The organism is Subsaximicrobium wynnwilliamsii, assembly GCF_007997225.1.
GTDB lineage: Bacteria > Bacteroidota > Bacteroidia > Flavobacteriales > Flavobacteriaceae > Psychroserpens > Psychroserpens wynnwilliamsii.
Genome location: NZ_VORM01000029.1, coordinates 1 through 53302, shown reverse-complemented (window position 1 = coordinate 53302; position 53302 = coordinate 1). Strand labels below are relative to the sequence as shown.

Below are 53302 nucleotides of genomic sequence, written 5' to 3'. Positions count from 1 at the left end.
AAAATATCTGCAACTTTATCTAAACGAGTTTGTTTACAAGCTAAATCGAAGATATTTTGGTGAGCGAATCTTTGATAGACTAGTAATAGCAAGCATTACAGCTAATGGACACTAAACGGATATACAAATTAATATTTTTTCTTATCTATTGAACCGCATATTAAAATTGCTTATCTTAGTATTCTATCTAAACAATTTTAGAAGTTCAAAACTTTTTTAAAAAAAAAGTTAAAATGACCAACCAACTTTCAATAGACCAAGTATTTATAAATAATTTAAATACCATCATTGAAGATCATATTGAGGATGATCAGTTTGGAGTCGAAGAGCTAGCTATTGCATTAGGGATAAGCAGATCACAACTACACCGAAAACTAAATGCCATCAATGGCAAATCGACAAGCCAATTTATTCGTGAATTTCGATTAGAAAAAGCAATGGAGATGCTACAAGATGATGTTGCCACTGCTTCCGAAATTTCCTATAAGGTTGGATTTAATAGTCCAACTTATTTCAATACAAGTTTCCATCAATATTATGGCTATCCTCCAGGAGAAGTAAAGTTTAGGAATCATTTAGTAAATGAAGATGAAGAAGAGATTCAAGCCTCCAATGCCGAAAAGCAGCCTATTTCAATTAAAAGAAAGTTATTTAATCGAACATCATTTTTTATTGTCGCCTTAGCAATTTTAGTGATTATATCATTCTCATATTATAATTACTCAACTTCTGCAAATACAGGTCCTTCGGAAAATAAAGAATCAATTAAACAGGAAGAAAATACCATTGCCGTATTACCATTAAAGAATTGGAGTGGAGACCCAGAACTAGAATATATAAGTGATGGTATGACTGATGCCATAATTGCCAAATTATCTCAAATTCAAGCAATCAAAAGAGTAATGCCTTTCACCTCTATAGTGAAGTACAAGGATACAGACAAAGATATCAATACAATTGCCAAGGAATTAGGAGTTAAATATGTTCTTGAAGGTAATTTTAAGCTTTCAGGAACGCAGGTACAAAGTAATTTAAACCTGGTTGAAGCAGGAAATAATAAACATTTGTGGTCTTTGGAGTATACTGGTGTCTGGAATAGTGATGAGATTTTTGAGCTACAGGCCTCGATTGCCGAAAATATCGCCAATAAAATGAAAGTGAATATAGGCACAACAGAAATTAAAAGTATTAAAAACAAACCTACGGCTAATGAAGAAGCCTATAAATTATATTTACGAGGGCAATACGAATATTCTAAGTTGAGCAAAAAAGGATTTGATAATGCCATATACTTTTTTGAACAAGCTATCTCCATCGACTCATCGTTTATAGATCCATATGCTGGACTCGCAAAGACTCATTTAATTATGGGACTAGTCTGGGGAGGTGAATCACAAATTGTAGCGGAGAAAGAGGGCAGGAAATATTATTATAAAACCGTACAGCTTTACCAAAAAGGCGATTTAATTAATCAATCTGAATTATTGCGAATTAAGATGATGATTGAATTTCACTACGACTGGGATGTAGAATCTAGTATTGAAGATTTGAATTTTGTAGCTGAAAGTCCAAATTTATATTGGGAGGTATACGGAATGGCTATGGATATAGCCAGAAAAACAGGCAGATTTCAATTGGCTCTAACTTTGACAAAAAGAAATTTAACTTTTAATCCCTCTAATCCAGGATCGTATGCTAGCCTTGCACAGTGCTATTATATGCAAGGAAAGAACGAGATGGCATTGCAAATACTTAAGGAAAATGATACAGTGAGTGCTGATGATTATTTTTATTTATTGGAAGCATCAAGAGTATATTACTATTTAAGTGAGTATAAAAGTTCCAGACAGTTATTGAATATTTTCATGAAAATTTTTACAGATCGACCTCCTGTAATTATTTGGCTCAATGCGGTACTTAATAATGTGGATGGAAATAAAGAATCTCAAAATTATTTAGATCAATTGCATCAACAATACAACACTAAAGTTTCAGGCAGTCCAGCCTGGTTTCTGGCATTATATTATGCTCATATCAAAGATTATGACAACACATTTGTCTGGTTGCAGAAATCATACGACCGTCATGAAGTTGAGATGACATGGCTAAAAGAAGAGCCTTTATTACGACCATTGCGAACAGATCCAAGATATATTGAGCTATACGATAAAGTTGGTTTTGCGAAAATTGCTCCAATAACTCCTTATGTTGATTAATACATTTGATGATTAAATAATTTTTTAATAAAAAAATCAGATTCATCAAGTGCCTAATATAAGATTCGTTTCAAGTTAATCCTCCTTTAAACTCTACCATGCAACATAATTTATAGCCTTTAAATTATGTGTAAAACGCTTCAAATAATACTTTAAATCAATTGCAACATGACTGTTAAGTGGTGCCTTCATATATGCGCCATCTTTGCTTCAACAAACTTTATTAATCTTAAAATTTAAAAGTCATGAAAAATTTAGTAATTGGTTTATTCGTATTAGGTCTTACCAGCCTAGGATTCTCACAAAACAAAAAGGGTGAGGTCAAGGAAGTAAACTTAAATGATGTTGTAATAACGGTTTTGTGTATGGTTAGTAGCGTGATTAGGAAACTAATATAGCAAAAACCCACGAGCCTGTGAATGTTCCGAAGGAATATTCCAGACGAGTAAGTACAAAGCTATTAACTATACACATTGTTATGCCACGTTTTATTATTTTAATCTTACTTTTCTTCGCTTAGATAAAATAAAAATAGCAGAAAAAAACTAAACTTTGAATTTAGCTCTAATCTGCTATTTTCAAACAAATTATTATGTCACGTTATTTTATTTCTAATAATGTTTGCATTAAGAATACTGTATCATTTGAAGTAAAAAAATAACTAGTAAATGGTTTAAAATTATTTTTCTATACTCGCTCAAGTTTTGACCATTAAAAACGATATATATTAAAAATATAAAATTAATAAACGTAAATATTATTGACATAAAATCACTATCTAAATAAATGCCAACAATCAATAATATTAAGCTAGTCGAAATGATTATATCAGATAGTATGTTTTGCTTATTAAAATCTTTTACTTTATTCAAGATAAGTTTTACAGGAAAAAAATAAAAAGACATTAATAAAATTACAAATACCGATAAAAAATTTGGAATAACAGCTTTTATCGATAAGAATAAAACTAAACAAATTGCTAATAGTATAGAAGTTTCTATTTTTTTGATTTCTAAAGTTTTCATATTTTATTATTTTAGTTTACCAACAATCCCAAGTACAAGAACCAACCCAATAAGCAACAGTTTCAGCGGCTGTAAGTAAAAACTGAGCCCATTTTACAGGATTACCACCTCCAAGTTGACCGTTAATTTCATCTTCCATACAACCATCAAAACAGGCATCAAAATTATTCTTAGAAACGTCAGACTCCTTTAGCTCATATAAGCTATATTTTACCCATTTGAATCCATCGATATTGTTAATTAAATATTCTTTATGTTGAAAATCATTAATATTATTATTAACAAAATCTTCATAAAATTCCATTCTGTTGAAAAATGATAAAATATCGTCTTCCGTTAGAGAGGATAAGATATTTTGAATAAAATGTTTATCAAATTCATTAGGATTGTGATTCAATTCCTTTGCATCTGACAAATCATTTTTATCTTTTATAGACTTATTTTCTAAAATTATTTCATTAATATTTCTATTCCTATCTGAATAATTCAAGCGTTGTGATAAATCGCTATACTTTGCCGCTTTATTTACAAAGTTTGTCAAATTATTGTCAAACTTTTCAATATTACTTGCAGAATCGTCGATTTTGTTCTCGTCTTCTGTACTACAATTTGTCATTGTTATAGAAATAAATAATGCTAATAATAAATAAATACTTTTTTTCATTTTGTTGTTTTTTAAATTTTAATAATGTTGTGATACTCATAATATCATCATAGTTTTAAATTTTCATTGTGGATGGTCAGTCCGTTTTTGACCGTTCTGCTTGGTTAATGTGGCATAACGTGTTTGTATATGAGCTGTGGCGTGTTTTCGCACGAACCTCTCCAAATATAAACTAACTTTGGGAAATTCATAGATTTTCCAAATTGTCACAGACCAAGCCATAGCTTATATACGGTGTTATGCCACGTTATTGATTTTCATCGTCCATTTTTTTTAGTTTTTTTTCAGTCACATAAATAAGATAAATAGAATAAATCACGAAATTTAATAATGAAATGGGTATTACGTTATCCAATGTGTTATCAAATAATATTGGTATTTGCGTAATCAAAATGATTGGGATAGAATACAACCAATTTTTAGAAAAAAATTTTTGCGCAAAAATCCAATTTTTTTGATTTTTCATTGCTCTTTTTGTTCTATAACCTAAAATTGGATTTATTGTATCTTTTTTGATAAAATAGAATAATAGCAACGAAGCAAATAAAGTAAGGTCTAATGTAAGAATTGATTTATAAATTGTTTCCATATTTTTTTGTTTTTTAATTGGTTTAAAGAAAATTGTGAATGCTTTGGCATCAAATATATAAACAATGCAGCACTCATAATAAAGAAGAAACTTACTAAACCGTGAATTAACATTATGCCAAAATGGAATAATATACCACTAAAAAGGAAGATATACCTTTTCTTATTCGATTGCGACAAAATAATACAAGATGCTAGCAAGAACTCTAACGCTAAAGTTGACCAACTAATAATTATAACAATAAATTTATTAGATAATAATTGAGTGGCAAAATCTTTAAATATAGGATTAATTCCGAAATGATTATGAGTCATCCAATAGTATATTGCTGTTCCATTTTTCCACTCCTCAACAAATAGCTTACCAATAAAGGCGTGTAGATAAATAGCACAAATTTGTATTGCTATTAAAAAGTAAATTGAATTCATTAAATATAGTTTCAGGTTTCCTTGGGAAACAATTTGATGAGACCAATGATTTTTTCTGTTATCTAATAGTGTTAATGGAATTAACAATAAAGTAATATTTGATGCTATATGGTCTCCTCCATCAGCAACATCAGAACTCATAAAAAAGCTATAAGTTATATACCAATGCAAAATACCAGAGTATCTTGGAAAATAACCACTTATAACAATTAATAAAATAATAATGGATAGAATTTTTGCTAAAACTAAATGCTCCCTTAAAATGTAATAAAAGTTATAATCAAAAACTGGGTTATTTAGATGTAAAATATCATAACCGAAAAGTGTATAGTTTGAGTTAAAGATTAGTGTAATTAATAAACCGAATGCTAAAAATGTTCTAGCAATATTGTAAGATGTTAATGTCATTTTAGGTAAATGAATTTAAATTTTCTTTGTGGTGTCTTCAAGTTAGATGCCCAAGCCCAAGGAATACGTTTTTCTCTAATTATTAAAAATTGACCGGTTAATTTTTTAGAATCTTTTGATTTAATTGATAAAGTATCTGGTACTATATGTTTTAGGTCTTCTAAACTATTATAATCTTCCCACTTTATTAGTTTTGGAAAAATTTCATTCATTTCTAAACTTTGTCTTCTATTTTTTCTGGACAAACCAAATAACATATCAGACGTAGTAGAATTTTTGCTTAAATCCTCAATAATTTTCCTTTCTTCTAGTTTATAGATAAATAATTGTGGTTCTTTCGGATCTCTCGTAAAAAATGCATAACCTTGAGGCGAAATTATCCTCAAGGTATTTGCATTTAAGTTAATCACATTATCTTTACTAAAAATGATAAGCATAAAAAATACCAATATTATGACTATCATATTAAGTAGATATTGCGTTGTTTTTTTATAACTTTTCATAAATATCATTAACCAAGATATCATTTTGTAATTCACTTAATTGTGCTCCCTCTGTTGCAAGTTTATCCCAAGGCGTATATTTTGCTACGAAAACGCCAACGTAATAACTAACAGCTACTACTACAGTTTGCACAAGCGCAGCTACTAACCAAACTCCAATAAAGGTAGGTCCGATTATTGCTTCAACTTCATCACCATATTCTAGCTCAACTGCATCAATAAAACCAGCTTCATCAAACTCACCATTAGAATTTACAAATTGACTTACATCTATGTTTTTAGTAATTTCTGAAGTTAATAAGAATGCATCTCTAATTTCTGGAATTTCCATCATAGATTCTTCAATTTTACTTCCAGCAGTTTCAAGCGCATTTTTTATACGATAATGGTCTTTAGAATACAAATCATTTTTAAATGATGTAAAATAAGAATTATCTTTTTTTGCAATTTTGGCAACTACTAATCCAGAAAATCTATCAAGACTTGATAACTCATCTTGTGATAATGTACCCCTAAATTCTCTAACTTTATTAATATGGTCTATATCAATATTTAAGTCTTCACTACCGAAGAAAATTGACTCAAAAAGTAAGTCACCAGAAATTTGTTCGTTACCAGAGCCTTTTTTCGCATAAACTTGATTGTTTTCGATTTGACTTTGATTTTCACTTTCATTTAAATCCTCGTATTGTGAACAAGAAACAAATAATACTAAAGTTGCAAGAAATGTTGCGAAGTACGGTTTTTTAAAAAATTTCAAAATTTTCATAATGTTATGGTTTTAATTTATTAATTCATTTTTAACTGTTGTATTTTTAATGTCTGTTTAACAGTTTTTACATATTTTGACGTTGGATGGTCAGTCCGTTTTTGACCGTAATCTTGGTTTTAATGTGGCATAACTAGTGTTAACTTTAGTTATCTTGAAAAAGTACAGGACAAAGAAATGTCCGATCATGTAAGCTTATTGGAAAATGAAGCTGCAAGATTTAATGTTTTGGGGGCCTCTGAATTTGACGGACGTAACAAACCCTTCACAACTATCTTTAGAGGATCTAAAGGTTATATTATTGCTACTTACAATAATAATGGAAAACTTTTAAAAACAACAGAGCGGTACAAGGACATTAAACTGCCTAAATACATTGTAAAATCAGTTTTAAGTCAATATCCAGACTGCCATTTGTTAAAAGTAGTTTATACTGTAGACTACGATCATCAAAAGGAGGTTGAGAAAACCTATAAAATTCAAATTATGAAGGATAATAAAAAAAGGAATTTGAAAATTAGTTCAGGTGATAATTTAAATAAAGCCGTCACTATGAGTATAGATAATTAATTAAGAGTTAATAATGAATGATTATCAGAAAAATCCCACTTATGGTGGGATTTTTATTTTATGGAATATAATTCAGTCCAATTAACGCTCTGACTTTATCCAAAGTTTCAATTAGGTTTTTGCTAAATTCAAAAGTCATAATTGGGCTTTCTGTTTTTCACCTGCTAGCGCGAGCGTCCCGCTCGTGAGGGCCTGAGTAAGAAAGAATACCTATAGCATCACAAACAAGAGGCTTGCGCTATTAAAAAAAAGCATGAGTTGAAACTACAAATCGCAGATCCCAACCGCAGTATACTTTATAATTTTTATCCACAGCTTGCTATTTTTTATTATGCATTCATGCATTCGCTGCGCTCAAGTGGAACGAAGTATTGCTTAGATATTATTTAACTCGAGAAGTTTGTTTCAATGTTTGTGAAGAGCGCATGACCTGTTACAGAACTGAAAAAGGCATGAACGTTTTTGAATAATGTTTAATGCCAAAGATGAAATCTAACTGAATATAGATCATAAGGGAATGCACGCAGGCATTAAGGAATTACGAGAAAAACAGGAGACGAGGTTATCTTGTGGGGACGAGCGAGACGCTCGCGATAGCGTGGGAAATTTCTGTAAACATACAATATAAAAATTCATTTTAAAATTATTGGCAATTCGGGATTGGATTGGCATTACAACTAAAAAATGCGTATCTTAAACATATTGCGCATTAGGTTCATAATTTGTCAGTTACTTGCGATTCTGTTCCCTAAACGCTAAATTTATCACTATATAATCTAAAATAATAACAGCGACCTTTTCCATACTGTCATTTAAAATCAAATAATATCATGAAAGCATACAATGTTGCCCAAAAACTTATAGACTCCCATTTGGTAATCGGGGAAATGATCCCTGGGTCTGAAATAGGTATAAAAATAGATCAGGCCCTGTTGCAGGATGCAACGGGCACCTTGGTCCAACTGGAACTGGAGGCAATGGGCCTTAAAAAAGCCAAAACGGAGGTTGCCGTTCAATATGTAGATCATAACCTGTTGCAGACCGATTTTAAAAATGCCGATGACCATTTGTTCCTTTTGTCTGGCGCACAACGTTTTGGCCTTTGGTACAGCCGACCAGGAAACGGGGTGAGCCACCCCGTGCATATGGAGCGTTTCGGTAAACCGGGAAAAACGCTGGTAGGGTCGGACAGCCATAGTTGTGCCGCAGGTTCCTTGGGGATGCTTGCCATTGGTACAGGAGGATTGGATGTAGCCGCGGCCATTGCGGGCGAACCCTACTTTGTAACGATGCCAAAGGTCATGGGCGTTAAATTGACAGGAAAACTTCCGGACTGGGTAAGTGCAAAGGATATTATTCTGGAGATGCTCCGTAGACATGGGGTTAAGGGCGGGGTCGGAAAAATTTTGGAATATTACGGGGATGGATTAAAAAACCTAAGCGCAATGGATCGTCATGTTATTGCCAATATGGGTGCCGAATTAGGGGCTACCACTTCCGTGTTCCCTAGCGATGATGAGACCAAACGCTTTTTAAGATCTCAGGCCAGGGAAGAAGATTGGATAGAACTCGTGGCCGATGAAGGTTGTAATTATGATCTACATGAAGAAATAAGGCTGGACGAGTTGGTTCCACTTATAGCCCAACCTACCAGTCCCGGAAATGTGGTTCCCGTGAGCGAAGTTGCGGGAAAACCCATTGGCCAAGTAGTCATCGGATCTTCCGCAAACCCGGGGCTCCGTGATTTCTGGATGGCAGGAGCCATCGTAAAGGATAGATCGATCGACAACGAAGTATCCTTTGATATCAACCCAACCTCCAGACAGATCATACAGAATATGATCGATAACCGTGCCTTTGCCAACTTGATCAAAGCAGGGGCAAGGTTCCACCAGTCGGGCTGTATGGGCTGTATTGGGATGGGACAGGCCCCGGCCTCGGATACCATCAGTTTAAGGACTATGCCACGAAATTTCCCGAGCAGATCTGGGACCGAAGATGACCAAGTTTACCTATGCAGTCCCGAAACAGCTGCGGCTTCTGCCCTTACAGGGAAGATTACCGATCCTAGGGGCCTTGAAAAATTATTCGGAATGAGCTACCCCCAATATGTAAGCCCGGAAATGGAAATCATCAATACGCAATTGTTGGTTGCTCCTCTCGAGGATGGTTCGCAAATTGAATTGAAGAAAGGACCCAATATTAAAGCACTGCCCCATATTGACCCGTTGGAGGACAACTATGAAGTGCCTGTTCTCTTAAAAATGGGAGATAATGTATCCACCGATGAGATTTTGAAGGCTGGGGCCGAAGTGCTGCCTTTTAGAAGCAATCTCCCAGAAATCAGCAAATACACCTTTACGGTAATCGATGACTCTTTTTATGATAGGGCCATGGAATCCAAATCCCAGCATGGCGGACATATTGTAGTGGCCAAAGAAAATTACGCCCAGGGATCTAGTAGGGAACACGCTGCACTTGCTCCCAAATATCTGGGACAAGTTGCCGTGATAGCTTTATCCTATGCCCGGATTGCGTGGCAGAACCTTGCAAATTTTGGAGTATTGCCCCTTGAATTTATAACTATCGAAGATTATGATAAGATCGAACAGGGAGATACCGTGAGCTTTAAAAATTTAAGGAACGATATTAAGGACAGGAATCCCATTAAAGTAAAGGTCAGCAACGATTCGGGTAAAAAACTTGAATTTGAGGTTAAACACACCCTAAGCGACCGGCAAATAAATATGCTGCTTAAAGGGGGTATCATTAATGAGTTTAAAGCGAAACTCAATCTCTAAGGAAAATAGTTTTCTACGACAAGTTTAAATACTAAACATTCATGTTTTCTAGATTATCACCTGCTGGCGCGAGCGTCCCGCTCGTGACGGCCTGAGTAAGAATGAATACCTATAGCAGCACAAACAAGAGGCTTGCGCTAGTAAAAAAAAGCATGAGTTTAAACTACAAATCGCAGATCCCAACTGCAGTATACTTTATAAGTTTTATCCACAGTTTGCCATTTTTTTTTATGGAATACATGCATTCGCTTCGCTCAAGTGGAACGATGTATTGCTTAGATATTATTTAACTCGAGAATTTTGTTTCAATGTTTGTGAAGAGCGCATGACCTGTTGCAGAACTGAAAAAGGCATGAACGTTTTTGGCTAATGTTTAATGCCAAAGATGAAATCTAACTGAATATAGACCATAAGGGACTGCACGTAGGCATTAAGGAATTACTAGAAAAACAGGAGACGACGTTATCTTGTGGGTGCGAGCGAGACGCTCATGCTAGCTGGGGACTTAAGGCAAAACCGTTTTTTCCAAATTAAAACCCCGATATAGGATTTGGCAGAAAATAATGTTTTAATTTAGGTATTTGGACTTGGGTCAAAAGTCGCAGATTCGGTTGCTTTGGCGTCATCGATAATTTCTGAAGGATAATCGTAAAGCTCTAAAATTCTAATTGCATTGCGGGATTTTAATTTTCCGGCTTTGAGCTTATGATCAAACTTTAGCTCATTGGAGGCAATCTGCTCACTGAAATGATACAAATTAAATTTTTTATTGCTCAACATAACGGTCAGTTCGATGTCGTGAGTAGAAACCAAAACCATATTATTGCCTTTGTTTAGATAGGACAATATAGCTTTTCCGCCAGAAATTCGCTCAACAGTGTTCGTGCCTTTAAAAATCTCATCCAATACAAATAAACACGGCTGGTCGCTTTGAGAAGCCTCAATTAATTTTTTGATGGTCAGAACTTCTTCGAGATAATAGCTCGTGCTTTCTAAGACATCATCGCTAATTCTTATTGAGGTATACACTTTAAAAAAAGGAGCCGTATAGGATTTAGCGAAACAAATATTTAGACTCTGGGCTAAAATGCTATTGATTGCAATACTTCTAATAAATGTGGTTTTGCCCGACATGTTTGAACCAGTTAATAACAAGCTGTGGCTCACTAAAGTCAAATTATTGACCACACAGTTGTTAATCAGCGGATGGGAGATTTCTGTGAAAGCCATCTTTTTTTCATCAGTAAATATGGGGTTACAAATGTTGTGGTCACTTGCTTTTAAAGAAGCTGTAGATATGGCTGCATCAATTTCCCCAATAAAATGAAACATCTGTTTAAGCTCAGCTCTTTTGTTCGCAATGGAATCGGTAAAACTATAGAAAATAAGATATTCCAAATTGAATAGCACTTTTATAAATTCTGAAACCAACCAAAACACTATGGCAAATTCATTTCCAAGATCCTTGTCGAAACTTATAAATGCCGATTTTAGCTTGATCTGTTCAACATTTTTTATAAAACGGGTATCTGTAAATTTCTTTTTTATTTCTGGAAATGCGGCTATGTTTTTTGAGACTTCGATTGTTTTTGATAACTGACTTATGCCATCGAGGTAGCTCGAGATATTCCATTTATTCTTGTAATGAAATACCATATTTAATGCAAAAATTGGGATGAGCACTATAAAAAATAGGGGGACGAAGAATCCTAAAATACTTAGCAAAAAGGATAGCATTGATAAGGCATATATTAAGCCTATGTATTTGGGTTTTTCTAGCGGTTTAGAAGTTACTAATTCCTCAAAACAGTAAGAACCGTTGGTATTTATTTTTGTAAGCTCTAACTGAATCTTCAATCTCAAACTTTCATTGCCTTCAAACAGAAGCGTCAAATCGTTAAAGGCCAATAAACGGCTCCGACTTTCAATGGTTCGTAATTTATAGTAGAGGTATTGCTGGCCAATTTTAGAAGCGGTTCTATCAATGACCTCGAAAACGTCGTTAATATCTAAATCGGCGGCACATCGATTTGATATGATGTGGAAAGCTTTGTCTTTGTTGGCGGTATTATTAAAATATTCTTCAATTGAACTAAAGTGAAATTCGTCCAAATTTTTCGGCTTGCCCCAATTGCGTTTGAACTGGTTCAGTATTTTAAGTCTCCTTTTTTTAATTCTGATGTTATTGGTTAGAAACACTACTACTACTAAAATTATGAGTACACCTAAAAACCAGTTCATAAGCTTTTGATAAATGTTGCTGAATTAATTATACAAGATTTGTTACGTTCTGCTTTTAAAATCATAGTCTTAATTATTGCGATGGTTTTGTGGGTTTATCGTTGAGTGCTGAAATCTAAATCTTGGTAGTTCGGAAATTCCACTTGAAAAATTCAAAAGGGCGTTGCTCATAAGCATATATAAGCCTTGACTAATGCAGGATATACTGCATTGGCTATTAAATTTTTATTTCAATTGTTTCAACGCCATTTTCAGATCTTTTGGTCAAAACGAGATGCCCATTGTCTTTGTCCAATTTTTCGATTACCACATAGTTATTAATGGCTCTCATGAAAAGTTCTGTTTTTGAATAAAATATTATTTCATTCTCATAGGCTTTAAAATAATTTTGGCAGTCGATGCTATTGCAATATTCCGTCTCCAAAATGACAATCTTTCCCAAATGAGTAGTTGAATTTACTTTAGAAGAACTAATGAACTTTGTTATTAAATCTTTCTTTACATCAACTTGGGTATTTTCATTAGATTGACAAGCAAAGAGTAATACTACAAGCATTAGAACAAATAAAAGCGATGCATTTTTCATGATTTCGTGTATATTTAAGGTTTTGCTAAGGGACTTTTTTAAGCTTAGTTGCGCATTTAAAACATCAATGTAATAAAAAAAATCGGACTAGGGGATTAACTAGGGTTTGCGCAAGTAGGCTTACGCTAGAAATTAATTTATAGGCCCCAATCACTATTTTTTAATCAAATTTGCTTAATTCTTTCAGTCTTTGATTGGCATAAGAAAGTTTGTCAAGTATTTCAGTTTTTTCCTTTTCCAAAATATCCGTGTTGTTCAGTTTGATAGCAGTTCCAGCCATGCACACCATTAACATTCCTTTGGCTGCTCCAACTTCTGAAAAATCTATGTCTGTTGCAATTACAGCATTTCCTCCTAAATTCAGGGTTTGAATTCGTATCTGTGCGAAACACATGTTTTCCCTGCTAGCGCGAGCGTCCCGCTCGTGACGGTTTGAGTAAGAGCCATTATAAAAAACATTTACGGAACGAGCAATGACCTTCTGCTTAAGCTAAAGGAGTGATTTTTTTTCGCTGTTGTAAGTAGTTTTTTTATTCAAACATGCTCGGGTTTATTCCAAGAATTAGTCCCCAAAAAAGACCATTTATTCCAAGTGCCAGGCCAATTATAGAAATTAGACGGTCTTTGGTTGATATGCTTTGCTTAATTAAGATTTTTAATTTTTTTGTTTCTGTTTTTCTATTGCTAAATGGTTTTTTGGATTTTAGAAATGGGTTTGCTTCTAGGAATTCTTCAAGGTTTTTTAAATTCAGTTTATATGTTCCGCTATGATTTGCTTTAAAAGTCCATACTTCAAATGTTTTAACTCTCTTTCTCAAATAACTAAATCTAATTTTATTTTCAGTAAGATTGACCTCTTTTCCTTTTTCCGTGATAATACTCGCTTTTAGGTCTGAAACAGTAAAGTCAGAACTAAGTCCGATTATGGAGATTGAGTGAATTCCACTTTCTGCTACTTCGAAACTTTTATTTTTTTCGATTAGGTCAAATATTGCAATCTCTTTTAACTTAAATTCTCTAATAGCAAGTTTGACAGCATAAATTAAAACTAAAAGGCTTACAATTCCGATAAAGATGCATTACCTGTATTTTTTTTAATTACTTCTACTAATTACACCCCATAAAAATACCCAATTAACGCTAATGCACAAGTCGTTAATTGGGTAAGTTTAAAACTGGATTCACAAAGCTTTATTCACTCACATGAAATCCGCGATCACGCATCAACGCTTCAATCTTCGCATCTCTGCCTCTAAATAGGCGGTAGGCTTCCGCAGGATCCATGGAGTTTCTGGGTGCAAAAAGGTATTTTACCAATTTATCGGCCATGGCTTTGTCGTAGAAGCCATCTGGCGCTTCCATAAAGGCTTCCGAAGCATCTGCAGTAAGCACATCGGCCCACATGTAACCGTAATAAGCGGTGGCATAACCCTCGCCCGAAAAGACGTGCCCAAATTGTGGCGTTCTGTGACGCATTGGTAATTCTTCTGGCATTTGGAGTTCCTTGAGTGTCTCGCGCTCAAACTTGTCGATGTCAATGTTGCTGGGATCTGCCAAATGTAATTTCATATCCATAAGTGCAGAGGCCAAATATTCGGTGGTGCCAAATCCTTGGTTGAACTTAGAAGCGTTTTTGATTTTCACAACAAGGCTGGCAGGAATCGGTTCGCCTGTTTCGTGGTGGATTAAATAATTGTTGATCACTTCATCTGTAGATAACCAACGCTCCAATAATTGGGACTGAAACTCGGTATAATCACGAACGCCGCCATTCAAGGTTGGGTATTTCACATTGCTGGAAAAGAAATGCAAGGCATGTCCAAATTCATGGAAAAACGTGGTCGCATCGTCCCAAGAAATCAAAACGGGCTCGCCAGGTGCGGGTTTTACAAAATTGGAATTGTTGGAAGCCAATACATTTTCCTCGCCCTTGTAAGAGGTATAGCTTCTGTAAGTCGTCGCCCAGGCACCAGAACGCTTGCCTTCGCGCGCGTAGGGATCGAGATACCAAAGTCCGATGAGTTTTCCACTATCTTTATCGGCAACTTCCCAAACCTTGACATCGGGATGAAATACTGGAACTTGTCCATTAGGCACAGGCGTAAATTTGTAGTTGAACAAACGTCCCGCCACATAGAAAAGGGCTTCGGTTAGATTATCCAATTGTAGGTATTGCTTTACTTCATCGCTGTCTAGATCGTATTTTTTCTGCCTTACTTTTTCTGCATAATAACGGTAATCCCAAGCTTCGATTTTTAAATTATCGCCATTGGCATCGGCAATGGCTTGCATATCGGCCACTTCCTCATCCACGCGGGCAATCGCTGCTGGCCACACTGCCATCATGAGATCCATCGCATTTTCTGGTGTTTTCGCCATGCGATCCTGCAAGCGCCATTCAGCGTAGTTGTCATAGCCCATAAGTCCTACGCGTTCTTTCCGAAGTTTTAAAATCTCGGCAATGAGTTCATTGTTGTCATAAGCATCGGCATTGTCTCCACGATTGTAATAGTTGGTCCATACAATTTTTCTCAGTTCTCGCTCGGTGGAATAGGTCAAAAACGGATCTATAGAGGAACGGGTATTGGTTATGGCGTATTTTTCGTCCTGACCTTTGTCGCTCGAAATTTTTGCTGCAGATTTGGTAAAGGACTCCGATAAGCCACCCAACTGATTTTTATTGAGATAGGTCACATAATTTTCTTCGTCGTGAAGTATGTTGTTCGAAAATTTGGTGTATAATTTTGAAAGTTCCTTGTTGATTTCAGCATAGCGTTTTTTCTTTTCGGCGTCAAGGTTGGCACCGTTCATTTCAAACTGCTTGTAGGTCAAATCCACCACACGCTGTTGATCGGCAGGTAAAGTATCTTTTTGCGAGGCTTCATAAACGGTCTTGATGCGTTGGAAGAGTTTTTCGTTTTGTGAAATTTTTGATTGGTACTCAGATAGTTTCGGTGCCAGTTCGGTTTGGATGTCTCTAAATTCTGGCGAAGAGGTATTGCTGCTGAAAATCCCATAATAGGTAAATATTCTATTCAAGGCTTCTGCAGATCCTTCCATAGCGACAATAGTGTTCTCAAATGTGGCAGGCTCTGGATTGTTGGCGATGGAGTCAATGTCTTTGAGACCGAGTACCATGCCTTTTTTCATGGCTTCTTTTACGTCTTGCACTTGCATTTCATCAAAGGCTGGCACGCCCTCGTAAGGTCCTGTCCATTCTTGTAACAAGATATTTTTTGAATCGTTCACTGCCATTTTTTCTTCGGAATTTTTGTCGTTTTTACAGCCCGTAATCAATACGATACTGCATAACAACGTGGTTTTAATCGCTTTGTCAATCATGTGTTTTTGGGTTGGTTTGTAAAAAGGTCTAAGATAGGGAAAAGGGAATTGAAACTGAAATTGATCCTGATAACTATCGGGATAAGATGAAGATGAAGATGAAGATGAAGAGGAAGATGAAGACGAAGATGAAGATGAAGATGAAGATGAAGACGAAGATGAAGATGAAGATGAAGATGAAGATGAAGACGAAATTGAACTTGAAATTGATCCCGATAACTATTGGGAGAAGATGAGGGAGAAGATGAGGGAGAAGATGAAAAAGAAAATAGAAAAATGAAAATAGACGGGAGACGGATGGCCGAAGATGACCTGCTGTGACTCAAATTGTGATTTCTTTACTGCGGCTGCGGCCGCGACTGTAACTACGACTGTGACTGCGACTGAAGACTGCACGCTTCACACTGCATCTTGAAGACTGAAAACTGAGGACTGAATACTGAGGACTGAAATCGAGACTCAGTCCAAAACCTCAATTCGCTTGATATACACGTTCTTCAACGGCCAATCGCCATCGTCGGTTTTGACGCTTGCAATTTTATCGGCGACGTCCATGCCATCGATGACGCGACCAAAAATGGTGTAATCGCCATCCAGATCGTGTACATCCCTCAACATGATAAAAAATTCATAAGGCGACGCTAGTTTGTAAGGATTGTCGCGATCGCCGCTAGGCATTGAAATCACACCTCTGTCATGATGAAAGCCACGTTTGGTGTCGGTTGGCAAAAGGTATTTGCCAATACCTCCTCGTCGGTCCATAACGTCTTGATCATCGGTACTGCCACCTTGGATGATGTAATTTTCGATGACACGGTAAAATTGGGTGTGTTCAAAATAGTTCTGTTTGGCCAAGAATATGAAGTTGGCACGGTGGAACTTGGTCTCCTCAAACAACAAGATATCGATGTTTCCGAAGGCGGTCACAATACGGACCTTATTTTCCTTATGCTCTTTCTCATACTGAAGAAAGAACTCCATAGCATTCTTATCGGTTAAATAAGGATATTTGCGCTCGTTAGATGGATTTTGGCTATCTGCATCGGTTGTATCCATCGTTTTGGTTGCGCTACTATCAATTTCAATTTTAATCGGACTCTCATTTTGAGTATTGTCGGCTTTATCCTTACAATTGAAAAGCATAATCATTACAACAAGGGCAATTATTGATTTTATTCGATACATGGAGGGGTTCTTTAGGTGCTTACAAAAATAGTAAGATATATCGAAACACAAAAAGGTCTGATCATGAGCCTTTAATTCTGCTGAAACATAGAACTTGGGCTGGGAATTCTTCATTTTCCTAGAAGCTTTGATGTTAGCTTTTGAAATTATTAGACGAAGCTTATTTCTAATTTTACCATAATGTCTATCTTCACGTAAATCAACAATGGTGTATGCAATTCGAGGATTTCAAATCAAAAATCAAGACTATTTCCGCGGAAGCTTTGCCGGGGGAGGCTTCTCAATTCAAAATGTCGCCACCTTTTAGAGCAGATCTTATAGCGGCCAATAAACTCAAAATGAAAACGGCAAGAAAAGCGGGTGTCATGGCTTTGTTTTATCCAAACCTTGAGGGAGAAACCTATTTGATCTTGATTTTAAGAAAAACCTATAGGGGCGTGCATTCTGCTCAAGTGGGCTTTCCTGGAGGAAAATATGAACTTGAAGACCCCGATTTAAAATATACGGCCTTACGCGAGACCTATGAAGAAGTTGGTGTACCTATAGAGTCTATGGAGCTTATAAGGGCTTTGACGCCTATGTATATTCCGCCAAGTCATTTTACGGTAAGTCCGTTTTTGGGAATAACTTCAAAAACACCGGTATTTATTAAACAGGATGAAGAGGTGGAGGATTTGATCGAGGTGAGCCTAACTGATTTTTTGGATAATAAAAATACAACCACAGTGGAAGTCATGACCTCACTCGAAAAAGAATTGACTGTACCTGCTTTTATACTTAACGGATACATTGTTTGGGGTGCCACAGCCATGATGCTAAGTGAATTAAAAGACTTGTTAAAAATGGTATTATAAGTAGGGGATTTTCGTAGATTTGTTAATTCGCGTAATAAGAATCAATGGCATTATTTAAAAGAAACCCTTTTGGGCATATATTATTTGTTAAGAAATGGTTGATACGTATTTTGGGCGTACTCACGCACCAAAGATTTAGAGGTTTCAATGAATTACAGATTGAAGGTTCTGAAATAATCAAAAACCTTCCGGAAAATAACGTACTTTTCATTTCTAATCACCAAACCTATTTTGCCGATGTGATTGCGATGTTTCACGTCTTCAACGCTAGTTTGAGCAATCGTAACGATTCCATAAAAAACGTTGGGTATCTCTGGAAGCCCAAATTGAATATCTATTATATTGCAGCCAAAGAAACCATGAAAGCGGGTTTATTGCCCAAAATCATGGCTTATGTTGGCTCCATCAGTATCGAGCGCACCTGGCGCTCGGAAGGGAAGGACGTCAACAGGCAAGTAAAAATGAGCGATATTTCAAGCATTGGCAAAGCGCTTGATGATGGTTGGGTCATTACTTTTCCGCAGGGAACAACCACACCTTTTAAACCAATTAGAAAAGGTACTGCCTTCATTATCAAAAAATACAAACCAGTAGTTGTGCCAATTGTGATTGACGGTTTTAGACGTTCGTTCGACAAAAAAGGACTTCGGGTCAAGAAAAAGAATATTTTCCAGTCCATGGAGATCAAAGCGCCATTGGAGATTGATTATGAGAACGAATCGGTAGAGTCCATCATAGAGAAAATCGAATACGCCATTGAGCAGCATCCGTCCTTTCTCAAAGTCATCCCAAGAAAAGAATTGGAAGAAAAGGAGCGCTTAAATAAGGAATTTCGCGACTGGTAAATTGGTTATGGGTTTGGGGTTCAAGGTTCAATGTTCAAGGTTTTGAGTTCGAAGTTGGTGATTCCCTAAATTTTTATTCAGTATAAAATGGATGCTTAATTCATAAAAGCGACTTCAAATCACTTTTTTGAGAGTCTATTCGATTTCAGATGCTTCCGCCAATAGTAGATCAATCTTGAGGATACCGGTTTTCAAACTTCAAGTGAATCCTATTTTTCGCTGACTTTAATGTCAATAGCGTTTTTCCAATTTTATTACAACCTCATTCAAACTAAGGGTTATCGTTTGTTTCGCTTATCCCTAACTTGCAATTTTAAACCTTGAATAAATCAGACCTCGAGTTTCTTCAATTCAGCATAATTTTTGTTGAGACGTTTCAGTAAAATCCCATAAATCAATCGGTAAAATAACCAAATGACCCCCACAAAAAGTGCGGTCACGACAAGCATGATCAGCGTGGAAACAAATTTTTGTTTATCGCTAAAATGAGCAAATTGAGCTGAAACTTTAGGATTTTCATAAATGCTTTCATAAAGTCCGAAGCACATCGCCAAGAACGCCATTACCAAATTATAGATAACGTAATATTTAATGACCTTCCTGGTCTTTAGAATACTTTTCATTAGATTTTTTACCGTGTCGGTGACAGAGATGGACTGATGCGCCCTAAACAGTAAATAAACGAATACTAGGATGATGCTGTAGCTAAAAATGGTAATGGCTAATAAAACATCTTCATTTCCATACATCATGGCTAATTCTGCACGATATTCTTTAGAAGAAAAATAGGGTATTGTATTGATTAATACCCATAAAAGTAGTTCTGCAATACTAATATAAAATAAGGTTTTTACAATGGAGGATGATTTTTTGAACAACATGGGGTGCAATTCCTTCGATGTCAATTGTTTTTCCTCTGGTCTGGCTTTTTGCTGCCAATCTTTTTTTAATAGATCTAGTTCATCCATAATGCTACGGATTTAAAACGGTTCTTAGTTTCTTCTTCACGCGGTTCATTTTCACTCTGGCATTGACTTCCGTTATACCCAAGGTTTCACTTATTTCACTGTAATTTTTTTCTTCCAGATACAAAAACACCAATGCTTTTTCAATATCGTTCAATTGATAGACGGCTTGGTATAACAATTTAAGCTGTTGGTCCTGCGTGTCGTCATAAGGCTCAGCTTTGATTTTGAAACTTACCGTTTCAAATTCCTGGGTCTTGATCGTACGTTTAGACTTGCGATAGAGGGTTATGGCAGTATTTAAACCCACCCGGTACATCCAGGTGCTAAATTTGGCCTCGCCCCTAAATTTGGGATAGGCCTTCCATAACTGTATGGTAATCTCTTGAAACAAATCATTATGCGCGTCTTGATTGTTGGTGTACAATCTACAGACCTTGTGTACAATGTTTTGATGCTTCTCGAGCAAGGCTACAAATTGATGTTCAAGTGCTTTGTCCAAAGGGTTGATTGGTTATTGTTAGGTTAGTAGGTAATGCGTATGCAATGTTACACAAAAAATATTCTTTTCTGAAAGTTGTAAGTATTAAGAAGGCTTAGTTGTATTTTTGCTATGATCCTTATTTTTACTTTATGAATATCCCAGCAACTACATTTCCAAGAACAGTGATTATTGGCGCAGGTTTTGGCGGCATCCGTTTGGCAAGTGCCTTGGCCAATAAAGACATGCAGGTTGTTTTGATAGACAAACACAACTACCATACGTTTCAGCCGCTATTGTACCAAGTGTCAAGTTCTGGTTTGGAGCCAGACTCCATCGCGTACCCGGTTCGTAAAATTCTGAAAAATCACAAGAATTCTTATTTCAGAATGGCAGTGGTAAGCCATATAGATGCTGAAAACAATAGTATCACGACCAACATTGGCGATTTGAATTTTGATTACCTGGTCATTGCCACCGGTACACGTACCAACTTTTTTGGTAACGACGATATCAAGAACAACAGCATGCCCATGAAAACGGTGCCTCAGGCATTGGATATACGCAGCTTGATTCTCCAAAACTTTGAAAAGGCAGCAATTACCGATGATGTGGAAGCCAAGAAAGCATTTCTCAATTTTGTGGTTATTGGCGCAGGGCCGACTGGAGTGGAACTTTCAGGGGCGATTGCCGAACTTAAGAATAATATTTTGCCCAGGGAATACCGTGACCTCAATCCGGACCTTATGGCGATCCATTTGTTGGAGGGTGCGCCACGCGTATTGCCCCCAATGAGCCAATATGCCTCAGAAAAAGCCGAGGAGTATTTAAAGGAATTGGGTGTAACCGTACACTGCAATACCTTGGTTAAACATTATGATGGGCGCACGGTAACCACTAATGACGAGAAGAAATTTGAGTCGGAAACCGTGATTTGGGCGGCAGGAGTTACAGGAACGCCAATAGACGGTTTAAATCCAGCCGCGCTTCACGATCAAACCCGTCGTTTTAAAGTGAATCCATTCAATCAAATTGAAGGGTACGCCCATATTTTCGCCATTGGTGACATGGCGCTTATGACCACCGAGGCTTGGCCAAAAGGGCATCCGCAAGTTGCCCAACCCGCCATTCAGCAAGGGAAGAATCTGGGCAAAAATTTGCTCAACATGACCAAGCAAAAACCGCTTAAACCCTTTCAATACCACGATAAAGGCACTATGGCAACCGTGGGTCGCAACAAAGCGGTGGTCGATTTAAAACACTTTAAGCTTGCAGGTTTTTTCTCCTGGTTTATCTGGATGTTCGTCCATTTAATGGCCTTGGTAGGTTTTAGAAACCGCGTCATCGTGTTTTTCAATTGGACGTATAACTATATCAATTTTGATAAAGCAGCGCGTTTGATTATTAGGCCTTATAAGAAATAGCTTGTTCAAGTTCAAGGTTTAAGGTTTAAGGTTCAAGGTTGATGGTAGTGAAATCAAAAATCGTCAATCAAAAATCGTCAATCGTCAATCGTCAATCGTCAATCGCCAATCAAAAATCGTCAATCCTTCATTTCATCCTGAAATTCCAACAGTTCAGTAATTCCTAATTTCAAAATCGAGTCTCGCTCGTGATATTTGACGCATCAACGTTAGGCTGAAAGCATTTCAGCAGAGCATCAACCGTCAATATCTGCAATCACATGCGAACCTTAATGCTACATTTTGCGCTTCTCATCTCATCAATACTCATCGCGCAAACCACAGTCAACGGAACACTAATCGACAACAATAACCATCCAATTACGGGTGCCAATGTCTATCTCAATGGCACTTACGATGGAGGTACTTCCAATGAGCAGGGCGAATTTTCGTTCTCGACCGAAGCAATGGGACCACAAACCTTAACCGTGTCTTCCATGTCTTACGAAACAAAAACCATTGTGGCCGATGTCTCTAGCTTCAAAAATCTTCAAATCAAACTTCAGGAAAATATGGAGGGCTTGGATACCGTGGTCATTTCCGCAGGTACTTTTGAAGCCAGTGATAACAGTAAGGTATCCGTTTTAAAACCTTTAGATGTGGTTACAACAGCAAGTGCTTTGGGTGATTTTGTGGGCGCCTTGCAAACCTTGCCCGGCACGTCAACAGTATCTGAAGATGGACGTCTTTTTGTGCGTGGCGGCGATGCAGACGAGACCCAAATTTTTATTGACGGCATTCGCGTTTTTACACCCTATTCACCAACGCCCAACAATGTGCCAACCCGAGGCCGTTATTCGCCATTTTTGTTCGATGGAATCACTTTTTCAACTGGAGGTTATTCTGCAGAATATGGCAATGCCCTCTCCAGCGTACTTTTACTCAACACCATCGATGAACCTGATCAAGAAAAGACTGAAATTGGGGTGATGAGCGTTGGTGGCAGATTGGGCCATACCGAAAAATGGAGCCGTTCTTCACTTAGCGCCAACCTGACCTATTTCAATTTGGCAGCTTATGATGTTTTATTCCCCGATAGAAATGATTGGAAAAAACCGTATCAGAACGCACAAGGTGAGGCGGTGTTTCGTCAAAAATTCAACACAGGACTGCTTAAAATTTACGCCGCTTTTGATAGCTCCAACTTTGAATTGGTGCAGGAGGATATCAATGTGGCTGAAGGTGTGCGTTTTAAATTGAACAACCGAAATTTATATACCAATGCCAGCTACCAAGGCACTTTGGGCAACAGTTGGTCTGTTCTTTCGGGATTGAGTTATACCGTCGCCAATACCGATTTGAGGGTGATGGATGATTTGATTAATGACGAGGAAAACTCGGCTCACTTAAAGCTGAAACTAAAAAAACGGTTCAACAGTAGATTTAAGCTCAGTTTTGGCGTGGAGCAATTTGTGACCAATTTTGATGAAGCTTTTACTTCGGAAAGCTTTGCAGATAAGTATGGTTATACCTCAAACATAAGTGCGGCTTTCGCAGAATCGGATATTATTTTCAGCAAAAATTTAGCGATGAAAGTGGGTGTGCGTGCCGATCATTATTCGCTTTCTAAGCAGCTCAAATTGGCGCCGCGGTTTTCCTTAGCCTATAAAACTTCGAAGAATTCACAATTGTCTTTGGCTTATGGTCAGTTTTTTCAGAACGCTTCCGCAGCACTATTGAAATTTGCAAATCAGCTAGAGACCCAAAACACAAAACATTACATCCTTAATTACCAATACGTCAACGATGGCCGCCTATTTAGAGCAGAATTGTATCGGAAGGATTATAACAAACTTGTGAAATTCGAAACTTCAGCCGAAGCATTTGCCAATGATTATAACAACGATGGCGATGGCTACGCCCAAGGTTTGGACTTGTTTTTAAGAGATAATAAAAGCATAAAAAACATGGAGTATTGGCTTAGCTATTCGTATTTGGATACAGAACGCGATTATAGGGACTTTCCAACCTCGGCGCAACCCAATTTTGCCAATACCCATAATTTTTCAGCAGTGACCAGATATTGGATAAACGATTGGAAAAGCCAAGTGGGCTTGGCCTATACCTATGCTTCCGGCCGTCCATACACCAATCCAAACACCAATTCATTTCTTTCAGAAAAAACAAAGAGTTATAACAGTGTGAGTTTGAATTGGGCTTATCTAGTGAGTCCGCAAAAGATTTTATACCTATCAGTCAATAATATTTTAGGCTTTAAAAATGTGAATGGATACCAATACGCAAATACACCGAATGCCAATGGCACATTTTCGCGGCGTAGCTAACTGCCTGCTGCAGACCAGTTTTTTTTCGTGGGCCTTTTCTGGACCATTAGTGGAGATGGGAAAGCCAATCAATTGAATGACCTTTAGTATACTAAATAAATAGTGCAGAATAGACTTAAGAGGATTGACTTAGGACGGAATGACATAGGATGGAATGACTTAAGACGGATTGACTTGGGACGTTTGACTTTTTCGAAAGTGCTTCAAACCATTGAGGCGGATTATGCAAGATTAATTCAACCAAACGTCGTTTTATTAAAGGAGAAAAAGTCAGTTACTAGGCAGTCTCAAGTCTCAATACTTTCAACTCAATACCAGTTTCAATGAAATCAAAAGGGGCATAAATACCCAACATATGAGAAGGCCCAAGTGCTTTTCTAAAACAGCACTAATCCTATTTCCACTTGATGCCACAGCCAAGGCTTGGTTTTTGGTCTTCGCTAATTTCGGAATTGTCAAGCAATGCATTTAGAGCTGCCCGTAAATCCTTACCTGTGACTGGAATGTCGTTTCCAGGTCTAGAATCATCTAACTGTCCGCGATAAACGAGTTTCAAGTCTTTGTCAAACGCATAGAAATCTGGCGTGCAAGCCGCATCATAGGCTTTAGCGACCGCTTGGGTTTGGTCATAGAGATAAGGGAAAATAAAATCGTGGTCTATGGCGTTCTGTTTCATGTTTTGGGGGCCATCTTGAGGATAATTCTTTGCGTCATTACTGCTTATGGCGATGCACTCGATACCTTTTGGTTTGAAATCTTTGGCAAGTTTTGAGAGTTCATGGTTCACATGTTTAACAAAAGGACAATGATTGCATATAAACATGATGACCGTGCCTTTCACACCTTTCCATTCATGTAAGGATTCTATGCTGTCATCAACGGTATTTAAAAGTTCAAATTCTGGAGCCTTAGTGCCCAGAGCCATCATCTTTGAAGTGGTGCGTGCCATAATTTTCTATTTTATTGTAAATTTAACGAATGGATAAGATAGTAAGTTTTAAAGACTTTACAAAAGTAGATTTGCGTGTGGGCACTATAATTGAGGTTCTGGACTTCCCAAAAGCTCGAAATCCAGCCTATCAATTGACTATAGATTTTGGGGCATTTGGCATCAAAAAAAGTTCTGCCCAGATTACAGAGCGCTACACAAAAGAAGAACTGCTGCAAAAACAAGTTGTAGCAGTTCTTAATTTTCCTAAAAAACAAATCGCTAATTTCATAAGCGAATGTTTAGTAGTTGGGGCAGTAGAGGGGAAGGATGTTATTTTGTTGCATCCAGAGCAATGTATTGAAAATGGGGCTTCAGTAATTTAGATTCAAATCTCAAAGTTCACGGTTCAAATTCTAATATTCAAAGTTCAGTATTCAGCATTGATGATGTAATTCAAAATCGTAAATCTAAATAAATAAGCTTTCACTAAATCTTAAAAGTTACAATACCACAGTCCATTTCAAAGACCTGCCCAGAAATAGAACTTGCTTTTTCCGACAACAGGAATTCTGCCATGCCTGCAACATCTTGGGGTTTCAAGAATTTCTTCATGGGATGACGATCGGTTATATTTTCAATCATTTTGTCATTCCGCAGTAACTTGGAAGCCAATTGCGTATCGGTAACGGTTGGTGCGATGGCATTGATTCTAAGAGTGGTTGCCATTTCGGCACCCAAAGACTTCACTAAGCCTTCAACACCCGATTTGGCAGCCGCTACACTGGCGTGAAATGGCATTCCCAATTTAGCAGCTACTGTGCTAAATAAAACGATTGAAGGATCCTTACCTTTTTTGATGATGTTCAGGTATTTTTGAATGGTTTTCACAGCGCCAATGACGTTGATTTCAAAATCCTCGCGAAATTCATCAAGATCAAAACGACCTATCGGTTTTAAATTGATACTGCCCGGGCAGTATACCAAACCATCTGCCGCTTCAATATCTGGCAAATCCTCTTTTAGAACATCGCAACTGTAGTGTTTCAAATGTTCATGTTCGGTTTCAGGTTTAGACCTGCTAATGTTAATGACTTTATGGTTTTCGAGAAGGGTAGTAACAATGGCATTTCCAATACCTTTGCTGCCTCCAACTACAATATATGTTTTCATGTAATGTTATTTAAATAAAAAAGCTGATAAGACGAAACAAACCCGTTATTAACACTTTTTATGTTACGTTGGTATAATCAATGCTTATAATGGGACTGTTCAGTTTATCAGCTTATCTTTCTTGTTTATGCACTTAAAGGTTTCCCGTTTAAGCGTTTTTCAACTTTGCGTTTCATTTTGGTAAGACTTTTCATCAAATCCATGATTTTTTCGTCTTTCTTTTCTTTGTAGATTGTGTTAAGTGCCAAAATAAGCCGCTTAGCTTCTCTTGAAATCTTTACACGGTCACTTGTTGACAGTGATTTCATGTTCTGGTTTTCAAACTCTTTTGCTTTGTCTATTACTTTTTCCATAGCCTTATTGATTTATATAGTTTTGTAATTCAGTTATTTTTGCGGTTTTATTAAATTTTCCCCCATAGTACGCAGTTACAGTTGATGAGGTATCATCCTTAACGCCGCGTGAGGCCACACATAAATGTTTAGCGTCAATAATTACGGCCACATCATCTGTATCTAAAATACTTTTAAGTTCGTTGGCAATTTGATTGGTCAAACGTTCTTGAACCTGAGGTCTTTTGGCATAATATTGAACAATTCGGTTCAATTTTGAAAGTCCTATAACTTTGCCCGAAGATACATAAGCCACATGAGCTTTGCCGATAATTGGGACAAAATGATGCTCGCAATTGGAATAGAATGTGATATTTTTCTCAACCAACATTTGATTGTATCGATATTTGTTGTCAAACAAGGCAACTTTAGGTTTATTTTCAGGATTTAGACCTGAAAAAATCTCATCAATATACATCTTAGCCACGCGCTTCGGGGTGCCTTTCAAGGAGTCGTCTGTTAAATCCAATCCCATCACGTCCATGATTTCCTCGAATAAAATAGCGATGCGCTCTTTCTTCTCGTCATCAGTGAATTTGAAAGCATCGGCCTTCATTGGTGTTTCTAAACCGGTAGACAGGTGGTCTTCTCCAATGTCTTCAACAGAAAATCCGTTGAGTTGTTGTGAGTTGTTTTTCAAAGTGTTTGTATTCATATTAGTCTTTTTTAGGTGCTGTACTCAGGGACTCAATTCCTAAGTCAAAGCACGTTAGCGTTTTGAAATTGAGTTATTGGTAATCTGTTTTTGTCGGGAACATTTGAAACGTCCTTTTTCAAAGGTTCTCAATTTTTCATGTTTGGTTTTTCGGCCTTGAACGCGTTGTCGCCACATCCTGAAACTACTGGGTTTCATTTCTTTTCTCATCAATGCGATGACATCCTGTTCATTGAGATCAAATTGAAATTCAATCGCTTCAAAGGTGGTTCGGTCTTCCCAAGCCATTTCAATGATTCTATCGGTTTCTCTAAGACTCAAGTCTTTCATAGATCTCTAAAATTAAACTGTTCGTCATATTTCACTTTCTCATCCAGAAGTTTGTCAAAAAAGGGTTTATTCTCCTTAAACGTTTTACTGTTTCTAAAATGAACAAACTTGCCTTGGGCATGAATGCTGGCACCATTTGTTTTATAAAGCACCAATTGATAATATGGAATTACCCAAGTGTAATTTTTTAAGCCTTTATTGATGTACATTAAAATACCACCGGTGCGCATCTCGATATTTGCGTAGCTTAAGTCATCAATTCTATTGATATACTTTTGCATGTTCGGACTTACCTCAGCAACAATCATACGTTTGGAACCGACACCCTTTCGTTTGAACGTTTCAAAAAACGTAAAAGGCTTACCAACCAAACCGGTTACGATTTGTTTGTGTTCTTTGTTTGGATGTGTGGAATCTAAAATCAAATGTTTGTTTTTTTTCTTCTATGTAAATCTACGAAATGTTTAACGTTTATCTTTATAAGTTAAACAAAAATTAACATACTGTTATAACTGAAATCAATAGTGATCCCAACTGCCCATGATTACTGGGATACTGGCTATTTTATAAAAGGATTTCTTCGGAAGAATCTTGTGGTTAGAAACAGCTGGGTTCAATTGAATCTTGAAATGCTTAGCTCAAACAAAAATTTCAGCAGCATTTAGAACATTGAGCCCTGAACCAGGAACAAAAAACTACTTATTCCGAAGCGTATGTTTTTTTAGGATGCGCTGGCTCTCTTCACGAACTTTTTTATTCTTCCGAAGGTTCCATAAGGTATCGCTGGCTTTTTTCCTGGTAGAATCTAAATCCACAATTGGATACGGATAGTCCTTGCCCAATTCAAAATTGTAGAATTGCTGCTCCATCTCTGTCATTAAATAAGGTTCGTGGGCGAAAGGTGTGTCTAAATCTGCTAATTCTGGCACCCATTTTTTAATGAAATTAGCCTCAGGGTCATGCTCTAAACTGTTTTTTACAGGATTATAAATGCGCAGCATGTTGGTGCCAGTTTCTCCAGCCTGCATCTGTAATTGCGGATAATGGATGCCAGGCTCAAAATCTAAAAACATTCGCGACAAGTGCTTGGATGCATCTTGCCAAGGTTGCCAAAGGTTATGTGTGAAAAAAGACACCACCAAAGCGCGCATTCTAAAATTGAGATAGCCCGTTTCATTGAGACAGCGCATGCAAGCATCAACCAAAGGAAAGCCGGTTTGGCCGGTTCGCCAAGCCTCTTGATAGGATTCTGATATTTCTTTTTTCAGCTTTTGAAAACCTTTGTTCACGCTTTCGGCTTCCATGGTGTGTTCCATTTCGAACTTCTGCACAAAATGCGATTGCCAGCGCAACCTAGACATGAAGGCTTCCAAAGCTTGTTTGTTTTGAGATGTTTTCTTTAAATGATACGCTCTGTGATAGACTTCGCGAATGGACAAATTGCCCCAGGCCAGATAAGGCGAAATTCGGCTACAGCCTGTTCGTGCCAATTCTGGTTTAGAAATATGAAACATGTAATTGACATAACGACTCTCAAAAAACGAATTTAGATACTTCAGTCCCATACTGCGCCCACCTTTTTGAAATGGCGACGCTGCTGAGGTTTCCAAAGATGGGATGGTGAACAGAAATTCAACTGCCTCAATCGCTTCAGTAGTTACTAATTGTGCGTCTTTTGGAGCGAATGTTAAGGGCTCAATTTCGAAATAAGCATTGCATTGCGCCATCCATTGATCTCGGTTTTGCAATCCGCGTTGAACACCATTATTGAGGTTTTCATGCCAAGTGATGAGATTGTTCTTGCAAAAGCGCTTAAAGGATTTATCGCGGTTATAAGTTAGCAGAATCCCGGTTTCTTGATGCGAAAAAATATCAGTGATGTGAAATTGGGTCAATAATTGATTGACGGCACTAATGATATCGGCTTCCACCGCAAGGATTTTAGAATTGTAATCCTTCAGCAAAACATTCAAATCCCTTATCGATTCCCTAACAAAATCCCAATGCCTTGCGCTGTAATGTTCATCTTCCATAAGCATGGTCTCAAAGGTGTAAAGTAGGAGCGTGCGTTTGTTTGATTGTAAGGCATTCACGATGGCCTCATTATCTTCAAGGCGTAAGTCGCGTTTTAGCCAAACGACGTTTATATGTTCTTTATCAGTATTCATCTTGGTGTGCTATTATATGTTGTGCCCTTTTTTTAAGCGCGTTGACATCGGCAGTTTTCATTTTGTCCAAAACGCTGTACATCATCCCCATTCGGAAATTATTACCTAAAAATTCTCGTTTTTCGTCTAGAAAATTCCAATACAGACTATTAAACGGGCAAGCATCTTCTTCTACCTTCTTAGTGTGTTTATAATGGCAATCTTTACAATAATTACTCATTTTATTTATATAAGACCCTGAAGACACATAAGGTTTTGTGGCAATTTTTCCGCCATCGGCAAATTGACTCATGCCTCTGGTGTTTGTTAATTGTACCCATTCAATCGCGTCTACATAGATACCTAAATACCAAGCATCTACCTCGTCGGGGTTGGTTTGGGTCAACAAAGCATAATTCCCAGTAATCATCAAGCGCTGGATGTGGTGGGCGTAGCCATTATCCAACGAATTGTTGATGGCGTGCTTGAGGCAATTCATTTTAGTGTTTCCCGTCCAGAAGAATTCTGGCAGTTTATTGTGATTCTCGAGTGCATTCTTTGTTTTATATTCTGGCATCAAGGCCCAATACATACCGCGCATATATTCCCGCCACCCAATTATTTGCCTCACAAAACCTTCTACTTGCGAAATATGGATGCTGTCACTGTTTTTGCGGTAATAGTTCATTACCGTCTTGACCACATCTTTGGGCGAAATGATTTTTAGATTCATGGCAAATGAAAGTCTGGAGTGAAACAGGTAATCCTGTTCGGTATGCATCGCATCTTGAAAATCCCCAAAACGCACCAATAACTGTTCACAAAAATATTTTAGCTGGTCCAAAGCTTGATTCCGGTCAATGGGATAGGCGAAGGTCTTGGTCCCAAAATGACCTATGGTTTTGATTTCGGCAGTTGCGATGTCTTCAACAATGGCTTCCACATCATTTTTATAATATTTGTAATTTGGGATGTTTATATCGCCTTTCCACTTGTTGCGATTGCTTTTATCGTAATTCCATTTGCCGCCTTCGGGCTGGCCGGCCTCCATTAAAATATCGTGTTTTTTGCGCATATCCCGATAAAAATTTTCCATGAGGTATTGCTTTTTGCCTGTGTAGAATTTTTCGAGATCTTCACGCTCTGTATAGAAATGTTCTGCGGAAAAGACTTCAGATGCAAGCTCCAACTCTTTACAGAAATGAGATAATTGCTCGTCTAGCCGAAACTCATCGGGCGCGATATATTCAAATTTTTCAATTTTATGTTCTTGTAAAAGCAACTTCAAATTCTTCGGAAGGCTCTGTGTGTTGTGGGCATCATTGATTTTGAAATAAACAACCTTATGACCCTTCTCCTCCAAATGGGAAGCCATCTGCCGCATCGCAGCAAAAAAACCGATCACTTTTTGAATGTGGTGCGCATCGTAATCTGTCTCCTGTCGCATCTCAAACAGGCAATAGGTCACGTCATCATTGGCGTCCTTAAACCAAGAATGTTTACTGTTTAGTTGGTCGCCAAGTAGGAGTCTGAGTGTTTTCATAATTGATTTGGTTCACAGGGTTTCACTGAGTTTAGCAGAGGTTGTTTAGATGGTTGCTGCTACTTTGTGGTATTTTTATTTCACTGATTTTCAAAGAGTATCTCAGCGTTTTTACAGCGTTTCTATGAGCTTGCTATGCTGATTGCAGTCATTTTGCGCTGTTTTTCTTTCACTGAGTTTTTGCTGAGTTTTAAAAGAAAGTTCTGTGCCGCTCTGCGTCATCACTGCGTGACTCTGCGGCATTATTTTTATTGAGCTTTAAATCGCCGTGTCGCTCTGTGACATCTCTGCGTGACTCGGCGATATTTTTCACTAAGTCTTAAAGACCAAGCACTCTGTTTCTCTGTCTTAGGTCTTGCTTCTACCGCGTAGAATAATCACTAAAAGAGCGTTTCCTGCAACCATAAGCGTCTGTATTTGCCTTCCGCATCATAACGCTCGGCTTGAAACGTTACGTTGAATTTTCTATCTCTCGGGTCATTGCCTACGCCAGCCACATACATCCAATTGCCATAATTGCTGTGCACATCATAATCCACCAGTAAAGATTCAAAATAGGCAGCGCCAATGCGCCAGTCCAATAAAAGGTCTTTCGCAAAATAGGAGGCGACGTTTTGGCGGCCACGATTGCTCATGAATCCTGTTTTGTTGAGCTCGATCATATTGGAATTTACAAAATCGGACTTAGTATCACCTCGCATCCATTTTTCTATTTGCTTATGATCGGTTTTCCAATCGTAATCTTTTTGAAGAATGCCGCCAATCTTAAAAAGGTTGTTGCCATGCTTTAGCGAGATGTATTTAAAATAATCGCGCCAGATCAGCTCGAAAATCAACCAATAGGTGGAATCATTCTTAAACGCTTCTTTTTCAAATTGTTTGACTTTCCAATAAATCGTACGTGCAGAAATACTGCCATTAGCCAACCAAATGGAAAACTTAGAACTGAAATCCTTACCGATCAATCCGTTTCGGGTCTTTTTGTAAACCCCTAATTTTTTCGTTTCAAAAAAATAATCATTCAAACGTTGCATCGCTGCAGTTTCGCCTCCTTTAAATGGAATTGCGGTATTGGAATGCGCCTTAAAATCTTCGAAGCCAAGCACGTTGAGACTCGGGATTTCCGTAGTATTATTGATATCATGAGATTGCGCAGCTTCAACGGAACCAATTGTTCTTACCTGACTGTATTTTTCAACTTTTTTCCTGAAATTGGTATAAACCTGCGGAATTTGATCCACCGTCATGTTGATGTCATCTGGATGATACAGAAACTGATCGTAACGGGAATGGAATTCAATCTTGTTTTTTAATTCATGTTCCAAGGCTTCGGAAACCTCCAATTCTTCTTGGGTCCATTCCTTTTGAAAGTAAATGTCCCTAACATTGAAATCGGCAACTAATTTGGGAATCGCAGTTTCTGGCTGATCATGAAACACAAACAATTCCACTTGAAGTGTCTTTAAATTGGATTTTAAATCGGCGATGGTTTCTATCAGAAATTTAGCTCTGAATTTCTCTGTTTTTTTGAATCCGTAACTAGTTTCGGCATAATGTCTTGGGTCAAAACAATAAACTGCAATGACTTTGGTGTGTGTGTCTAAAGCCTGTCTTAATACTGAATTATCTTCCACCCGAAGGTCATTCCTAAACCAGACTAAACCGATGTGGTCTTGTTTCTTCTGCATTTTTCACTACAATATTTAACGCTGTCCCAATTCTTTTCCCACTTTTTGCGCCATGTAAAAGGCAAACCACAAACCGGACATGTTTTTTGTGGCAAGTGTTGTTTTTTTGTGTTTTTCATCATAAAATCGTTTCGCAGCGTTTCGTGGAGGATTCGCAAAGCGACACTGAGCAGATTTCAAGCAAGCTAAAATCTTATTGGTTTTTTACTTAACACCTCAAATTTCAACCAATTTATCTGCCATTCCGTTGAAGATGAAGCCATGAAAAGGAAAAACGGCGTACCAATACAATCGGCCAGCGAGGCCTCTTGGTCTAAAGGTTGCGGTTTGCTTGAGCATCCCATCCTCAATCTTGAATTCTAGCCAAGCCTCGCCAGGTAACCGCATCTCAGCATAGAGCAGTAGTTTTTTCATATCTCTATCTGCAAAGATCACACGCCAGAAATCCAATGCGTCTCCAGCATCGAGCTGAGATACGTGGGTTCTTCCGCGACGCAGGCCAATGCCTCCAAACATTTTATCCATATAACCTCTAATCTTCCAGAGTATGGTACCGTAATACCAACCTGTGGTGCCGCCGATACTCCAGATTTTATCAAGTGTTTTTTCAGTGTCTATGACGCTGCGCTCCTTGTAATCCTTGAAACAACCATAAACTGGCACATTCACATATTTATGAAAGCTGTTGCGCAAACGGCCGCTGCTTACCATAGAATCCTTCCAACTGGAAACAATACTGTTCTGTTCAATCTTTTCGAAGGCCAATTTGACCGCCGTTTTGTAGGATAAAGGTTCCACATTTAGCATCTCATTGATATTGCTGGGATTGCCAATGATTTGAACCCCCATGCTATCTACCAATGAACTCGCTAATTTGTAGGAGGTTGATGTGACAAAATAAAGCCAATAGGATGATAATTTGGGCGTCATCACGGGAACGGTCAAAATGTACCGCTTCAAACCACGCACTTCAGCAAATCGCAGAAGCATTTCTTTATAGGTTAGGATTTCTGGCCCAAAGACGTCGTAAGAATGATTGTATAAGCGTTCGTCACCGGCGGCTCTACTCAAGAAAAAGAGCACATCCCTTACTGACAAAGGTTGAGATTTGGTATTGAGCCACTTTGGTGCAATCATCACTGGTAATTTCTCGACCAGATCCCTAATGATTTCAAATGAAGAACTACCAGAACCAACAATAATACCAGCTTTGAAAATCGTCAAACCGTACTGATCAGACTCTAAAATATGTTCTACATTCTTACGACTTCTAAGATGTTTGGATAGTTTCTTTTCGTTGGTAATACCGCTTAAATAAATGACTTGTTTCACATCGGTTTTTTCGATGTAAGCCTTAAAGTTGATCGCACATTTCTCTTCCAAAGACTCAAAATCCTTAGAGGAATTTGACATGGAATGAATCAAATAGTAAGCAATGTCAATGTCTTTGGGGATGTTACTTAATGTTTCTGGCTTGAGAAAATCGGCCTCGATGATTTCAATATGTTCTTCCTCCAAGTAACTTTTATCTGCTCTTAATTTGTCCCGAACTGCACAAACCACGTCGTGATCATCATTGATCAACAAAGGGATTAACCGCTTGCCAATGTATCCTGTGCCACCTGTGACTAAAATTTTCATGTTCGATTCGTTTAAAGATTGGTTCTGAAGGGAAAAAGCGTGAGTCGTTTTATGAAATTTACAAATTTCATATTCCAAATTCCAAAAAGCAATTAATTATTTTTCTTCGGAAGTCTTAAGTGTGACTGCGAATCCTGCTGCGACTGAAAACTAATCCTTCACTTCGGCCGCTGATACTCAAATCGCACACTGGAATCTGCCACAGCATAGGCGTCCAAACCGTTGATTGCAGAAACTTTGCCTTCTGAAAGATTGATGAATCCATCCGCTTTAAGCAAACCCTCTTGCACATAGATCCCTTTAATTTGACCAATCACCAAAATGGTTCCGTTTTCTTTTATGGGATATTCGGCTTCGAGTTGCATCGCTAGTTGCAATGGTGCAGATTTCACGAAAGGGGCGTGAAATTCATTTTTATATTCTGAAAGGAGGTCGGTCTTATCAAACTCTGATATCTCTGCATCATATTTAGCCGATGTGTGATGCGCATCTTTCAAAATCCCGGCATGAATGTGATTAATCGTATAAAATCCCGTGTCTTTGATATTGTCATACGTGTTTCGGGCAACAGATGTAGGCCGGCAGAAAAATCCCAAAAGGGCAGGGTCAGAGCCAATATGGGTCACTGAGCTGAAAACCGCTAAATTTTCAACACCACGTACCGATTTACTGCCAAGTAAATTGGCCGATTTATAGCCAGAGCAGCAGTTAACCAAATTGATTTTATAAAGATGCTCAAAAGTTTCAAAATCGGCATTGGGGATATAGATCATGACTTATAGCGTATGGAAATTATTGATTTTGATACCTTTCGCTTTGAGGTCGAACATCAAATTATACAAGCCGAAAAAGGTGCGATTCATATAAATGAAATGTTGGGAGCCTCGGTTGGCGTTCATTTTCCGCAGTTCTGAATTCTTTGAATATTTTTCTCCTAGAGCAGCAATCTTTCCGAAGAAACTTGGGTCGGAAAAATCAAAGACTTCAGAATGTAAAGGTTGCGTAAATAAACTCAACATCTCATGGAACATGGCAGTGAAGAATTTCACTTCCTCTGCATTGTCATCTTCCCTTAAAATTTCCAATTCATATAATTTATTCTTAAAATAGGCTGGATCTGCCATGTGTTCTTCCTTGGCTAAATCAAAATAAGGCGTGTAAAATTCATCAGGGATTATTTTCATACACCCAAAATCCAAGGCAATCAACTCACCGGTTTTTGAGATCAAGAAGTTTCCAGGATGAGGATCTGCATGCACTTTTTTCAAATTGTGAATCTGAAACATGTAAAAGTCCCAAAGCGCCTGGCCTATTTTATTGGACATGTCTTGGTCTTCATTATGTGCCACAAATTCTGAAATATGCTCACCATCCATATAATCCATGGTAATGATGCGCTCTGAAGACAAATCTTCATAGTATTCGGGGAATTTCAGATTGGGAATATGTTTACAGGCTTTTGATATTTCTTTAGATTGTTTGACTTCTAGAATATAATCGGTTTCTTCTCTCAATTTATTTTCAACTTCCTTGAAATATTTGTCTGAGCCTTTGCCTTTGATATTGAACATGCTCATTGCAATGGGTTTAACCATCGCCAAATCTGAAGCAATACTCTCCGCAACGCCTGGGTACTGGATTTTCACAGCAAGTTTTTTCCCGTCTTTTTCTGCCAAATGCACCTGTCCAATGCTGGCAGCGTTTACAGACGTTGCGTTGAAAGTATCATAGATTTCGCTCGGAAGCTTTCCGAAGTATTTTTTAAAGGTTTTGAGCACCAAAGGAGGCGACAATGGGGGTACAGAGAATTGCGCCAAAGAGAATTTTTCGACGTAAGCCTGAGGCATAATGCTCTTTTCCATACTTAACATCTGCGCTACTTTGAGCGCACTACCCTTGAGTTGTTTGAGTCCGTCATAAATATCGGTAGCGTTGTTGTTATTTAAGCGGTCTTTTGCTTCTAACTCAGTTTTAGATAATTTATCCCCATAATATTTGAGGTAATTCACACCAATTTTGGCACCTGTGGTAACCAATTTACTGGCACGTTGTATTTTTGAAGTGGGTATTTTGTCTATTGTTTTCATATCCAATGCTCATGAGAGCGGGTATCTTCTAATTTAATTGTTAATCTATTTCATCTTTACGCGCTCTTTGAAAATGAATTTCCCAAAGTCAATTAAACTTCTCACTGGTGCCACGTCCAAAACATCAAAACTCGTGTTGACGGATTTCTCAATGAAAATATCTGTCTTCTCAAAACTCGCCGAGGTATCATCCATCCAAAACTTCATGGTCAATAATAATTGCAGCCAAGCGGTTTCTTTAAGTCCGCGAGTTTGGATTTTATCTAATTGCGCTTGTTTGATATCAATAAGATCAATCCCTAAATTGGCTATATAATGTGTGAATGCTCCTTTGAGTTTTGTCAACACTTTTAGGCGCTTCATGTCATTCTTTTGTTCCTTAAGCGCATAAATCACATAACTTCTATTCGCGGTAAGGTTTTCAAAAAAGGTAAAATAGAAACTCAACAATTTGTTTCTAGGATCGAAATTTTGATACTCGGGACTTTTCTCCAAAACCACAAGCGAATTATCAAAAAACGCTTTGAAAACGTGTTCTTCCACCGCTTCAAAAGAGCCAAAAAATTCATAGAATTTGGATTCCTCAAAGTTGTTCGCCTTAGCAAAAGCATAGACTGTGCTTGGTTGTTTGTTGTGTTCCAGCACAAAATCCATGTACATGCTGATTATGTCGTTTGCTGAACTGTTTTTTTTCTTAGCCATTGTACTATTTTTAGTTTGATAAAGGTACGAAATGTTTAAAGATTTAATCAGAATGTTAAACAAAAATTAACAGGCTATTTGTTAACCGGCTTCTGATGGGTTTTCTCAATGTCGACTATTTTGAATGGATTAGTAGCTTTGAACTGCCCAGAACAGCTATATTTTAGGCTTTTATTAACATTAATGGCATGGGCTTAGTTGTAATTTTACCCGTATTGAACACTAACCTTAAAATAATTATAAGATGAAAAAATTACTATTAGCATTTGCTGTGATCGCAATGACTTTCAATGCAGAAGCACAGATTGAAACGCCTCAACCGAGTCCTTTTGCCAAAGTGGAGCAAAAAGTGGGATTGACCGATGTGACCTTAGAATATTCTAGACCTAGCATGAGAGATCGTTAGATCTTTGGCAATTTGGTGCCTTACGGTAAAATGTGGCGTTTAGGAGCCAATGACAACACAAATATCACATTCAGTGATGATGTTATGATTGGTGGTAAAAGTTTAAAGGCTGGAACTTACGCCATTTTTGCCTCACCAAACAAATCAAACTGGGAAATTGTTTTTTACAATGATCCTTCCAATTGGGGCTTGCCTAAAACTTTGGATGAAAGTAAAATTGCCGCTAAAGTAACTGCAGAGGTAATGGACTTACCAACAAACATTGAAACCTTGACCATCGGTTTTGGCGATTTGACCAACGATTCTGCAACTATGGCAATTATGTGGGCCAAAACTTCAGTAGCTGTTAAAATTGAAGTGCCAACTGATAAAACGGTTTCCGCTTCTATCGAAAAAGCAATGAACGGTCCAACAGCTGGCGATTATTATGCGTCTGCTGTGTATTATAGCCAAGCCGGGAAAGATATTGAAAAGTCAAAAATGTGGATGGAAAAAGCCATGAGCATGATTGAAAAGCCAGCATTTTATCAATTGAGACAACAATCTTTAATTTATGCTCAAGCAGGCGATAAGCAAATGGCAATTGATACCGCTAAAAAATCTTTGGCTCTTTCAAAAGAGGCTAAAAATGACGACTACATTAAAATGAACACGGACTCATTGAAAGAATGGGGGGCAATGTAATCTGGTATTAAGTACAAAGTACAAAGTGAAAAGACCTTTTGAAATTTTTCAAAGGGTCTTTTTTTATTGTAGACTCTAATAACTCAGGCCAATTTGAGAGCGAACCGCATCCAAAAGGCGCATGAGTTTTTTACTGAAATCGAAGCTCATGACATCACTTTCGGTTTTGTGTTGTCTCAGGAGCGTATTAAAATGATGGGTCTCAAAATTATAGCCGTTTGTAGTGTATCCAAAATCAATCGTTTCTTCTTTCTCTTCGGAAATAAGCGTTACCGTGGTTGGCTCTTGAAATCTTGAGTTGATTTTTATAATTCCCTTTTCGCAATAAAAAATGGCTTCGGTTTTTGTTTCTTCCAGCAAGCTGCATCTTAAATGGGCTTCAACGTCGTTTTCGTATTGAAAAACCATTTGGGTGGATGAGTCTGCGCCATTTTCAAAAAATGTGGCCTCTGCGCTTATGTCTTTTGGCATTCCTAGTGCGGATAGCGCAGCAAAGATGGGATAAATTCCAATATCCAATAAACTACCGCCACCAACAGATTTTTTAAACACCCGCGAATCCATATCGATTTGAGGTTTGAATCCGAAATCGGCTTCCATTTTTATTATTTTTCCGAAGGTCTCGTTGGATAGTTCCTTAAGGGCGTATTGATAGTGAGGTAGAAAATAGGTCCAAAGCGCTTCCATCAAAAGTGTATTGTTCGCTTTTGCAACTGCAATCATCGTTTCCACGTCCTTGAGGTTCATGGCTAAGGGTTTTTCACACAAGACCGCCTTTCCATTTTGAAGCCCCAATAAGGCGTGTTCTTTGTGAAAACTGTGAGGTGTGGCAATGTAAATGGCGTCAACCGCAGTATCGGCCACCAGTGCTTCGTAAGAACCATAAGCTTTTTCTGCGCCAAATTCCTTAGCGAAAGCAGCTGCTTTTTCTGCGCTTCTTGAGGCGACCGCCTGTAGTTTCACAGCTTCGACACTTTTTAAATCTGTTGCGAATTTATGGGCGATTTTCCCTAATCCTATAATGCCCCAATTAATTGTTTTCATGCGATTAGAATTTGTGAGTTCTCATAAATAAGGTATCCAAAATAAAACAAGATGCTACTTAAGCCAAGCAAGATCCACTTGTCAAGTTTGCCTAATTTCTTAAAATCGATAAGCATGGCAATGATAATGACAATGAAACAGCCAACAAAGTTTAGCCAAAGAAAGGGTAATTTGATTACATCGTATTCATTCAGCAAAAAGAGTGCTATAACTAAAAATTGAGTGATGATTGCAGCAGTAAACACGGCATTACCCTTTACAAATTTAAAGAAAAATGCCAGTAAAAATATACCCAATACATTTCCGTAGAAAATAGAGCCTATGATGTTGACCAGCTGGATCAGATTTTCGGCAAGATTGGCTACGCAGGCCACGCCAATCGCCATGATTCCCCAAAGTAATGTAAACCATTTGGAGCTGTTTAGCATTTGGGTTTCGGTTTTTTCGCTTACGTTTCGTTTATACAAATCCATCGTGGTGGTGCTCGCTAAAGCATTCAATTCACTAGAAGTGCTGGACATGGCAGCGCTTAAAATAACAGCCAACAATAATCCAATGAGACCTTTTGGAAGGTTGTTCAGTATAAAATGGATGAACACATAATCTTTATCGTTACTTTCCACTTTTATGCTTTTTGATTTTCCAGCTTTGTCGATAAGCGTCTTGGCTTGTACGCGAATTTGGTCTTGTTGCGCGTTTGCCAGAGCAATGCTTTTGAAGTTTTCTGAATTGTTTTCAGAAACAAAATCATTGATAATACCTTGTTTCTGCTCAAAAATAGCTTGTTGTTTTTGCTGAAGGTCCTCGTACTCCTCAGCATACTCTGAAGTCAAAACCACATCGGTCGCCGTGGGATTGAAATTTACGGGCGCTGCGTTGAATTGATAGAACACAAAGACCATCACACCAATCAATAAAATGAAAAATTGCATCGGTACTTTAAGGAGTCCGTTGAAGATGAGTCCCAATTGCATTTCCTTAACCGATTTGCCTGAAAGGTAACGCTGCACTTGACTTTGGTCGGTTCCAAAATAGGAGAGCATCAAAAAAGTACCGCCAATGATGCCGCTCCAAACGGTATAGCGGTTATTGAGGTCGAAGGAGAAATCAAGCACTTCCATTTTTCCGCTAGCACCGGCAATATCCAACGCTTTTGTGAAGGTAATGTCATCTGGAAGTTGATTGAGAATGATAAAAAAGGCGATAATCATTCCGGTAAAAATAATGACCATTTGATGCTTTTGGGTCACGTTTACCGCTTTGGTTCCGCCGGAAACCGTGTAGATAATAACCAAGACCCCGATGACGATGTTCAGCACCAAAATATTCCAACCCAATACGGCCGATAGAATGATGGCGGGGGCAAAGATCGTGATTCCTGCTGCCAGCCCGCGTTGAATCAAGAACAGAATCGCAGTTAAGGTTCTGGTTTTCAAATCGAAGCGATTTTCCAAAAACTCATAGGCCGTATAGACCTTAAGCCGATGATAGAGCGGAATAAAAACAATGCAAATCACAACCATGGCGATGGGCAATCCAAAATAGAATTGCACAAAACCCATCCCGTCATTGAAGGCTTGACCTGGCGTTGATAAGAAGGTAATCGCACTAGCTTGTGTGGCCATGACCGAAAGGCCGATGGTCCACCAAGGTGTTGTATTGCCACCTTTGAGATAATCCTGCACATTTTTGCTGCCACGGGTTTGATAGGTTCCATAAGCAACGATGGCGACTAAGGTAGTGATAAGAATAATCCAGTCTAGAGCTTGCATTTTAGAAGTATTTGGTGATGACGTAAAATGCAACAATATAGAGCAGGTTGGCAACGAGAACGAGCGTGTACCATGGGCTCCATTGGTATTTTTTTAGACTGGGTGGTTTTGACATGGACTCAAATTCTTTTAAGGGTTAGTTTTTTTGCCACGAACTTGTCTGCCGAAAGGCAGGTACACGACTATTTAATCATTGATGTTGTTGCGCAAATGAAAAATAAGATATCATTATTTTTTCATCTGTTCATTCTCAGACATTTCATTCTTCCCTAGTGACAACATATTGGCGAATAAGCGATAGGCACCAGACACTCCTGCTGGAAACTCCCTAAAAAAGCTCAAACCTGTGTACACATAATGACCTTTGCCATATTTAGCGACCAAAAGGCTACCCCTTTTCGGACTTTCATTTTTATCATGCATGGAGAGAATGGGCGTGAATTCGTTGGCCCATTCATCTGGGAAATAGAGTCCGCGCTCTTGGGTCCAGCCTTCAAAATCTGCTTTAGTGATTTTGTTGGGTTGGTTCAAGACTTCACTTTCAGTAGCCAAAAGAGTGACCTTCGCATTTTCATCGGTCACGCGATCCCGGGATAGTTGTAATGTATAGGGAGCCAGTTCCTCGGTTACTAAGCCACGATTGGTATTGTATTGTACAATAAGGTTTCCGCCTTGAGCGACATAATCGAATAATTGTTGCTGTTTGAATTTAAGTGCATCCAAAGTATTGTAAGCTCTAATGCCCACGACCACGGCGTCAAATTTCTGTAGGTTTTCTGCGGAAAGTTCCTCAGGTTTCAACAAGCTCACGTTATAGCCAATTTGCCTTAGACTTTCAGGCACTACATCGCCAGCGCCTTCGATATAACCGATATTTTCCCCACGTTTTTTGATGTCTAACCTCACGATTTTGCTTTCGCTTGGCAGCAGAACCGCTTGAAATGGAATGTGGTCATACTCCATTTCCACCAATTCTTTGGTGTAGGTTTTGTCGCCCACATGAACTATTGGCGAGATCAAGCCCTCACTCTGTTCTTTTGGCGGAATCACGGTAAAAACCAGGGATTGGGTTTCGCCTTTATAGGTAATTTCGAATTTCTGTTTTTGCGGATAAACCTTCCAGTTTTTGGGATAAGCCAATTCCACATAACCTTCCAAATCGTTGCGACCCGATTTAACCAGCACTTCAATATCGCGCTGGGCATCACTATTGAGAATAATGACTTTTTCTGAAATGCTAGCCGAAGCTTCTGGTATAATATCAAAAGGTTTATAGACTTCGCCTTTTACGGGGTCATTGGTTTTATAAATTACCGTTTTCTCAATATCAATCGGGCTGTTTTCAATATTTAAATTAAAAGTGACCTTAAGGTTGCGAGGGGTTCTGGGTTTACCAATCAATTTAGGATCTTCCACTTTGTACATGCCCAAACTTCCCTTTTTAGTTAGCCAATAGGGCGTTGTAAATGCTTCGTCGGGACTGATTTTAAAACTTTCCTTGAATTCAAAACCTGCATTGTTTTCGAGTTTCAAATGCTTTGAAACCTCAACGCCATTCGGGATTTTTATGCTCGTTAAGCTAATATTCGAAGTACTTCGGTTGATGGCCTCGATGTTTAAGGCAACCGTTTCATTTGGTGTCGCAAAATTGCTCGCTGCGCTTGCCTCCAGATAAAGACCAGCGCAAGCGGTAATGATGTTTTTGATTTCTTTGGTTTTAACGGTTTTCCAATGGGTGTTCTCCAAATTTGTTATGAGTTTATAAGCGCGCATCAAATTTGGAAGGGATGCCGAAGGATTTTTGAAATCATAATTATTTTGAACCTCAGTTAAAATATCGCCGATGGCCTTTCCGCCTTTTACGCGGTTCCAGGTGGTATCAATCCCTTCAAAAATATTCGATTTGTCTTGAGGTAAATCGCCATTGATAAGTTCAATGTATTCCAACTGCTCACCGCGACTTCCCATGCTTCCGAAGCCTTGTGACTTATGCTGACTTCTACTCAAAGCCGCAATTTCTGGGTTGCTCTTTCCGCTTGACGGAAAATAAACGCCAGTGTCAATCTGTAATAAATTGGTTTTATCGGCTTCATCAAAAGCTTCTTGGCTGCCGTAGAACCACCAGGACGTGTTGAAAAATTGGCGTTTGGTTTGCCAAGTATCAACTAATTTGAGCTGTTCTGGAAAGGCGTTTTTATCGTTTGCCAAATCAAATGCCTCAACACTCAACATGGCAGAACTGGTGTGATGTCCATGGGTTGAGCCCGGACTGCGATGATCAAAACGGTTGATGATCACATCAGGCTGGAAACGTCTAATCGCAAGCACCACATCGCTCATGACTTCATTTTTGTCCCAAATGGCCAAGGTTTCGTCTGGGTGTTTGGAATAACCAAAGTCATTGGCTCGGGTAAAGAGCTGTTCGCCACCATCAATGCGACGTGCGGCCAGCAATTCCTCAGTGCGAATCAAACCCAATAGCTCACGTATTTCTGGACCCACAAGATTTTGACCGCCATCGCCACGCGTCAAGGATAGATAGGCGGTGCGGGCTTTAACTTCGTTGGACATATAAGATATCAAACGGGTATTCTCATCATCGGGATGAGCTGCCAAATATAAAACCGAACCCAAGAAATTGAGTTTTTTTATGGATTCGTAAATTTCTGAAGACGAAAGTTTTTTAGGTTGCTGCGCAATGGCCAGCGTGGTGGTCATGAAAAAGAGGACCAGGAAGCGTAAAATTCTTTGCATGATTGTGTTTAAAAGCTTTTGCCCAAATATACAAAGTTAAGGTAGTGAGCGTGGATTTTTAGGTTTTTTTAACGTTATGAAGGCTTACAAATTAAGGACTTCAAGAAGCTGTGCCCTGTTCGTTTTAATGCTTAAAAGCATAGACCAAACCAAATCCATAACTAGGGCCTTGAAAGGTATTGCGACCATCTAATACATAGGCAAAACTCCCAAAAGCACCTAGTTCCTCATAAATGGGTTTGTATAATGTAGCGTCAACTTTTTGAAAATTGACTCTGAGTTCTCTAAAATTCTGCGGTCTTGGCGTGCCTCTATAGTCGATACCGCCCAAGCTATGCTGCATTTCGTAATAGAGGTCGTAGTACCAACTTTTTGTTGCCCTACCTAATTTAATGACCGCTGGGATGCTATTTGGGACTTCTTGGAGTTTATACGAAAATCCGCTTTGGATGGTGGTAAACCAATTGGATTTCAATTGGTAATGCAGCATTGCTCTAGTGTCTATAATGCTTGCTTGCTGCCCAATATCGTAAAGCCCACCTATGGCATAGTTGCTTAACGGTGTTGAAAACCCCAATGCGAGGCTTAATTCAATGCGGTTATTTTCATTTTGTTTTGAATAGACTTTGTATTTTGAAAACAGGGAAAGGTCTTGAAAATCCATATTGGTTTCACTTTCAATGTAGGGTAGGGAGACTTGGATGTTGAGTTGGTCTGTAATTCCGTAGGAAGTGAATAATGAGGTGTAGCTCAGTTTTCGGTTGAGATTGGAAGCCTCCCGCCCAATCAAATAATCGGAATTATTGGCAAAGCCGTAGCCTAAAACTAAAGAAGCTTCTTTTTGTTGCTTATAGAAGCCGTCAATAATCCCTTGAGAATAGATCTGCTCGCTATAGGCGAAAAACAGTGACAGCACAAAAAATATTTTAAATTTAGGCTCCATAAACTCTAAGTGTTTGTTTTCTGAAAAAACTTAGAGAAGCATGAGCAGAATGACAAGGAGTATTTGATTTTTAGCGGAAAAATTACCAATATTTTAAGAAATCCGTAGCCTTAAAAATCGCAAAAAGCCGTAATTTGTAATTCTAATATTAACCACTAAAAATGAACGATTATGACTGTGAATTTTCAATACGTTGACGTAGATGTGAGTGAAAGCTTAAGTGCTTTTACTGAAGAAAAACTTGACAAACTCTTTAATAGATATGAATTTATTGTGGGTGCAGACGTGTTCTTCAAAAAAGACACTAATGAACCTGAAAAAAATAAAATCTGTAATATTAGATTGAGCCTGCCTGGCCCTCGATTATTTGCCACCTCAAGTGAGAAACAATACGAAGTCGCGGTGCGAGAAACCATTTGCGATCTCGAACGCCAGCTGAAAAAACGCAAAGAAATTTTTAAGACTCACTAGAGTGGGTTTGAGGTTTGTAGTGTTGGCTGATGAAAGGTAGTATTCAGTTCAAGTTTCAGTCGTATTTTTAGTTATTGATAGTATTTTGGATTTACGATTCACGAATATTGAATATTGAATATTGAATTCGAATGTTCGGTTTAAATTTCCCACTACCCACTACCCACAACCCACAACCCACAACCTCCTGCCCACTCACTTATGATGATAAGGCTCATTTCTTAAAATCGTAAAGCCTCGGTACAACTGCTCAATCACAAATAAGCGAATCATTTGATGGGAAAAGGTCATTTTTGATAATGACAGTTTCCCATTTGCTTTTAGGTAGATGTCTTCAGAAAAACCATAAGGACCACCAATAACAAAAACCAATTGTTTAATGCCGGAGTTCATGTGCTTCTGCAGGTAATTGGAAAACGCCACAGAATCTATTTGCTTGCCGTTTTCGTCCAAAAGAATGAGAATATCGGTTGGATTCAATTTGCCCAAGATGAGCTCGCCTTCCTTTTGTTTTTGTTGCGCCTCACTTAAATTCTTGGCTTTCTTGAGGTCTGGGATGATTTCGAAATCGAACTTGATGTAAAACCCCAACCGTTTTTGGTAGTCGGCTATGAGTTTCTGTAAATCTTTATTATCGGTTTTGCCAATGGCCAGTAACTTAATCGTCATGCTTCAAAGTTACGTTTTTTTAGGATTTGGGATTTTATTTTTAAAATTTTTCAGGATGCAATCCCTATTTTTACACTAAATACTTCAAATATGATTTCAAAAGCGCAATTCAATACAGAGATAGAACTCATCATAGCCAATGCCATTCGTGAGGATGTTGGTGATGGCGACCACAGTTCATTGGCCTGTATTCCTGCAACTGCTCAGGGCAAGGCAAAATTATTGGTAAAGGATAAAGGCATCATTGCAGGGGTGGAATTCGCAAAACAGGTCTTTGCGCATATCGATAAAGATTTGAAAGTGGAAACCTTGATCAATGATGGGGATCAAGTAAAGCAAGGTGACATCGTGTTTTATGTAGAAGGAGCTTCACAATCCATCTTAAAAGCAGAACGCTTGGTTTTGAACGCCATGCAACGTATGAGCGCCATTGCGACCAAGACCAAGTCATTTGTCGCTTTGTTGGAAGGTACTGGCACCAAAATCCTAGATACCCGGAAAACGACACCAGGGATTCGCGCACTTGAAAAATGGGCGGTAAAGATTGGGGGTGGCGAAAACCATCGCTTTGCACTCTATGATATGATCATGCTAAAGGACAATCACATTGATTTTGCTGGTGGGATTAGCAAAGCCATCGAAAAAACAAAACAGTATTTAAAAGATACAGGCCGGGATTTAAAGATCATCGTTGAAGCCAGAAACTTGGAGGAAATCAAAGCCATCCTCAAGGCTAAAGGCGTGTATCGCATCTTGATTGATAACTTCAATTATGAAGATACCAGAGCGGCTGTGAAATTAATAGGCGACCAATGTTTAACCGAATCTTCCGGCGGCATCAACGAAAAAACCCTAAGAACCTATGCGGAATGCGGCGTGGATTATATTTCATCAGGCGCATTGACGCATTCGGTTTATAATATGGACTTGAGCTTAAAAGCAGTAGACTAGAGCTTAAGGTCCAAGGCTGTTCAAAGTTCGAGATTTAATAGTCGAAATTCAGAACTGGTCTTCCGGGTTATTAATCCCAAAAAAAAATATTCTAGATAATCCCTATTGTTCCGTATAAATTTTAAGGCTTGAAGCCTATAGCGCATTCCCAAATATCTGTATCTTTGCGCCATGATTAGAATTGGAGATTATAACACACTTGAGATCATTCGTGAAAGCGAACAAGGTCTTTATTTAGGCGACGGGGAAGAAAAGGAAATCTTATTGCCAAACCGATATGTGCCAGAAGCATTCAAAATTTGGGATAAGATCGAAGTATTTGTCTATTTGGATAATGAGGAACGCCCAGTTGCTGTGACCGATGAGCCTTATATCATTCGTGACGATTTTGCAATGCTGCGCTGCAACCAAGTGACTGCACATGGCGCTTTCTTGGATTGGGGACTGGTAAAGGAACTTTTTTGTCCGTTTAAAGAACAAGCCTTTAAAATGAAAGCAGGTGGCTGGTATTTGGTGCACTGCTATTTGGATGATGAATCCAATAGGTTGGTGGCTTCAAGTAAGACGAATCGGTTTTTGGACAACGCGACATTGACCGTTCAGGAATTTGATGAAGTGGATTTGATAGTGTCGCACCCTTCAGATATGGGGATGAACGTGATTGTGAATAACCAACATCACGGTCTCATTTTCAACGATAATATCTTCAAGGATCTTAGCGTTGGCGACCGGTTGAAAGGCTACGTCAAAAAAATAAGACCCGATAATAAATTAGATATTGTACTCGGTAAAATCGGGTATCGAAAAATTGAGCCCAATGCCGATTTGATCGTGGAGCATCTTGAGAACAGTCGTGACGGTTTTATACCGCTCAATGACAAATCAGATCCCAATGCCATCAAGAATGAACTTCAAATGAGCAAGAAAACCTTTAAAAAGGCCATTGGCACGCTTTACAAGCAGCGCGTAATAAGCATCGATAACGATGGCATTCGTTTGATAAACTAATTCATAAAAATTTGCAGCGGGGTATATGAGCTGTGCTTAAAACGAAGAGCGGCAAGAACACGCATACAAATTCAGTAAAAGCATTATTTTTTTTAAAAAGATCAACTGTTATGAAAAAAGCCGAATGGGTCACTGCAAAAACCTATGAAGACATTACCTATAAAAAGTGCGATGGCGTGGCGAGGATCGCCTTCAATCGTCCAGATATTAGGAATGCTTTTCGTCCAAAAACCACTTCAGAACTTTATGACGCTTTTTACGATGCCAATGAAGACGTCAATATAGGCGTTGTTTTATTTTCTGCGGAAGGTCCAAGTTCCAAAGATGGCATTTGGAGTTTTTGCTCTGGTGGCGATCAAAAGGCTAGGGGACACCAAGGTTATGTGGGTGAAGATGGGTATCATCGACTCAATATACTTGAGGTACAGCGATTGATTCGTTTTATGCCAAAAGTGGTCATTGCAGTGGTTCCGGGTTGGGCCGTTGGCGGTGGTCACAGTTTACACGTGATTTGTGATTTGACCTTGGCCAGTAAAGAGCATGCTATTTTTAAGCAAACCGATGCCGATGTGACCAGTTTTGACGGTGGTTATGGTTCTGCTTATTTGGCGAAAATGGTGGGGCAAAAACGAGCACGGGAGATCTTTTTCCTCGGAAGGAATTATTCAGCACAAGAAGCCTTTGACATGGGGATGGTAAATGCAGCTGTTCCGCATGAAGATTTAGAAGCTACAGCCTACGAATGGGCTCAGGAAATTTTGGAAAAATCTCCTACATCCATCCGCATGCTCAAGTTTGCAATGAATTTGACCGATGATGGCATGGTTGGCCAACAGGTTTTTGCTGGAGAGGCGACACGACTGGCTTACATGACCGATGAAGCCAAAGAGGGTCGTGATGCTTTTTTAGAAAAACGCAAGCCTAATTTCGATAAAAAATGGATTCCATAAATTAGAAACGCTTTCATGTTCAAAAAAATACAGCCTTGGCTTTCAGCATTTAGGTTACGCACTTTGCCTTTATCGGTTTCAGGAATTATTTTGGGGTCTTGTTTTGGATATTCCATAGGGGCATTTGACGGTTGGATCATGTTTTTGGCCATTCTTTTAACCATTAGCTTACAGGTGCTTTCCAATCTGGCCAACGACTATGGCGACGGTGTTCGAGGTACCGATAACGAAAACCGACTGGGTCCAACGCGTGCCATTCAAAGTGGTGCAATTACTCCAGATGAGATGATTAGTGGCATCAAAAAAAATGTACTCCTTATTGTCGTTCTTACCCTATTGTTGATCTTCACCGCATTTAAGGATGAATATCTTGGTTATGCCTTATTGTTTTTTGTGTTATCTGCCGCTGCGGTTTATGCTGCAATCAATTACACGGTTGGTCGTTCTCCTTACGGTTATCGCGGTTTGGGAGATATCTTTGTGTTTTTGTTTTTTGGCGTAATGAGTACTGTGGGCAGTTATTTTCTATACAGCAAACAATTGGATTTTTATGTGCTACTTCCCGCAGTTTCGGTAGGTTTGTTTAGCGTTGGCGTTTTAAACCTCAATAACATGAGAGATATTGAATCTGATGCACTGTCTAATAAACGAACTTTAGCCGTAATATTGGGAAGTAAAAATGCTAAGATCTATCATTTGGCGCTCATTATTTTAGCCATGATGGTGGCTTTGATGTTTAGTGTGATTCATTTTTCCTCATTATGGAATCTCCTGTTTTTATTGGCCTATATTCCCATGAGCATTCACATAGTCAAGATCTACAAGGCCAGAAGTGCACCCGATTATGACTCACAGTTAAAAGTACTTGCACTCAGCACCTTTTTATTTTCTGTTTTATTGGGGGTAGGGTATATTCTATAAATACTTCCGCTTAAATCATTTTATTTTTTTCAAGTGCTTAAGACATAGGTCATTTGCTAAATCCCAGTCCATTTAGATTTGAGCGAAATAACAAAAGATTCCCGTGAACATCTTAAAGATCATGCCGTAATTACTTCAAAGCAAGTATTGATCCTGCCTTAAAACCATTGGTAAAAATGAAGATTTTTATACATGAGCCTTCAGCTTAAAATGGAATAGTTGTCTGAAAAATCTTATAATTTAAAGTAGGAAAAAGGTCTGGACGAAGATTAATCAAAGAATTTTTTCTATTTTGCCAGCTCATTTTAAATCCTTCCAATGAAAAAATTTTTACTCTTGGCGTGCTTTATAGCCGTTAGCGCCGCTTATTCACAAACTACAACCAAACTATCTGTTTCTGAAAGTGAGGAATACAAAGACGAGGTCAAAGCCAAAGATATCCTGGCAATCCACACCACTAATTCTGGGCTAACAGGAATTATTAGAGACTCAAAACGCGACTTTCTATTTGATGTATTTGATACTGGTCTCAATAAGGTTTTTAACATGGTCGTGGAGAGCGACAGGAATGAAACTTTTGTTGGCGAACTTTTTTCTGGCGAGGAAATGAAATTCTTTACTGTCGATTCGCCCAAAAAAACGGAACGCATCATCTATTGCCATATTTTCAACTTGGCTCAAAAAAGTGTCAAAAAAGTCAAACTCTTTGAAACCACAGTTGAAAAGAAACAAGCCCTTTTTTCTGGAGGCAATAAACGGGAAACCAGTTTTGCCATTTCCCCCAGCGGCAATTATTTTGCAGTAACCACCGATAACTCCAAGAAACACGCCAATGCTTATACGATTAGGGTTTTTGATGCCTCTAATTTGAGTCTGCTCTTTGAAAAAGTCTACCAAGAGCATGAGGAGCGCTATTATGAGCACAACGACTTGTCTATCGATGACGAGGCCAATGTCTATGCTTTGGGGAAATTATTTGTGAAAGGACGTTCGCAAAAAAAGGATGGCGAGGCCAACTACGAATTTGTGCTGAATAAGATTTCAAAGAGCGACATGAAGGCCATTAGTATCGGCATGGATGAGGAGCATATTCAATCGCTGAACATTTCAGTAACAGAAAACCAGTTGAATTTGTTGGGGTTTTATTCTGAAGAGCGTGCAGGACGCATCAAAGGTGGCTGTAATTTTACCATCGATAAAAAAGAATTGGCCATCACATCCAAAAAACATCAAGACCTGCCCATAGCTGTTTATGAGGATTTATATGGCGATAAACGTGCCGATCGCAAAAAGGATAAAGAGCTTACCAGTTTTTACGTGGATTATGTGCTCACAGATGATGATGACAACACCTACATGCTGGCCGAAGAGTTTTACATCACTACCACCTACGTGAGCATGGGAATGAATGGGGGTCACATACAGACCGTTAATCATTATGATGATGTTTTGGTGTTTAAATTTGATAATAGTGGTAACTTAGCTTGGGGAAGAAGTATATTTAAAAGGGCCACGGCACCATCATATAACGCTTTTGTGAAAAACAACCAACTGCATGTGATCTTGAATTCTGGTAAAAACCTGCTTGAGAAAAACGATGGTAGAACCAAAGTATCCAAAGGCTTTTTAGAATCTTCTTCCTTATATGACATTGTATATTCCGCAGATGGGGACGTGTCTTATGATAAAATTCAGGATAACAAAGGCAATACCGATTATGTGCCATTTTTTGGAACCTTCGAAACGGGCACCTTTATCATGTCTAGCGCAGGTGGCGGCCGGAATAACCAGTTTATGATATTAAAGTAACCGAAAAAAACAATACAAATGAAAATCACTTTTTATGGTCATGCCAGTTTGGGAATTAAAGTGGATGACACCTATATCTTGGTCGATCCTTTTATATCTGGTAATCCTAAGGCCAGTGCTATAGATATTGAGAGTTTAAAAGCAGATTACATCCTGGTCACTCATGCACATCAAGATCATATTCTTGATGTTGAAAGCATAGCCAAACGTACGGGTGCTGTGGTCATTTCCAATTTTGAGATTGCCAATCATTTTGATGCATTGGGTATTGAAACCCATCCCATGAACCATGGCGGACAGTGGGATTTTGAATTTGGAAACGTAAAATATGTACCAGCCATTCACACATCTTCCTTTCCAGATGGCAAGTATGGTGGCCAACCCGGCGGATTCGTGATTGAGGGAGAGCGCAAGAACATATACATTGCAGGGGACACATCACTAACTATGGACATGAAGCTCATCCCAATGTTTACCAAGCTGGATCTGGCCATTTTACCTATTGGCGATAATTTTACAATGGGCATCGACGAAGCCATCATTGCCAGCGACTTTGTGCAATGTGATAAAATATTGGGCTATCACTTCGATACCTTTGGCTATATCGAGATTGACCATGAAGAGGCTAAACGCAAGTTTTTTGATAAGGATAAGGATTTAATGATTTTAGAAATCGGGGAAAGCATTGAGCTATGAGCTATTAGTGATTAGCTATTAGCTTGGGATTTGGAATTTATGTTTCGAGATGATTGTTAATCATACCGTCCATGGCATAAGTATATTATCGCACCTCACTGCGTTTGACCAGGCAATGAAGCCATCGTGGCGACAAACGCTTCACAAAGACACCGAAGCGTTCAAATTTGCCAATGTAGGCCTCAAATTTTTCTTTTTTAATCGCTTTGATCATTCGTTTTGAGAAATCTTCCACTGATAAGCCATTTTCAGTAGCGGTATCATGTGAGTTGAGTTTGGATCCGTCACCTGTCAATGCGTTTCTAGAAACTTCAGTATTGACAAAGCCTGGACAAATTAGTGTCACTTTAATGTTATCTTTTTCGTGCTCCATGCGTAGTGCGTCAAAAAAACCATGTAAAGCATGTTTGGCGCCACAATAACCAGAACGGTATGGCGACGAGAATTTCCCCATCAAACTAGACACAATTACAAAATGCCCAGATTTATGTTTCACATAATGCGGCAACAAGGCTTTAGACAGACCAACTGTTCCTAAATAATTGACCTCCATCAATCTTTTATCGACACTGATGTTGGTGTCAATTACCACCTGTTTTCGTCGCTGGGACACCCAAGTTAGAAATCGAATAATTTCGCTAAATTTTGTTGCTGCTCGGAGTTGATTATGGTGGTGTAAGTTATTTCCTTGGTAACAGGGTGTTTTACTTTTACGGCA

General features: G+C 38.4%; 51 protein-coding genes and 1 pseudogene. 18 read left to right on the top strand and 34 right to left on the bottom strand.

The features are described 5' to 3' along the window. Positions 1 to 115, top strand: a pseudogene (locus ESY88_RS17965) (IS1595 family transposase); the annotation flags it as partial. A gap of 118 nt (positions 116 to 233) precedes the next feature. Further along, the gene (locus ESY88_RS17960; RefSeq protein WP_147088015.1) at positions 234 to 2216 is read left to right on the top strand and encodes a helix-turn-helix domain-containing protein; all 1983 of its coding nucleotides are present in this window, start codon (positions 234 to 236) and stop codon (positions 2214 to 2216) included. Between the two features lie 626 nt (positions 2217 to 2842). Here ESY88_RS17960 and ESY88_RS17955 read toward each other — a convergent pair. The 6 genes from ESY88_RS17955 to ESY88_RS17930 form a co-directional block, all read right to left on the bottom strand. Further along, a complete protein-coding gene (locus ESY88_RS17955) occupies positions 2843 to 3241 on the bottom strand; it encodes a hypothetical protein (RefSeq protein WP_147088014.1) in 399 nt (132 codons plus the stop codon). Positions 3242 to 3257: 16 nt separating this feature from the next. Further along, positions 3258 to 3905, bottom strand: coding sequence for a hypothetical protein (locus ESY88_RS17950; protein ID WP_147088013.1), 648 nt, complete (start codon positions 3903 to 3905; stop codon positions 3258 to 3260). 247 nt (positions 3906 to 4152) lie between these two features. Then, positions 4153 to 4494, bottom strand: a complete 342-nt coding sequence (locus tag ESY88_RS17945; protein WP_147088012.1) for an SdpI family protein — start codon at positions 4492 to 4494, stop codon at positions 4153 to 4155. Further along, positions 4461 to 5330 (bottom strand): sporulation-delaying protein SdpB family protein, encoded by an 870-nt coding sequence (locus ESY88_RS17940; protein ID WP_147088011.1) that lies wholly within the window; start codon positions 5328 to 5330, stop codon positions 4461 to 4463. Before ESY88_RS17940 ends, ESY88_RS17945 begins: the two co-directional genes overlap by 34 nt. Further along, positions 5327 to 5794 (bottom strand): SdpA family antimicrobial peptide system protein, encoded by a 468-nt coding sequence (locus ESY88_RS17935; RefSeq protein ID WP_189702647.1) that lies wholly within the window; start codon positions 5792 to 5794, stop codon positions 5327 to 5329. The genes ESY88_RS17940 and ESY88_RS17935 overlap by 4 nt, the downstream gene beginning before the upstream one ends. Before the next feature lie 25 nt (positions 5795 to 5819). Next, positions 5820 to 6602, bottom strand: a complete 783-nt coding sequence (locus tag ESY88_RS17930; RefSeq protein WP_147088009.1) for a hypothetical protein — start codon at positions 6600 to 6602, stop codon at positions 5820 to 5822. 177 nt (positions 6603 to 6779) lie between these two features. Here ESY88_RS17930 and ESY88_RS17925 point away from each other — a divergent pair, with 177 nt between their 5' ends. Further along, entirely contained in the window at positions 6780 to 7172 is a 393-nt protein-coding gene (locus tag ESY88_RS17925) for a hypothetical protein (protein ID WP_147088008.1), read from the top strand. Positions 7173 to 8002: 830 nt separating this feature from the next. After that, positions 8003 to 9973 (top strand): aconitate hydratase, encoded by a 1971-nt coding sequence (locus ESY88_RS17920; RefSeq protein ID WP_147088007.1) that lies wholly within the window; start codon positions 8003 to 8005, stop codon positions 9971 to 9973. A gap of 573 nt (positions 9974 to 10546) precedes the next feature. On the opposite strand, the gene ESY88_RS17915 is transcribed toward ESY88_RS17920, so the two are convergent. From ESY88_RS17915 to ESY88_RS17890, 6 genes are all read right to left on the bottom strand, one after another. Next, positions 10547 to 12214, bottom strand: coding sequence for a MutS-related protein (locus tag ESY88_RS17915; protein WP_147088006.1), 1668 nt, complete (start codon positions 12212 to 12214; stop codon positions 10547 to 10549). 217 nt (positions 12215 to 12431) lie between these two features. Further along, entirely contained in the window at positions 12432 to 12800 is a 369-nt protein-coding gene (locus ESY88_RS17910) for a hypothetical protein (RefSeq protein ID WP_147088005.1), read from the bottom strand. Between the two features lie 160 nt (positions 12801 to 12960). Then, positions 12961 to 13275 (bottom strand): heavy metal-binding domain-containing protein, encoded by a 315-nt coding sequence (locus ESY88_RS17905; RefSeq protein WP_147088004.1) that lies wholly within the window; start codon positions 13273 to 13275, stop codon positions 12961 to 12963. A gap of 55 nt (positions 13276 to 13330) precedes the next feature. Further along, a complete protein-coding gene (locus ESY88_RS17900) occupies positions 13331 to 13618 on the bottom strand; it encodes a hypothetical protein (RefSeq protein WP_147088003.1) in 288 nt (95 codons plus the stop codon). Positions 13619 to 13991: 373 nt separating this feature from the next. Next, a complete protein-coding gene (locus ESY88_RS17895; protein ID WP_147088002.1) occupies positions 13992 to 16142 on the bottom strand; it encodes a M3 family metallopeptidase in 2151 nt (716 codons plus the stop codon). A gap of 459 nt (positions 16143 to 16601) precedes the next feature. Next, positions 16602 to 17327, bottom strand: coding sequence for a peptidylprolyl isomerase (locus ESY88_RS17890; protein WP_147088001.1), 726 nt, complete (start codon positions 17325 to 17327; stop codon positions 16602 to 16604). A gap of 212 nt (positions 17328 to 17539) precedes the next feature. On the opposite strand from ESY88_RS17890, the gene ESY88_RS17885 reads away from it, so the two are divergent. After that, positions 17540 to 18181 (top strand): NUDIX hydrolase, encoded by a 642-nt coding sequence (locus ESY88_RS17885; RefSeq protein WP_147088000.1) that lies wholly within the window; start codon positions 17540 to 17542, stop codon positions 18179 to 18181. Between the two features lie 44 nt (positions 18182 to 18225). Beyond that, positions 18226 to 19026: a lysophospholipid acyltransferase family protein gene (locus tag ESY88_RS17880; protein WP_147087999.1), complete on the top strand. Its 801-nt coding sequence runs from the start codon at positions 18226 to 18228 to the stop codon at positions 19024 to 19026. Positions 19027 to 19355: 329 nt separating this feature from the next. Here ESY88_RS17880 and ESY88_RS17875 read toward each other — a convergent pair whose 3' ends face one another. Together ESY88_RS17875 and ESY88_RS17870 are read right to left on the bottom strand one after the other, a co-directional pair. After that, positions 19356 to 19994, bottom strand: a complete 639-nt coding sequence (locus ESY88_RS17875) for a hypothetical protein (protein WP_147087998.1) — start codon at positions 19992 to 19994, stop codon at positions 19356 to 19358. 4 nt (positions 19995 to 19998) lie between these two features. Continuing rightward, positions 19999 to 20493 (bottom strand): RNA polymerase sigma factor, encoded by a 495-nt coding sequence (locus ESY88_RS17870; RefSeq protein WP_147087997.1) that lies wholly within the window; start codon positions 20491 to 20493, stop codon positions 19999 to 20001. Between the two features lie 131 nt (positions 20494 to 20624). Between ESY88_RS17870 and ESY88_RS17865 the strand changes: the two genes are divergently transcribed. Both ESY88_RS17865 and ESY88_RS17860 read left to right on the top strand, forming a co-directional pair. After that, a complete protein-coding gene (locus tag ESY88_RS17865; protein WP_147087996.1) occupies positions 20625 to 21896 on the top strand; it encodes an NAD(P)/FAD-dependent oxidoreductase in 1272 nt (423 codons plus the stop codon). A 260-nt stretch (positions 21897 to 22156) separates the two neighbouring features. Then, positions 22157 to 24220 carry a TonB-dependent receptor gene (locus ESY88_RS17860; protein ID WP_317128695.1) on the top strand — a complete coding sequence of 688 codons (2064 nt, stop codon included), beginning with the start codon at positions 22157 to 22159 and terminating at the stop codon, positions 24218 to 24220. Between the two features lie 394 nt (positions 24221 to 24614). Here ESY88_RS17860 and ESY88_RS17855 read toward each other — a convergent pair whose 3' ends face one another. Beyond that, positions 24615 to 25169 carry a thioredoxin family protein gene (locus ESY88_RS17855; RefSeq protein WP_147087995.1) on the bottom strand — a complete coding sequence of 185 codons (555 nt, stop codon included), beginning with the start codon at positions 25167 to 25169 and terminating at the stop codon, positions 24615 to 24617. 29 nt (positions 25170 to 25198) lie between these two features. Here ESY88_RS17855 and ESY88_RS17850 point away from each other — a divergent pair, with 29 nt between their 5' ends. After that, entirely contained in the window at positions 25199 to 25534 is a 336-nt protein-coding gene (locus ESY88_RS17850; RefSeq protein WP_147087994.1) for a tRNA-binding protein, read from the top strand. Between the two features lie 103 nt (positions 25535 to 25637). Here ESY88_RS17850 and ESY88_RS17845 read toward each other — a convergent pair whose 3' ends face one another. The 13 genes from ESY88_RS17845 to ESY88_RS17785 form a co-directional block, all read right to left on the bottom strand. Then, the gene (locus tag ESY88_RS17845; RefSeq protein WP_147087993.1) at positions 25638 to 26321 is read right to left on the bottom strand and encodes an SDR family NAD(P)-dependent oxidoreductase; all 684 of its coding nucleotides are present in this window, start codon (positions 26319 to 26321) and stop codon (positions 25638 to 25640) included. Positions 26322 to 26446: 125 nt separating this feature from the next. Next, a complete protein-coding gene (locus ESY88_RS17840) occupies positions 26447 to 26674 on the bottom strand; it encodes a hypothetical protein (RefSeq protein WP_147087992.1) in 228 nt (75 codons plus the stop codon). A 4-nt stretch (positions 26675 to 26678) separates the two neighbouring features. Continuing rightward, the gene (gene folE / locus ESY88_RS17835) at positions 26679 to 27368 is read right to left on the bottom strand and encodes a GTP cyclohydrolase I FolE (protein ID WP_147087991.1); all 690 of its coding nucleotides are present in this window, start codon (positions 27366 to 27368) and stop codon (positions 26679 to 26681) included. Positions 27369 to 27422: 54 nt separating this feature from the next. Continuing rightward, positions 27423 to 27698, bottom strand: a complete 276-nt coding sequence (locus ESY88_RS17830; protein ID WP_147087990.1) for a TIGR03643 family protein — start codon at positions 27696 to 27698, stop codon at positions 27423 to 27425. Next, a complete protein-coding gene (locus ESY88_RS17825) occupies positions 27695 to 28123 on the bottom strand; it encodes a hypothetical protein (RefSeq protein ID WP_147087989.1) in 429 nt (142 codons plus the stop codon). Before ESY88_RS17825 ends, ESY88_RS17830 begins: the two co-directional genes overlap by 4 nt. Positions 28124 to 28393: 270 nt before the next feature. After that, positions 28394 to 29866 carry a cryptochrome/deoxyribodipyrimidine photo-lyase family protein gene (locus tag ESY88_RS17820; RefSeq protein WP_147087988.1) on the bottom strand — a complete coding sequence of 491 codons (1473 nt, stop codon included), beginning with the start codon at positions 29864 to 29866 and terminating at the stop codon, positions 28394 to 28396. After that, a complete protein-coding gene (locus ESY88_RS17815; protein ID WP_147087987.1) occupies positions 29856 to 31388 on the bottom strand; it encodes a cryptochrome/photolyase family protein in 1533 nt (510 codons plus the stop codon). Before ESY88_RS17815 ends, ESY88_RS17820 begins: the two co-directional genes overlap by 11 nt. A 380-nt stretch (positions 31389 to 31768) precedes the next feature. Further along, complete coding sequence (locus ESY88_RS17810; protein ID WP_147087986.1) at positions 31769 to 33076, bottom strand: DASH family cryptochrome; 1308 nt, start codon at positions 33074 to 33076, stop codon at positions 31769 to 31771. Then, entirely contained in the window at positions 33046 to 33195 is a 150-nt protein-coding gene (locus ESY88_RS17805) for a DUF2256 domain-containing protein (RefSeq protein ID WP_147088017.1), read from the bottom strand. The genes ESY88_RS17810 and ESY88_RS17805 overlap by 31 nt, the downstream gene beginning before the upstream one ends. Before the next feature lie 97 nt (positions 33196 to 33292). Then, complete coding sequence (locus tag ESY88_RS17800) at positions 33293 to 34717, bottom strand: SDR family oxidoreductase (RefSeq protein WP_147087985.1); 1425 nt, start codon at positions 34715 to 34717, stop codon at positions 33293 to 33295. Positions 34718 to 34875: 158 nt separating this feature from the next. Further along, a complete protein-coding gene (locus tag ESY88_RS17795) occupies positions 34876 to 35490 on the bottom strand; it encodes a flavin reductase family protein (protein WP_147087984.1) in 615 nt (204 codons plus the stop codon). A 3-nt stretch (positions 35491 to 35493) separates the two neighbouring features. Further along, positions 35494 to 36804, bottom strand: coding sequence for an ABC1 kinase family protein (locus ESY88_RS17790; protein ID WP_147087983.1), 1311 nt, complete (start codon positions 36802 to 36804; stop codon positions 35494 to 35496). A gap of 45 nt (positions 36805 to 36849) precedes the next feature. Next, positions 36850 to 37506, bottom strand: a complete 657-nt coding sequence (locus ESY88_RS17785) for a TetR family transcriptional regulator C-terminal domain-containing protein (protein ID WP_147087982.1) — start codon at positions 37504 to 37506, stop codon at positions 36850 to 36852. Positions 37507 to 37750: 244 nt separating this feature from the next. Between ESY88_RS17785 and ESY88_RS21920 the strand changes: the two genes are divergently transcribed. Both ESY88_RS21920 and ESY88_RS17780 read left to right on the top strand, forming a co-directional pair. After that, the gene (locus ESY88_RS21920) at positions 37751 to 37912 is read left to right on the top strand and encodes a hypothetical protein (RefSeq protein ID WP_394343975.1); all 162 of its coding nucleotides are present in this window, start codon (positions 37751 to 37753) and stop codon (positions 37910 to 37912) included. A 12-nt stretch (positions 37913 to 37924) separates the two neighbouring features. Continuing rightward, the gene (locus ESY88_RS17780; RefSeq protein WP_394343974.1) at positions 37925 to 38596 is read left to right on the top strand and encodes a DUF2911 domain-containing protein; all 672 of its coding nucleotides are present in this window, start codon (positions 37925 to 37927) and stop codon (positions 38594 to 38596) included. 75 nt (positions 38597 to 38671) lie between these two features. On the opposite strand, the gene ESY88_RS17775 is transcribed toward ESY88_RS17780, so the two are convergent. The 4 genes from ESY88_RS17775 to ESY88_RS17760 all read right to left on the bottom strand — a co-directional run bounded on the left by ESY88_RS17775 (position 38672) and on the right by ESY88_RS17760 (position 45109). Continuing rightward, on the bottom strand, positions 38672 to 39640 hold the full coding sequence (locus ESY88_RS17775) for a Gfo/Idh/MocA family protein (RefSeq protein WP_147087981.1): 969 nt from the start codon (positions 39638 to 39640) through the stop codon (positions 38672 to 38674). Continuing rightward, positions 39637 to 41412, bottom strand: coding sequence for a sodium:solute symporter (locus tag ESY88_RS17770; protein ID WP_147087980.1), 1776 nt, complete (start codon positions 41410 to 41412; stop codon positions 39637 to 39639). The genes ESY88_RS17775 and ESY88_RS17770 overlap by 4 nt, the downstream gene beginning before the upstream one ends. Before the next feature lie 228 nt (positions 41413 to 41640). After that, the gene (locus ESY88_RS17765; RefSeq protein WP_147087979.1) at positions 41641 to 44166 is read right to left on the bottom strand and encodes a PIG-L family deacetylase; all 2526 of its coding nucleotides are present in this window, start codon (positions 44164 to 44166) and stop codon (positions 41641 to 41643) included. 124 nt (positions 44167 to 44290) lie between these two features. Beyond that, positions 44291 to 45109 carry a transporter gene (locus ESY88_RS17760; protein ID WP_147087978.1) on the bottom strand — a complete coding sequence of 273 codons (819 nt, stop codon included), beginning with the start codon at positions 45107 to 45109 and terminating at the stop codon, positions 44291 to 44293. Positions 45110 to 45280: 171 nt separating this feature from the next. On the opposite strand from ESY88_RS17760, the gene hpf reads away from it, so the two are divergent. After that, a complete protein-coding gene (hpf, locus tag ESY88_RS17755) occupies positions 45281 to 45580 on the top strand; it encodes a ribosome hibernation-promoting factor, HPF/YfiA family (RefSeq protein ID WP_147087977.1) in 300 nt (99 codons plus the stop codon). Between the two features lie 195 nt (positions 45581 to 45775). Here hpf and rlmH read toward each other — a convergent pair whose 3' ends face one another. Then, on the bottom strand, positions 45776 to 46249 hold the full coding sequence (gene rlmH, locus ESY88_RS17750) for a 23S rRNA (pseudouridine(1915)-N(3))-methyltransferase RlmH (protein ID WP_147087976.1): 474 nt from the start codon (positions 46247 to 46249) through the stop codon (positions 45776 to 45778). Between the two features lie 90 nt (positions 46250 to 46339). Between rlmH and nadC the strand changes: the two genes are divergently transcribed. The 6 genes from nadC (at position 46340) to ESY88_RS17720 (ending at position 52584) form a co-directional block, all read left to right on the top strand. After that, a complete protein-coding gene (gene nadC / locus ESY88_RS17745; protein ID WP_147087975.1) occupies positions 46340 to 47200 on the top strand; it encodes a carboxylating nicotinate-nucleotide diphosphorylase in 861 nt (286 codons plus the stop codon). A 171-nt stretch (positions 47201 to 47371) separates the two neighbouring features. Then, positions 47372 to 48208, top strand: a complete 837-nt coding sequence (locus ESY88_RS17740) for a CvfB family protein (RefSeq protein ID WP_147087974.1) — start codon at positions 47372 to 47374, stop codon at positions 48206 to 48208. Positions 48209 to 48318: 110 nt separating this feature from the next. Continuing rightward, on the top strand, positions 48319 to 49158 hold the full coding sequence (locus tag ESY88_RS17735; protein ID WP_147087973.1) for a 1,4-dihydroxy-2-naphthoyl-CoA synthase: 840 nt from the start codon (positions 48319 to 48321) through the stop codon (positions 49156 to 49158). Positions 49159 to 49173: 15 nt separating this feature from the next. Beyond that, positions 49174 to 50079: a 1,4-dihydroxy-2-naphthoate octaprenyltransferase gene (gene menA, locus ESY88_RS17730; RefSeq protein ID WP_147087972.1), complete on the top strand. Its 906-nt coding sequence runs from the start codon at positions 49174 to 49176 to the stop codon at positions 50077 to 50079. A gap of 318 nt (positions 50080 to 50397) precedes the next feature. Then, positions 50398 to 51888 (top strand): hypothetical protein, encoded by a 1491-nt coding sequence (locus tag ESY88_RS17725; RefSeq protein ID WP_147087971.1) that lies wholly within the window; start codon positions 50398 to 50400, stop codon positions 51886 to 51888. 18 nt (positions 51889 to 51906) lie between these two features. Continuing rightward, positions 51907 to 52584: a metal-dependent hydrolase gene (locus ESY88_RS17720; RefSeq protein WP_147087970.1), complete on the top strand. Its 678-nt coding sequence runs from the start codon at positions 51907 to 51909 to the stop codon at positions 52582 to 52584. 85 nt (positions 52585 to 52669) lie between these two features. Here the strand turns inward: ESY88_RS17720 and ESY88_RS17715 are convergent, their stop codons facing one another. Then, the gene (locus ESY88_RS17715) at positions 52670 to 53176 is read right to left on the bottom strand and encodes an SDR family NAD(P)-dependent oxidoreductase (RefSeq protein WP_223270880.1); all 507 of its coding nucleotides are present in this window, start codon (positions 53174 to 53176) and stop codon (positions 52670 to 52672) included. Positions 53177 to 53302: the final 126 nt, after the last annotated feature.

Coding starts and splice junctions, on each gene's coding strand:
- ESY88_RS17760 (WP_147087978.1), bottom strand. CDS start 45,109: ATGGAGCCTAAATTTAAAATATTTTTTGTGCTGTCACTGTTTTTCGCC.
- ESY88_RS17740 (WP_147087974.1), top strand. CDS start 47,372: ATGATTAGAATTGGAGATTATAACACACTTGAGATCATTCGTGAAAGC.
- ESY88_RS17935 (WP_189702647.1), bottom strand. CDS start 5,794: ATGATAGTCATAATATTGGTATTTTTTATGCTTATCATTTTTAGTAAA.
- ESY88_RS17800 (WP_147087985.1), bottom strand. CDS start 34,717: ATGAAAATTTTAGTCACAGGTGGCACAGGATACATTGGCAAGCGGTTA.
- ESY88_RS17785 (WP_147087982.1), bottom strand. CDS start 37,506: ATGGCTAAGAAAAAAAACAGTTCAGCAAACGACATAATCAGCATGTAC.
- ESY88_RS17770 (WP_147087980.1), bottom strand. CDS start 41,412: ATGCAAGCTCTAGACTGGATTATTCTTATCACTACCTTAGTCGCCATC.
- ESY88_RS17820 (WP_147087988.1), bottom strand. CDS start 29,866: ATGAATACTGATAAAGAACATATAAACGTCGTTTGGCTAAAACGCGAC.
- ESY88_RS17860 (WP_317128695.1), top strand. CDS start 22,157: ATGCGAACCTTAATGCTACATTTTGCGCTTCTCATCTCATCAATACTC.
- ESY88_RS17765 (WP_147087979.1), bottom strand. CDS start 44,166: ATGCAAAGAATTTTACGCTTCCTGGTCCTCTTTTTCATGACCACCACG.
- ESY88_RS17955 (WP_147088014.1), bottom strand. CDS start 3,241: ATGAAAACTTTAGAAATCAAAAAAATAGAAACTTCTATACTATTAGCA.
- ESY88_RS17850 (WP_147087994.1), top strand. CDS start 25,199: ATGGATAAGATAGTAAGTTTTAAAGACTTTACAAAAGTAGATTTGCGT.
- ESY88_RS17840 (WP_147087992.1), bottom strand. CDS start 26,674: ATGGAAAAAGTAATAGACAAAGCAAAAGAGTTTGAAAACCAGAACATG.
- ESY88_RS17880 (WP_147087999.1), top strand. CDS start 18,226: ATGGCATTATTTAAAAGAAACCCTTTTGGGCATATATTATTTGTTAAG.
- hpf (WP_147087977.1), top strand. CDS start 45,281: ATGACTGTGAATTTTCAATACGTTGACGTAGATGTGAGTGAAAGCTTA.
- ESY88_RS17815 (WP_147087987.1), bottom strand. CDS start 31,388: ATGAAAACACTCAGACTCCTACTTGGCGACCAACTAAACAGTAAACAT.
- ESY88_RS17795 (WP_147087984.1), bottom strand. CDS start 35,490: ATGATCTATATCCCCAATGCCGATTTTGAAACTTTTGAGCATCTTTAT.
- ESY88_RS17950 (WP_147088013.1), bottom strand. CDS start 3,905: ATGAAAAAAAGTATTTATTTATTATTAGCATTATTTATTTCTATAACA.
- ESY88_RS17920 (WP_147088007.1), top strand. CDS start 8,003: ATGAAAGCATACAATGTTGCCCAAAAACTTATAGACTCCCATTTGGTA.
- ESY88_RS17915 (WP_147088006.1), bottom strand. CDS start 12,214: ATGAACTGGTTTTTAGGTGTACTCATAATTTTAGTAGTAGTAGTGTTT.
- ESY88_RS17945 (WP_147088012.1), bottom strand. CDS start 4,494: ATGGAAACAATTTATAAATCAATTCTTACATTAGACCTTACTTTATTT.
- ESY88_RS17890 (WP_147088001.1), bottom strand. CDS start 17,327: ATGTATCGAATAAAATCAATAATTGCCCTTGTTGTAATGATTATGCTT.
- ESY88_RS17725 (WP_147087971.1), top strand. CDS start 50,398: ATGAAAAAATTTTTACTCTTGGCGTGCTTTATAGCCGTTAGCGCCGCT.
- ESY88_RS17775 (WP_147087981.1), bottom strand. CDS start 39,640: ATGAAAACAATTAATTGGGGCATTATAGGATTAGGGAAAATCGCCCAT.
- ESY88_RS17805 (WP_147088017.1), bottom strand. CDS start 33,195: ATGAAAAACACAAAAAAACAACACTTGCCACAAAAAACATGTCCGGTT.
- ESY88_RS17845 (WP_147087993.1), bottom strand. CDS start 26,321: ATGAAAACATATATTGTAGTTGGAGGCAGCAAAGGTATTGGAAATGCC.
- ESY88_RS17720 (WP_147087970.1), top strand. CDS start 51,907: ATGAAAATCACTTTTTATGGTCATGCCAGTTTGGGAATTAAAGTGGAT.
- ESY88_RS17810 (WP_147087986.1), bottom strand. CDS start 33,076: ATGCAGAAGAAACAAGACCACATCGGTTTAGTCTGGTTTAGGAATGAC.
- ESY88_RS17960 (WP_147088015.1), top strand. CDS start 234: ATGACCAACCAACTTTCAATAGACCAAGTATTTATAAATAATTTAAAT.
- ESY88_RS17930 (WP_147088009.1), bottom strand. CDS start 6,602: ATGAAAATTTTGAAATTTTTTAAAAAACCGTACTTCGCAACATTTCTT.
- ESY88_RS21920 (WP_394343975.1), top strand. CDS start 37,751: ATGAAAAAATTACTATTAGCATTTGCTGTGATCGCAATGACTTTCAAT.
- nadC (WP_147087975.1), top strand. CDS start 46,340: ATGATTTCAAAAGCGCAATTCAATACAGAGATAGAACTCATCATAGCC.
- ESY88_RS17910 (WP_147088005.1), bottom strand. CDS start 12,800: ATGAAAAATGCATCGCTTTTATTTGTTCTAATGCTTGTAGTATTACTC.
- ESY88_RS17895 (WP_147088002.1), bottom strand. CDS start 16,142: ATGATTGACAAAGCGATTAAAACCACGTTGTTATGCAGTATCGTATTG.
- menA (WP_147087972.1), top strand. CDS start 49,174: ATGTTCAAAAAAATACAGCCTTGGCTTTCAGCATTTAGGTTACGCACT.
- ESY88_RS17790 (WP_147087983.1), bottom strand. CDS start 36,804: ATGAAAACAATAGACAAAATACCCACTTCAAAAATACAACGTGCCAGT.
- folE (WP_147087991.1), bottom strand. CDS start 27,368: ATGAATACAAACACTTTGAAAAACAACTCACAACAACTCAACGGATTT.
- ESY88_RS17940 (WP_147088011.1), bottom strand. CDS start 5,330: ATGACATTAACATCTTACAATATTGCTAGAACATTTTTAGCATTCGGT.
- rlmH (WP_147087976.1), bottom strand. CDS start 46,249: ATGACGATTAAGTTACTGGCCATTGGCAAAACCGATAATAAAGATTTA.
- ESY88_RS17885 (WP_147088000.1), top strand. CDS start 17,540: ATGCAATTCGAGGATTTCAAATCAAAAATCAAGACTATTTCCGCGGAA.
- ESY88_RS17830 (WP_147087990.1), bottom strand. CDS start 27,698: ATGAAAGACTTGAGTCTTAGAGAAACCGATAGAATCATTGAAATGGCT.
- ESY88_RS17855 (WP_147087995.1), bottom strand. CDS start 25,169: ATGGCACGCACCACTTCAAAGATGATGGCTCTGGGCACTAAGGCTCCA.
- ESY88_RS17865 (WP_147087996.1), top strand. CDS start 20,625: ATGAATATCCCAGCAACTACATTTCCAAGAACAGTGATTATTGGCGCA.
- ESY88_RS17925 (WP_147088008.1), top strand. CDS start 6,780: ATGTCCGATCATGTAAGCTTATTGGAAAATGAAGCTGCAAGATTTAAT.
- ESY88_RS17875 (WP_147087998.1), bottom strand. CDS start 19,994: ATGGATGAACTAGATCTATTAAAAAAAGATTGGCAGCAAAAAGCCAGA.
- ESY88_RS17735 (WP_147087973.1), top strand. CDS start 48,319: ATGAAAAAAGCCGAATGGGTCACTGCAAAAACCTATGAAGACATTACC.